Origin of the sequence: Mesorhizobium sp. M0040 (assembly GCF_040323505.1) — a bacterium.
Taxonomy (GTDB): Bacteria; Pseudomonadota; Alphaproteobacteria; order Rhizobiales; family Rhizobiaceae; genus Mesorhizobium.
Map to the genome: position 1 here is coordinate 1 of NZ_JAMYVA010000046.1, position 45,897 is coordinate 45,897.

52 protein-coding genes, 1 tRNA gene and 1 pseudogene are annotated in these 45,897 nt (G+C 62.1%); 31 read left to right on the forward strand and 23 right to left on the reverse strand.

From position 1 onward, the window contains the following. Nucleotides 1–169: 169 nt before the first annotated feature. Both NKJ91_RS26905 and NKJ91_RS26910 read right to left on the reverse strand, forming a co-directional pair. Complete coding sequence (locus tag NKJ91_RS26905; protein ID WP_352457946.1) at nucleotides 170–826, reverse strand: glutathione S-transferase family protein; 657 nt, start codon at nucleotides 824–826, stop codon at nucleotides 170–172. A 61-nt stretch (nucleotides 827–887) separates the two neighbouring features. Then, a complete protein-coding gene (locus NKJ91_RS26910; protein WP_352457947.1) occupies nucleotides 888–1,739 on the reverse strand; it encodes an alpha/beta fold hydrolase in 852 nt (283 codons plus the stop codon). A 95-nt stretch (nucleotides 1,740–1,834) separates the two neighbouring features. Here NKJ91_RS26910 and NKJ91_RS26915 point away from each other — a divergent pair, with 95 nt between their 5' ends. From NKJ91_RS26915 to NKJ91_RS26925, 3 genes are all read left to right on the forward strand, one after another. Beyond that, on the forward strand, nucleotides 1,835–2,359 hold the full coding sequence (locus tag NKJ91_RS26915) for a winged helix-turn-helix transcriptional regulator (protein ID WP_352451127.1): 525 nt from the start codon (nucleotides 1,835–1,837) through the stop codon (nucleotides 2,357–2,359). A 75-nt stretch (nucleotides 2,360–2,434) separates the two neighbouring features. Then, nucleotides 2,435–2,665: a hypothetical protein gene (locus NKJ91_RS26920; protein ID WP_023678501.1), complete on the forward strand. Its 231-nt coding sequence runs from the start codon at nucleotides 2,435–2,437 to the stop codon at nucleotides 2,663–2,665. 97 nt (nucleotides 2,666–2,762) lie between these two features. After that, nucleotides 2,763–3,194, forward strand: coding sequence for a GlcG/HbpS family heme-binding protein (locus NKJ91_RS26925; protein WP_023678502.1), 432 nt, complete (start codon nucleotides 2,763–2,765; stop codon nucleotides 3,192–3,194). 10 nt (nucleotides 3,195–3,204) lie between these two features. Here the strand turns inward: NKJ91_RS26925 and NKJ91_RS26930 are convergent, their stop codons facing one another. The 3 genes from NKJ91_RS26930 to NKJ91_RS26940 form a co-directional block, all read right to left on the reverse strand. After that, the gene (locus tag NKJ91_RS26930; protein ID WP_023678503.1) at nucleotides 3,205–3,606 is read right to left on the reverse strand and encodes a hypothetical protein; all 402 of its coding nucleotides are present in this window, start codon (nucleotides 3,604–3,606) and stop codon (nucleotides 3,205–3,207) included. Nucleotides 3,607–3,805: 199 nt separating this feature from the next. Continuing rightward, complete coding sequence (gene rpmF / locus NKJ91_RS26935) at nucleotides 3,806–3,988, reverse strand: 50S ribosomal protein L32 (RefSeq protein ID WP_006203806.1); 183 nt, start codon at nucleotides 3,986–3,988, stop codon at nucleotides 3,806–3,808. A 139-nt stretch (nucleotides 3,989–4,127) separates the two neighbouring features. After that, entirely contained in the window at nucleotides 4,128–4,886 is a 759-nt protein-coding gene (locus tag NKJ91_RS26940; RefSeq protein ID WP_031212144.1) for a biosynthetic peptidoglycan transglycosylase, read from the reverse strand. Between the two features lie 79 nt (nucleotides 4,887–4,965). On the opposite strand from NKJ91_RS26940, the gene NKJ91_RS26945 reads away from it, so the two are divergent. Further along, a complete protein-coding gene (locus NKJ91_RS26945; RefSeq protein WP_352457948.1) occupies nucleotides 4,966–5,883 on the forward strand; it encodes a polyprenyl synthetase family protein in 918 nt (305 codons plus the stop codon). A 169-nt stretch (nucleotides 5,884–6,052) separates the two neighbouring features. Here the strand turns inward: NKJ91_RS26945 and NKJ91_RS26950 are convergent, their stop codons facing one another. The 3 genes from NKJ91_RS26950 to tkt form a co-directional block, all read right to left on the reverse strand. Continuing rightward, nucleotides 6,053–7,942: a potassium/proton antiporter gene (locus NKJ91_RS26950; RefSeq protein ID WP_352457949.1), complete on the reverse strand. Its 1,890-nt coding sequence runs from the start codon at nucleotides 7,940–7,942 to the stop codon at nucleotides 6,053–6,055. 217 nt (nucleotides 7,943–8,159) lie between these two features. Beyond that, nucleotides 8,160–9,170, reverse strand: coding sequence for a type I glyceraldehyde-3-phosphate dehydrogenase (gap, locus tag NKJ91_RS26955; RefSeq protein WP_023678507.1), 1,011 nt, complete (start codon nucleotides 9,168–9,170; stop codon nucleotides 8,160–8,162). A 158-nt stretch (nucleotides 9,171–9,328) separates the two neighbouring features. Then, the gene (gene tkt / locus NKJ91_RS26960; RefSeq protein WP_352457950.1) at nucleotides 9,329–11,320 is read right to left on the reverse strand and encodes a transketolase; all 1,992 of its coding nucleotides are present in this window, start codon (nucleotides 11,318–11,320) and stop codon (nucleotides 9,329–9,331) included. Between the two features lie 260 nt (nucleotides 11,321–11,580). Between tkt and NKJ91_RS26965 the strand changes: the two genes are divergently transcribed. From NKJ91_RS26965 to NKJ91_RS26980, 4 genes are all read left to right on the forward strand, one after another. Next, a complete protein-coding gene (locus NKJ91_RS26965) occupies nucleotides 11,581–11,853 on the forward strand; it encodes a DUF4164 domain-containing protein (RefSeq protein WP_006200774.1) in 273 nt (90 codons plus the stop codon). 4 nt (nucleotides 11,854–11,857) lie between these two features. Then, the gene (locus NKJ91_RS26970) at nucleotides 11,858–12,223 is read left to right on the forward strand and encodes a cell division protein ZapA (protein ID WP_254816554.1); all 366 of its coding nucleotides are present in this window, start codon (nucleotides 11,858–11,860) and stop codon (nucleotides 12,221–12,223) included. Between the two features lie 175 nt (nucleotides 12,224–12,398). Next, nucleotides 12,399–13,058: a peroxiredoxin gene (locus NKJ91_RS26975; RefSeq protein WP_023678511.1), complete on the forward strand. Its 660-nt coding sequence runs from the start codon at nucleotides 12,399–12,401 to the stop codon at nucleotides 13,056–13,058. A gap of 150 nt (nucleotides 13,059–13,208) precedes the next feature. After that, complete coding sequence (locus NKJ91_RS26980; RefSeq protein ID WP_352457951.1) at nucleotides 13,209–14,081, forward strand: MBL fold metallo-hydrolase; 873 nt, start codon at nucleotides 13,209–13,211, stop codon at nucleotides 14,079–14,081. A 182-nt stretch (nucleotides 14,082–14,263) separates the two neighbouring features. Here NKJ91_RS26980 and NKJ91_RS26985 read toward each other — a convergent pair whose 3' ends face one another. From NKJ91_RS26985 to NKJ91_RS26995, 3 genes are all read right to left on the reverse strand, one after another. Then, nucleotides 14,264–14,773 (reverse strand): hypothetical protein, encoded by a 510-nt coding sequence (locus NKJ91_RS26985; RefSeq protein WP_352457971.1) that lies wholly within the window; start codon nucleotides 14,771–14,773, stop codon nucleotides 14,264–14,266. A gap of 445 nt (nucleotides 14,774–15,218) precedes the next feature. Beyond that, complete coding sequence (rpoH, locus tag NKJ91_RS26990; protein ID WP_023678514.1) at nucleotides 15,219–16,130, reverse strand: RNA polymerase sigma factor RpoH; 912 nt, start codon at nucleotides 16,128–16,130, stop codon at nucleotides 15,219–15,221. Nucleotides 16,131–16,317: 187 nt separating this feature from the next. Beyond that, nucleotides 16,318–17,358, reverse strand: a complete 1,041-nt coding sequence (locus NKJ91_RS26995; protein WP_352457952.1) for an RluA family pseudouridine synthase — start codon at nucleotides 17,356–17,358, stop codon at nucleotides 16,318–16,320. A 26-nt stretch (nucleotides 17,359–17,384) separates the two neighbouring features. On the opposite strand from NKJ91_RS26995, the gene NKJ91_RS27000 reads away from it, so the two are divergent. From NKJ91_RS27000 to tolA, 6 genes are all read left to right on the forward strand, one after another. Then, entirely contained in the window at nucleotides 17,385–17,768 is a 384-nt protein-coding gene (locus NKJ91_RS27000) for a fimbrial protein (protein WP_352457953.1), read from the forward strand. Continuing rightward, nucleotides 17,765–18,172 (forward strand): VOC family protein, encoded by a 408-nt coding sequence (locus NKJ91_RS27005; protein WP_352457954.1) that lies wholly within the window; start codon nucleotides 17,765–17,767, stop codon nucleotides 18,170–18,172. The genes NKJ91_RS27000 and NKJ91_RS27005 overlap by 4 nt, the downstream gene beginning before the upstream one ends. 90 nt (nucleotides 18,173–18,262) lie before the next feature. Continuing rightward, nucleotides 18,263–18,337 (forward strand) — tRNA-Glu (locus tag NKJ91_RS27010). Between the two features lie 283 nt (nucleotides 18,338–18,620). Continuing rightward, nucleotides 18,621–19,202, forward strand: coding sequence for a VOC family protein (locus NKJ91_RS27015; RefSeq protein ID WP_352457955.1), 582 nt, complete (start codon nucleotides 18,621–18,623; stop codon nucleotides 19,200–19,202). Between the two features lie 27 nt (nucleotides 19,203–19,229). After that, a complete protein-coding gene (locus NKJ91_RS27020; protein WP_352457956.1) occupies nucleotides 19,230–20,093 on the forward strand; it encodes a glutathione S-transferase family protein in 864 nt (287 codons plus the stop codon). A gap of 364 nt (nucleotides 20,094–20,457) precedes the next feature. Further along, nucleotides 20,458–20,859 carry a cell envelope integrity protein TolA gene (tolA, locus tag NKJ91_RS27025; RefSeq protein WP_352457957.1) on the forward strand — a complete coding sequence of 134 codons (402 nt, stop codon included), beginning with the start codon at nucleotides 20,458–20,460 and terminating at the stop codon, nucleotides 20,857–20,859. 34 nt (nucleotides 20,860–20,893) lie between these two features. On the opposite strand, the gene NKJ91_RS27030 is transcribed toward tolA, so the two are convergent. Next, nucleotides 20,894–21,109: a hypothetical protein gene (locus NKJ91_RS27030; RefSeq protein ID WP_352457958.1), complete on the reverse strand. Its 216-nt coding sequence runs from the start codon at nucleotides 21,107–21,109 to the stop codon at nucleotides 20,894–20,896. A gap of 334 nt (nucleotides 21,110–21,443) precedes the next feature. On the opposite strand from NKJ91_RS27030, the gene NKJ91_RS27035 reads away from it, so the two are divergent. Then, nucleotides 21,444–22,415: a DUF2865 domain-containing protein gene (locus tag NKJ91_RS27035; protein WP_352457959.1), complete on the forward strand. Its 972-nt coding sequence runs from the start codon at nucleotides 21,444–21,446 to the stop codon at nucleotides 22,413–22,415. 83 nt (nucleotides 22,416–22,498) lie between these two features. Here the strand turns inward: NKJ91_RS27035 and NKJ91_RS27040 are convergent, their stop codons facing one another. Continuing rightward, nucleotides 22,499–22,852 carry a hypothetical protein gene (locus tag NKJ91_RS27040; RefSeq protein ID WP_352457960.1) on the reverse strand — a complete coding sequence of 118 codons (354 nt, stop codon included), beginning with the start codon at nucleotides 22,850–22,852 and terminating at the stop codon, nucleotides 22,499–22,501. 651 nt (nucleotides 22,853–23,503) lie between these two features. Between NKJ91_RS27040 and pstS the strand changes: the two genes are divergently transcribed. The 6 genes from pstS to phoB are packed head-to-tail and all read left to right on the forward strand — an operon-like array spanning nucleotide 23,504 to nucleotide 28,715. Continuing rightward, complete coding sequence (pstS, locus tag NKJ91_RS27045; RefSeq protein WP_352457961.1) at nucleotides 23,504–24,565, forward strand: phosphate ABC transporter substrate-binding protein PstS; 1,062 nt, start codon at nucleotides 23,504–23,506, stop codon at nucleotides 24,563–24,565. 59 nt (nucleotides 24,566–24,624) lie between these two features. After that, nucleotides 24,625–25,614 (forward strand): phosphate ABC transporter permease subunit PstC, encoded by a 990-nt coding sequence (pstC, locus tag NKJ91_RS27050; RefSeq protein WP_352451142.1) that lies wholly within the window; start codon nucleotides 24,625–24,627, stop codon nucleotides 25,612–25,614. A 3-nt stretch (nucleotides 25,615–25,617) separates the two neighbouring features. Beyond that, nucleotides 25,618–26,469: a phosphate ABC transporter permease PstA gene (gene pstA, locus NKJ91_RS27055; protein ID WP_023720929.1), complete on the forward strand. Its 852-nt coding sequence runs from the start codon at nucleotides 25,618–25,620 to the stop codon at nucleotides 26,467–26,469. After that, nucleotides 26,466–27,269, forward strand: coding sequence for a phosphate ABC transporter ATP-binding protein PstB (gene pstB, locus NKJ91_RS27060; RefSeq protein ID WP_352451144.1), 804 nt, complete (start codon nucleotides 26,466–26,468; stop codon nucleotides 27,267–27,269). The genes pstA and pstB overlap by 4 nt, the downstream gene beginning before the upstream one ends. A 32-nt stretch (nucleotides 27,270–27,301) precedes the next feature. Beyond that, a complete protein-coding gene (phoU, locus tag NKJ91_RS27065) occupies nucleotides 27,302–28,009 on the forward strand; it encodes a phosphate signaling complex protein PhoU (protein WP_023678534.1) in 708 nt (235 codons plus the stop codon). A gap of 16 nt (nucleotides 28,010–28,025) precedes the next feature. After that, nucleotides 28,026–28,715 carry a phosphate regulon transcriptional regulator PhoB gene (gene phoB / locus NKJ91_RS27070; RefSeq protein ID WP_031212149.1) on the forward strand — a complete coding sequence of 230 codons (690 nt, stop codon included), beginning with the start codon at nucleotides 28,026–28,028 and terminating at the stop codon, nucleotides 28,713–28,715. A gap of 9 nt (nucleotides 28,716–28,724) precedes the next feature. Here the strand turns inward: phoB and NKJ91_RS27075 are convergent, their stop codons facing one another. Further along, nucleotides 28,725–29,969, reverse strand: a complete 1,245-nt coding sequence (locus NKJ91_RS27075) for an ROK family protein (RefSeq protein ID WP_352457962.1) — start codon at nucleotides 29,967–29,969, stop codon at nucleotides 28,725–28,727. Nucleotides 29,970–30,255: 286 nt separating this feature from the next. Here NKJ91_RS27075 and xylF point away from each other — a divergent pair, with 286 nt between their 5' ends. From xylF to NKJ91_RS27095, 4 genes are all read left to right on the forward strand, one after another. Continuing rightward, complete coding sequence (gene xylF, locus NKJ91_RS27080; protein ID WP_352457963.1) at nucleotides 30,256–31,296, forward strand: D-xylose ABC transporter substrate-binding protein; 1,041 nt, start codon at nucleotides 30,256–30,258, stop codon at nucleotides 31,294–31,296. A 142-nt stretch (nucleotides 31,297–31,438) separates the two neighbouring features. Next, nucleotides 31,439–32,803 carry a sugar ABC transporter permease gene (locus tag NKJ91_RS27085; protein ID WP_352457964.1) on the forward strand — a complete coding sequence of 455 codons (1,365 nt, stop codon included), beginning with the start codon at nucleotides 31,439–31,441 and terminating at the stop codon, nucleotides 32,801–32,803. 77 nt (nucleotides 32,804–32,880) lie between these two features. Next, nucleotides 32,881–33,675: an ATP-binding cassette domain-containing protein gene (locus NKJ91_RS27090; protein WP_292655543.1), complete on the forward strand. Its 795-nt coding sequence runs from the start codon at nucleotides 32,881–32,883 to the stop codon at nucleotides 33,673–33,675. Between the two features lie 129 nt (nucleotides 33,676–33,804). Further along, entirely contained in the window at nucleotides 33,805–35,427 is a 1,623-nt protein-coding gene (locus NKJ91_RS27095; protein WP_352457965.1) for a CHASE domain-containing protein, read from the forward strand. A 98-nt stretch (nucleotides 35,428–35,525) separates the two neighbouring features. Here the strand turns inward: NKJ91_RS27095 and NKJ91_RS27100 are convergent, their stop codons facing one another. The 6 genes and pseudogenes from NKJ91_RS27100 to NKJ91_RS27125 all read right to left on the reverse strand — a co-directional run bounded on the left by NKJ91_RS27100 (nucleotide 35,526) and on the right by NKJ91_RS27125 (nucleotide 38,833). Beyond that, nucleotides 35,526–35,771: a YMGG-like glycine zipper-containing protein gene (locus NKJ91_RS27100; protein ID WP_006328050.1), complete on the reverse strand. Its 246-nt coding sequence runs from the start codon at nucleotides 35,769–35,771 to the stop codon at nucleotides 35,526–35,528. An 82-nt stretch (nucleotides 35,772–35,853) separates the two neighbouring features. Continuing rightward, nucleotides 35,854–36,060, reverse strand: a pseudogene (locus tag NKJ91_RS27105) (hypothetical protein); the annotation flags it as partial. Nucleotides 36,061–36,117: 57 nt separating this feature from the next. Then, nucleotides 36,118–36,288: a hypothetical protein gene (locus NKJ91_RS27110; RefSeq protein ID WP_023678539.1), complete on the reverse strand. Its 171-nt coding sequence runs from the start codon at nucleotides 36,286–36,288 to the stop codon at nucleotides 36,118–36,120. Nucleotides 36,289–36,420: 132 nt separating this feature from the next. After that, nucleotides 36,421–37,455, reverse strand: a complete 1,035-nt coding sequence (locus NKJ91_RS27115; protein WP_352451150.1) for a sensor histidine kinase — start codon at nucleotides 37,453–37,455, stop codon at nucleotides 36,421–36,423. Nucleotides 37,456–37,646: 191 nt separating this feature from the next. After that, nucleotides 37,647–37,811 carry a DUF1328 domain-containing protein gene (locus NKJ91_RS27120; protein WP_023678541.1) on the reverse strand — a complete coding sequence of 55 codons (165 nt, stop codon included), beginning with the start codon at nucleotides 37,809–37,811 and terminating at the stop codon, nucleotides 37,647–37,649. Nucleotides 37,812–38,038: 227 nt separating this feature from the next. Then, nucleotides 38,039–38,833, reverse strand: coding sequence for a response regulator (locus NKJ91_RS27125; RefSeq protein WP_023678542.1), 795 nt, complete (start codon nucleotides 38,831–38,833; stop codon nucleotides 38,039–38,041). A 217-nt stretch (nucleotides 38,834–39,050) separates the two neighbouring features. Here NKJ91_RS27125 and NKJ91_RS27130 point away from each other — a divergent pair, with 217 nt between their 5' ends. Both NKJ91_RS27130 and NKJ91_RS27135 read left to right on the forward strand, forming a co-directional pair. After that, complete coding sequence (locus NKJ91_RS27130; RefSeq protein WP_023678543.1) at nucleotides 39,051–39,254, forward strand: NepR family anti-sigma factor; 204 nt, start codon at nucleotides 39,051–39,053, stop codon at nucleotides 39,252–39,254. A 3-nt stretch (nucleotides 39,255–39,257) separates the two neighbouring features. Then, nucleotides 39,258–39,809 (forward strand): sigma-70 family RNA polymerase sigma factor, encoded by a 552-nt coding sequence (locus NKJ91_RS27135; RefSeq protein WP_023678544.1) that lies wholly within the window; start codon nucleotides 39,258–39,260, stop codon nucleotides 39,807–39,809. Nucleotides 39,810–39,839: 30 nt separating this feature from the next. Here NKJ91_RS27135 and NKJ91_RS27140 read toward each other — a convergent pair whose 3' ends face one another. After that, entirely contained in the window at nucleotides 39,840–40,220 is a 381-nt protein-coding gene (locus NKJ91_RS27140) for a response regulator (protein ID WP_352457966.1), read from the reverse strand. 227 nt (nucleotides 40,221–40,447) lie between these two features. On the opposite strand from NKJ91_RS27140, the gene NKJ91_RS27145 reads away from it, so the two are divergent. After that, nucleotides 40,448–40,774, forward strand: coding sequence for an ElaB/YgaM/YqjD family protein (locus NKJ91_RS27145; protein ID WP_023678546.1), 327 nt, complete (start codon nucleotides 40,448–40,450; stop codon nucleotides 40,772–40,774). Nucleotides 40,775–40,784: 10 nt separating this feature from the next. After that, nucleotides 40,785–41,264 carry a hypothetical protein gene (locus NKJ91_RS27150; protein WP_352457967.1) on the forward strand — a complete coding sequence of 160 codons (480 nt, stop codon included), beginning with the start codon at nucleotides 40,785–40,787 and terminating at the stop codon, nucleotides 41,262–41,264. Between the two features lie 55 nt (nucleotides 41,265–41,319). On the opposite strand, the gene NKJ91_RS27155 is transcribed toward NKJ91_RS27150, so the two are convergent. After that, nucleotides 41,320–42,846, reverse strand: coding sequence for a sensor histidine kinase (locus NKJ91_RS27155; protein ID WP_352457968.1), 1,527 nt, complete (start codon nucleotides 42,844–42,846; stop codon nucleotides 41,320–41,322). 146 nt (nucleotides 42,847–42,992) lie between these two features. Here NKJ91_RS27155 and NKJ91_RS27160 point away from each other — a divergent pair, with 146 nt between their 5' ends. Further along, complete coding sequence (locus NKJ91_RS27160; RefSeq protein WP_292659198.1) at nucleotides 42,993–43,166, forward strand: hypothetical protein; 174 nt, start codon at nucleotides 42,993–42,995, stop codon at nucleotides 43,164–43,166. A 58-nt stretch (nucleotides 43,167–43,224) separates the two neighbouring features. On the opposite strand, the gene NKJ91_RS27165 is transcribed toward NKJ91_RS27160, so the two are convergent. Beyond that, complete coding sequence (locus NKJ91_RS27165) at nucleotides 43,225–44,145, reverse strand: diacylglycerol/lipid kinase family protein (RefSeq protein ID WP_352457969.1); 921 nt, start codon at nucleotides 44,143–44,145, stop codon at nucleotides 43,225–43,227. A 253-nt stretch (nucleotides 44,146–44,398) separates the two neighbouring features. On the opposite strand from NKJ91_RS27165, the gene NKJ91_RS27170 reads away from it, so the two are divergent. Next, the gene (locus NKJ91_RS27170; protein ID WP_352457970.1) at nucleotides 44,399–45,787 is read left to right on the forward strand and encodes a PRC-barrel domain-containing protein; all 1,389 of its coding nucleotides are present in this window, start codon (nucleotides 44,399–44,401) and stop codon (nucleotides 45,785–45,787) included. The last annotated feature ends 110 nt before the right edge of the window (nucleotides 45,788–45,897 follow it).

The window sequence follows — 45,897 nt, forward strand, 5'->3', positions numbered from 1 at the left end:
CGATCCGACCCTCGCCGCTGAGGGGGGGCGGCTACCCTCTCTCAGCGTTCCTTTCTGACCCATTCGGCAGCGAAAGTCATAAGACAAGCAATTCCAGGAAAAATGTGAAGCGGTTTTCCGTCCGGAAGAGATAGAGCGGTTCGGCGTTTCCGTGAAACGATGAACCACTCTAGCCATTGTTGTAGGGGAAGAGCTTGAAATACGGCTGCGCTTCCTCGATCACACGGGCAACCGAGGGGCGTTGCAGCAACCGGTCGTGATAGCGCCTGACCGCAGGATATTCGTCTCCGAACGGCTCGACCTTGTTGGCGTAGAACAGCGCGGGGGCGGCAGCGCAGTCGGCCATGGTGAAGCTCGCACCCACCGCCCATGTCCTCGACTGCATGTCCTGTTCAATGATGGCGTAGGAGCTGCGCAGCTGGGCGCGGGCCTGCTCGACGCCGAACGGATCGGTCTTGCCCTCCGGCCGCAGCCGGTCGCCAACGATCTTCTGCATCGGTTCCTGGACGTAGAAGTCATAGAAGCGGTCGGCAAGCCGGGTCTGACGGGCGAGATCGAGATCGCCGGGGATCAGCTCGACCGGTCCGGGATAATACGCGTTGAGATATTCGATGACGATCGTCGATTCCGGCACGGTCCGGTCCAGCGCCTCATCGCGCAGCACCGGCATCTTGCCGGCCGGCCACAATTTCAGGAACGCCGCGCGCGACTGTTCATTGCCGAGATCGACGACGACCGATGTGAATGGCGTGCCGTTCTCATAGAGCGCGATCAGCGGTTTCCAGCAGAAGGAGGCCAGCGGATGAAGATGCATCGTCAGGGACATTTTTGCTCCTATCTTTGGTGCTTCGTCTCGCGGGCATCCGGTGTCAAGGTTCGGCCCGCTGCTACGTGGCCCGGCTGTGGGCGACGATCGCATCGATGATCGCGGCCCAATCGTCGGGATGCAGCTCGTGGCCGCCGCCCTTGATCCGGACCAGTCTTGCACCGGCGACCGCGTCGGCAAGAGCGGCGCCATGCTCGGCTGGAAAGATCGGATCGTCGGTGCCGTGGACAACGAGGAGCGGAATCTTCATCTCGTGCAGCCGCCCCGTCCAGTCCTCGCCGCTCCGATCTTCGCCGCCCTTGAGCATGAAGTGATTGGTCGCGCTGAGAAAGCCGCCGGACCGGTCGTAGTCCTGTTCCACGAACGCTCTCGTCCGCGCCTCATCGAACGGATGCGCGGTGCCGGCGAGCGCACGCGCGTTTTTGACCATGAAATCGACCGCTTGGCCACGGTCAGACCAGTCGACCTTCGCGCCTTCGGCCGAATGTTTCCTATAGGCCTCGGTGGTTCCGGGCAAATGCGACGTATCGATGCCCAAGGGCGAACTGCTGATCACCGTCAGCGAAGTGACACGCGACGGGTATTTCAACGCAACGAGCTGCGCGATCATGCCGCCCATCGACATGCCGACCACATGCGCCTTTCGGATTCCATGGTCGTCAAGGACGCGGATAGCATCGTCCGCCATGTCGTCGAATGTATAAGGCGGCTCGCCCGGCGCGTATTTGGTCGAACGGCCGGTATCGCGATTGTCATAGCGGATCACGAAGCGACCTTCGCCGGCCAGCTTCCGGCAAAACGCTTCGGGCCACCAAAGCATGGAAGCCATCGCGCCCATGATCAACAACACCGCCGGATGGGCCGGATCGCCGAAGGTTTGGGATACGATTTCGGGGTGTTCGGCGTTTCTCATGACTTTCCTCCTTGGGCCGCAAATCCGATTGCAAGTTGCAATCAGTTGCACGATATTAAAACGATACGACAATGCAACCGGTTTTGGAGATTCGCATGAACATCGATCGTCGGTCCGGATGCCCCATCAACCTGTCGCTCGAAGTGTTCGGTGACCGGTGGAGCCTGATCATCCTTCGCGACATCATCTTCGGCGGCAGACGCCACTTTCGCGAACTGCTCAACGGCTCGATGGAGGGCATCGCCTCCAACATCCTCGCCGACCGGCTGAAGCGGCTGATGGAGCTCGGCATGCTGACCAAGGCGGACGATCCCTCCCACAAGCAAAAGGCGATCTACAGCCTGACCGAAATGGCGATTACGCTGGTGCCGATCCTGGCGCATCTCGGCGCCTGGGGCCGCGTCTGGCTGCCGGTCAGCGAAGAGCTCTCTATCCGTGCCGAGCTTCTGGAAAAAGGCGGCCCGCCGATGTGGGATAAGTTCATGAACGAGTTGCGCCACGAGCATCTGGGTGCGTCTCCCGCCCCATCTGGACCCACCGTCCGCGCGACTTTGCAGGCCGGATACGATGCGGTAGTCGCCCGCAAGGCGGAGCGAGTCGGCTGCGATCCGGCGCCATGACCAACTTATTTTCCCAATTGCGGGCTGGCTCTGCTATCAAGGGACTGAAGATAATTTACGGATTGGATAACGCTCTTGGTCGAGAACTCTAAGGACACTGCCCGTGCGCGGGCCGATTTGCGTTTCAAGAAACAGGAAGAGGCAGCCACGGTTCGCCAGAAGGCGATGGCGGAATATGTCGCCGAGAGCGACGCTCGCCAAGCCAAGACCAACAAGCTGCGGGCGCTGCGCCTCGCCAAGGAAGCGGAAGACCTGGCCAATGCGCCTCCGGCCCCGGTGAAGAAGCCTCGCGCCAAGAAGAAATAGGCCGGCGCTCCCAGAATGCATGCTTCCTTTCGCACGCGAAACAGTTCACTCGGAGTCTGTTCTGCCGGTTGATAACTGGCGCGTTTAGGAGACGGCCATGACCGCACTGACGCTCGACAAAGCCCTTGAAATCATCGCCGCCGCCTTTGCCAAGGGTGCCGAGCTCAAGCTCAGGCCGCTTGGCGTCTCGGTGCTCGACGCCGGCGCCCATCTGGTCGCGTTCCAGCGTCAGGACGGCGCCTCTTTCCTGCGTCCGCAAATGTCGGCCGGCAAGGCCTATGGCGCGCTCGCTATCGGCATGGGCTCGCGCCGGGTGGAAGCTTTCGCCAAGGAGCGCCCGCATCTGATCGCCGGCGTCTCCGACGTGTCGGGCGGGCGCGTCCTGCCGGTCGTCGGCGGCGTGCTGATCCGCGACAACGCCGGCACGATCATCGGCGCCATCGGTATTTCCGGCGACACGTCCGACAATGATGAAACGGCAGCCATCGCCGGCGTCGAGGCGGCTGGCTTCACCGCTGACCCGGGCTGAGTCGGGATCCTTAACTCATATTGATGTCGCGGGTGGCCGACCGCATCGACACCGAAAAGCCGGCCAGCACGTCGATCAGCGCTATGACCATCAGTGTGAAGAAAACGGAATGGGCGGCGCCCTTCACCAGCAGGAACTCGACCAGATAGGCCACAAAGACGAAGGTCGACAAAAGATGGTCCATGATCGAGGCATTTGTCGTGCGCGTCGACTTCACCACTTCGACGAACAAGAAGATCAGTGCGATCAGCACGATGAGGTCGCCGAGGGTCATCGAGAACACGCCACCCGACATCATCCGGACCGAAAACATTTCGGTGGCCCACGGATCGTCGCCGCTGCCGAATATTCCCAGAAGCCCGAGATTGTAGAGGATGAAAGGCACGATCAGCAGCGGGATGGCACCGAACATGTGGCGGCTCCGGTTGGACTGATCTTTGTAGAGTGCGCCCGGCGTTCGCCGTCAAGAATTTTCGTGCGGCCGATAAACACGGACAAAGACGGCGTGAAACAACAATGTCAGGCCCGGCTGATACGATCAGTTGTCGCAAACGCAAAAAGACCGGCCAATGGCCGGTCGTTTCGCAACCCATAAACCGTCGAAAGCTCTCTCAGCTTTCCTTCGGCTCCAGAACCTGGCGACCGCGATACATGCCGGTCTTCAGGTCGATATGGTGCGGACGGCGCATCTCGCCGGAGTTCTTGTCCTCGACATAGGTCGGGGCCTTCAGTGCGTCGGCAGAACGGCGCATGCCGCGCTTCGACGGAGAGGTTTTTCGTTTCGGAACGGCCATGGATATGCTCCACTACATGGTCAAAACGCCCCGGCGGCCCTCGTGAAAGGGCCACATCAGGGGCCGGAATCTGAGAAAGTCGGGTGCCTATACACGCCCGACGGCGTTTTGGCCAGCGTCGCCGTGTTTTTTTTTGACACTATCGCAGGCAACCGACATAGGCGCCGGCGCGGCCGGCGCGCCGTTCGATCAACGCGGCAAGCCGCCTCAGTCCCGGCCCGGGCTTCGCCGGATTGCGCACGATCGGATTCGGCAAGGTGACGGCAAGCAGCGCTGCCTGCCGGCGCGACAGCTGTTTTGCCGAGACGCCGAAATGATGCTGGGCGGCGGCCTCGATGCCGTAGATGCCCGGTCCCCATTCGGCGATGTTGAGGTAGATCTCCATGATCCGCCGTTTCGACAGCACCGCATCGAAATAGACGGCCAGCGGCAGTTCCACGACCTTACGGACCGAGCCCAACGGCCGCGACCATAGATAAAGATTCTTTACCGTCTGCATGGTGATGGTCGAGGCGCCACGTGTCATCTCGCCGGCGAGCGCATCGTCGACGACGCCGCGCAACTCGCCCAGATCGACCCCGCGATGGAAACAGAACTGCCCGTCCTCCGACATGATGACCGAATATGCCAGCACCGGCGCGACATCGTCGATGGAAACCCAGCGCCGATCGTAGCCAGAAAACGTCGCCAGGTCCTTCAGCATCAATGTCGACACCGGATGCACGAATGTCGGCAGGTACAGGAAGGTCAGCACCACCGGCACCAGCGCCAGCACGACCGCGACGGCGATGCCGCGCCGGACCCAGCGTTGAAGACCGATGCGGCTGCCGCGTCTCGGTCTCGCCATGTCCAACCCTTCGGTTTCGTGATCGACGATCGGTTCCGCCAAGCCACCCAGTCCGCGCTACTCCCTGCCCCCGGCATAATGGCGCTTGGCTTCTTGCGCAACGTCTGAGTGTCGGCTACCGCTCCCGACCATGACGAAAGACGACCAAATGGCGTTCGAAGCTGCACTTATTGCCCGGGCAGTTCCGCTCGAGGCGCTGCTTAGGCGGTTGCTCGACGGACGGACGCTTTCGGGCGAGGTCGCGCGGCCCGAACGCCTGATGGCGGCAATGCGACATGGCGTGCTGAACGGCGGCAAACGACTGCGTCCCTTCCTGGTCATGGAAAGTGCTGCACTGTTTTCAGCCGACGGCGAGGCGGCGCTGCGCGTCGCGGCGGCGCTCGAATGCGTGCACTGCTATTCGCTCATCCATGACGATCTGCCGGCCATGGACGACGACGATTTGCGCCGCGGCCAGCCGACCGTGCACAGGGCTTTCGATGAGGCGACCGCCATTCTTGCGGGCGACGCCTTGCTGACACTTGCCTTCGACATCCTTGCCGACGAGGCGACAATGCTGCCGGCCGAGCGCAGGGCAACGCTGGTGCTGGCACTGGCCCGCGCCGCCGGGGCGGGAAGCATGGTCGGCGGCCAGATGCTCGATCTCGAAGCCGAACAAAGCCGGCCGGACGAGGCCGGCATCATCCGGCTTCAGGCGATGAAAACCGGTGCGCTGATCCGCTTTGCCTGCGAAGCGGGCGCTATCCTTGCCGGCGCGCCGTCGGGCGACCGCGAAAGGCTGGCCGAGTTCGGCTCGGCGATCGGCCTTGCCTTTCAGCTTGCCGACGATCTGCTCGACCTGACCGCCGACGCGCATCAGATGGGCAAGGCGACCGGCAAGGATGCCGCGGCCGGCAAGGCGACGCTGGTCGCGCTGCACGGACCGGACTGGGCGCGGGGCCAGCTCCATGGCCTCGTTGACCAGGCTCATGCGTTGCTCGAACCTTTTGGCGAGCAAGCTGCGCTTCTGAAACAAGCGGCGCAGTTCGTAGCGGCCCGCAACAATTAAGCGCGCCCCTATGGCGCGCCGGAGAATTGGCGACTGATCGGCCGGACGCCCTCGCAACCGGCCGATCGGGATCATTTCCGGCGATGTCGGACCACATGGACCCGCCACACCAGTTGCCGAGCCATTCTTCAGCCTCGCGGCAGGGTTCCGCGGCTCGGGTGGACAGCGGTCAGCCGTCGCCAGTTGTCTTTTCCACCACGGGCTGCGGAACCGGTTCCATCTCGGCCGCCGCCTCGACCGCCTGCGCCTCGGCCGGCTTGCGCCGGTTGCGGATGAAGGCGGCGATGCGGTCGCGGATTTCGCCGGCGCTGAGGAACACCGGAACGCGCGCCACCGGCGCGGTCGGCTCAAAGGACAGGCCAAGGCCGGTGATCCTGCCCTTGTCGTCGACGTCGCGGACGATCAGCTCGATCGGACCGAGCAGCACGCGGTCGGCGTATTCGGCGTGGCCGCCGAGCCGCGTAGTGACCAGGTCGCCAATGCTGAGCTTGCGTTCCGCTTCGGTCAGGCCCGGCGCGTAGGCGGTCTCCAGTTCCTCGGCGGGGCGTGACGGATCGACGGCGAAGGCCCCGAAGAAATCCGCGTCCTCGGGATCGACCACGGCACGGCTGGCGAACAGCTTGTCGAGCAGGCGCGGATAGCGGTCCGGCACGAAGATGTAGACATGGTCGCCGGCCGCCAGCCGGCCCATATCCTGGAAGCGCATCGAGCGTCCGTCGCGCAGCACCAGCGACGGCCGCGCCCAGCGCGGAATGCGTTCGCCGCGCGCCACCGGGCTGCCAGGTGCCACGCGGTAGGCGAGAAGCTCATGATGGGCGGAGCCCGGCAGTTCCAATTCGACCTTGTCGAGCGGTCCCAGGCGGGCCGGCACGATAAGGCCGAGACGGCGCGCCAGCGGCCCGACGGTCCATCCCTGGATGATCAGCGAGACCAGCACGATGATGAAGGCAGTGTTGAAGATGAGGCGGCCGTTCTCAAGACCGCCGAGCAGCGGCGTGATGGCAAGCAGGATCGACACGGCACCGCGCAGGCCAACCCACGAGACGAAGGCGACTTCCGGGCGTGGCAGACGGAACGGCACCAGGCAGAGCCAGACGGCGATTGGCCGTGCCACAAATACCAGGAACAGGCCGAGCAGCACTGCCGGCACCAGGATCGCCGGAAATTGCGAAGGCGTCGCGAACAGGCCGAGGATCAGGAACATGATGATCTGCGCCAGCCACGACATGCCGTCCTGGAAGCGCTTGAGGATGGTGACGGCCCGGATATCGGAATTGCCGGCAATCAGGCCTGCGAGATAGACCGCCAGGAAGCCGGAGCCGCCGACGGCACCGGCGGCAGCGAACACCATAAGCGACAGCGTCAGCACGAAGATCGGCAGCAGGCCGTGATCGAGATTGAGGCGATCGACAAGGCGCACGATGGCCATGCCGCCGAGAATGCCGATGACCGCGCCGAGCCCCATGTTGACAAGGAAGCCGACGGCAAGATCGGTGACCAGCACCTTGGCCTCGGGGTGGGTATTGGCGGCGATGACCTCGACCAGCGTGATGGTCAGGAAGATGGCGATCGGGTCATTTGTGCCGGATTCCACCTCGAGCGTGGACCGCACGCGCTCGCGCAAATTGATCTCCCCGGCGCGCAGCAGGAAGAACACCGCCGCGGCGTCGGTCGAGGCGACGGCGGCACCGAGCAGGAAGGATTCCAGCCAGGTCAGGTCGAGCAGATAATAGGCGGCGGCGCCGAAGAGCCCGGTGGTCAAAAGGACGCCGAATGTGGCCAGCGACAGCGCCGGCCCGGCCGCCTGCCGCAAGGCGTTGAGCGGCGTGCCGAAGCCGGAATCGAAAAGGATGACCGCCAGCGCCAACGAGCCGGCAAAATAAGCAACTCGGGCATTGTCGAAATGGATGCCGAGACCGTCGGTTCCGGTGGCGAGGCCGATGCAGAGAAACAGCAGCAGGAGAGGGGCGCCGAAACGGAAGGCGATCAGGCTTGAAAACGCGGCGGCAACGACAAGTGCTGCGCCAACGAGCGTCACAAGATAGATACCATGCTCCATTCGTTGGTCGCCCCTAGTCGATATGCTCCGGCATCACGGGAGAGTGGGGCGAAGACATGGCCGCTGCAAGGCAGCAGCGTGGCTTTTTGCCCCACGCTGCCGATCGTCGAAAGTTTTGGCACCCCCGAGCAGCGGAGCGTGCCTCGGCGGTTCGTGCTGCAATGAAAAACGCCCGGACTGAGCCGGGCGTCTCCAGGTCGAGAAGCTGGCTCTGCGATCAGGCGATGGTCTTGCCGAAGGCGACGGCGGTATCGCCCATGCGGTTGGAAAAGCCCCACTCATTGTCGTACCACGACAGCACCGAAACGAAGTTGCCGTCCATGACCTTGGTCTGGTCGAGCGCCACGATCGAGGAATGCGGATCATGGTTGAAGTCGATCGAAACATTGGGGTGACGGGTAACGGCGAGGATGCCCTTCAGCTTGCCGTTCGAGGCGGCGATCACCGCGTCATTGATCTCCTGGACGGTGGTCGGCCGCTTGGCGATGAACTTGAAATCGACGAGCGAGACGTTCGGGGTCGGCACGCGGATGGATATGCCGTCGAGCTTGCCCTTGAGCTCGGGCAGTACCAGGCCGATGGCCTTGGCAGCACCGGTCGAGGTCGGAATCTGCGACAGCGCGGCGGCGCGGGCGCGGTAGAGGTCCTTGTGCATGGTGTCCAGCGTCGGCTGGTCGCCGGTGTAGGAATGGATCGTCGTCATCATGCCCTTTTCGATGCCGACCGCCTCATTCAGCACGGCCGCCAGCGGCGCCAGGCAGTTGGTGGTGCAGGAGGCGTTCGAGATGACGATGTGGTCCTTGGTCAGCTTGTCGTGATTGATGCCATAGACGACGGTGAGATCGGCGCCCTCTGCCGGAGCGGAGACGAGAACGCGCTTGGCACCGGCGGTCAGATGGGCGACGGCCTTGTCGCGGGCGGTGAAGATGCCGGTGCATTCGAGCGCGATGTCGATGCCAAGCTCCTTCCAGGGCAGTTGCGTCGGATCCTTGATCGCGGTGACCTTGAATTTTTCCTTGCCGACGATGATCTGGTCACCGTCAACCGTCACCTCGTGCGGAAAGCGGCCATGGACGCTGTCGAAGCGCAGCAGATGCGCGTTGGTCTCGACCGGGCCGAGATCGTTGACCGCGACGACGTCGATATCCTTGCGGCCGGATTCATGGATGGCGCGCAGGATGTTGCGGCCGATGCGGCCGAATCCGTTGATGGCAACTCTGACGGTCATTGTTCTCTCCCTGGGAGTTGGAGGCCGAAGATCAAGTCCGCAGCTTCATAACGGCGGACGGGCAAAGAATCCAGCCGCCGAGGCGTGGATTTAAATCGATTAGTGCTCCACCGCCCGGCAAAACCGCTATGCCAGCCTTTGCCGGGCGGGGCTCACTTTCATTTGCCATGCAGACGGGCTTCCGCCGCCTTCACCGTTGCCTCGGCTGTGATGCCGAAATGCGGGTAGAGCTGTTCGATGGTGCCGGAGGCGCCGAAGCCGGTCATGCCGACAAAGATGCCGTCGGTGCCGATGAAGTGATCCCAGCCCTGACGGATGCCGGCTTCGATGGCAATCTTGAGCGGCGCATTGCCGATCGTCCTGCTGCGATAGTCGGCGCTCTGCTTGTCGAACAATTCGAAGCACGGCACCGAGACGACGCGGGTCGCGTGGCCGTGCTTTTCCAAGGCCTCGCGGGCGGCCAGCGCGATCTCGACCTCGGAGCCCGAAGCGAAGATCGTCACCGCCGCCTCGCCACTGGCGGCGGCAAGTTCATAGGCGCCGCGGCTGGAGAGGTTTTCCGCAACGAAGTCGTTGCGTACCGTCGGCAGGTTCTGCCGGGTCAGCGCCAATGTCGAAGGCGTCTTTTCCGACTCAATGGCCAACTGCCAGCATTCCGCGGTTTCCACCGCGTCGGCCGGGCGGAAGACATTGTGGTTCGGAATGGCGCGAAGTGCTGCCAGATGCTCGACCGGCTGATGGGTCGGGCCGTCTTCGCCAAGGCCGATGGAATCATGGGTCATGACGAAGATCGAGCGGATGCCCATCAGCGAAGCAAGCCGCATCGCCGGACGGGCATAATCGGAAAAGCACATGAAAGTGCCGCCATAGGCGATAATGCCGCCATGCAATGTCAGCCCGTTGAGCGCGGCCGCCATGCCGTGCTCGCGAACGCCGTAATGAACGTAGCGCTGGCCGTAATCGTCGGCGGTGATGTTCTTGGTCTGGCTGGTCTTGGTGTTGTTGGAGCCGGTCAAATCGGCCGAGCCGCCGATGGTTTCGGGCACGGCGCCGTTGATGACCTCCAGCGCCATTTCCGATGACTTACGGGTGGCGACCTTCGGCTTGTCGGCGGCGAGCTTCTTCTTGTAATCGCCAATGACGGCGTCGAAGCTGGCCGGCAGCGTGCCACTGATGCGGCGTTCGAACTCTGCGCGCAATTTGGCATCAGCCTTGGCAAGGCGGCTTTCCCAGTCGGTGCACGCCTTGACGCCGCTCCGCCCGGCGGTACGCCATGCGTCGAGAATATCGGCCGGAACCTCGAAGGGCGGCGAATCCCAGCCGAAGAATTTTCTGGCACCGGCGATTTCCTCGGCACCGAGCGGCGAGCCATGCGCCTTGTTGGTGCCGGCCTTGGTCGGCGCGCCGAAACCGATCGTCGTCTTGCAGGCAATCATCGTCGGCTTGTCGGAGTGGCGGGCCGCTTCGATGGCATAGGCGATCGCTTCCGGGTCCTGGCCGTCGATATGGCTAGCATTCCAGCCGGACGCCTGGAAGCGGGCGACCTGGTCGGTGTTGTCGGCCAGCGACACCGGGCCATCGATCGAGATGTTGTTGTTGTCCCAGAAGACGATCAGCTTGTTCAGCTTCAGATGTCCGGCAAGCGCGATGGCTTCCTGGGATACGCCTTCCATCAGGCAGCCGTCGCCGGCCAGCACATAGGTGTAGTGGTCGACGAGATCGTTGCCGAAAGCGGCATTCATGATGCGCTCGCCGAGTGCGAAGCCGACCGAATTGGCAAGGCCCTGGCCGAGTGGGCCTGTCGTCGTCTCGATGCCGGCGGCATGGCCGTATTCCGGGTGGCCCGCGGTCCTCGACCCCAATTGGCGGAACTGCTTGATCTGGTCGATGGTGATGTCTTCGTAGCCGGTCAGATAGAGCAGCGAGTAAAGCAGCATCGAGCCGTGGCCGGCCGACAGGATAAAGCGATCGCGGTCCGGCCAATGCGGGTTCTTCGGATCGTATTTGAGAAAGCGGGTGAACAGCACCGTGGCGATGTCGGCGCAGCCCATGGGCAATCCGGGATGGCCGGAGTTTGCCTTCTCCACAGCGTCCATGGCGAGAAAACGGATCGCATTGGCCATCCGGTCATGTTGTTCGCGCGAAGTCATGCTTCCTCCAAAATGGGGGTTTGGGCCTTGGGAAAGCCCTTGAAAAGGGTGCGCGACACATAGCAGGCGCGGCCTTTTAGTCAACAAATCGGTGTGCTTTTGCCGGTCTTGTGATGGCCATGCGCGACTTACATTAGCGTTAGCAGGGGACAGTCGCGACAGCTTTATTGACGTGCGGTTCACACGACGCGTAATGTTTCAGGGATAACGCGTTCTGAACGTGGATGATTCGGTGATGGGCAGGGCGCAGGACGAAAGCCATGACCGGGGAAACGACCCTCAAGGAAGTCATTGCCAGGCTGGGTAAGGCCATCGAAGGGCTGGAAAACGCCGTCGCGGCCAAGCTCGAGCACGAGCGGGACTATTCGGAAGCCGAGGCCGAAGTGCAGCGGATGAACGCCGACCGCTCGCGGCTGGCGCAGGAGCTCGACAATTCCGAGGCCCGCGCCGAACGGCTGGAAGATGCCAACAAGGAAGTGTCGCGAAGGCTGGTGACAGCCATGGAAACCATCCGCGCGGTACTGGACAGGTAGGCCAATGGCACAAGTCACGGTTTCCATCGACGGCAAGCAGTATCGGATGGCCTGCGACGAGGGCCAGGAAGAGCATCTGATCGATCTTGCCGAGCGCTTCGACCGCTATGTCTCGCATCTGAAGGATTCTTTTGGCGAGATCGGCGACCAGCGGCTGACCGTGATGGCCGGCATCATGGTCATGGACGAGCTTTCGGAACTGCAGAAGCGGGTCAAGGGCATGGAAAGCGAAGTGCTGACGCTGCGCAAGACGCGCGACGACGCACTGACCAAGGCCGACAAGAACGATTCCGTGCTGACCGGGGCGCTCGGCGCACTGGCCCAGCGCATGGAAGACCTGGCGACGACGCTGGCAGTGAACAAGGCCTGAACCAGCGCAGCGAAAATTCCTGCTGCATTTGCCGAGAAGCAATGAAAATATTTCGCCGCCGGCCTTGATGCCGGCGCAACAGGCGTTTGAAGGATGACGCCGGAGTGATAGAAAGGCAAAAGCAGCGCCGGGCAACGCCGGCTGCGATCTGCACGCACAGGGTAAGGGACACGTCATGAGCCTTCGCATCAACGATATCGCACCGGACTTCACCGCTGAGACCACGCAAGGACCGATCAGCTTCCATGAATGGATCGGCGACGGCTGGGCGGTATTGTTCAGCCATCCCAAGAACTTTACGCCGGTTTGCACGACCGAACTCGGCACGATGGCCGGGCTCGAAGGCGAGTTCAGGAAGCGCAACGTCAAGATCATCGGCATCTCGGTCGATCCCGTCCAAAGCCATGAAAAGTGGCAGAACGACATCAAGACCGCGACCGGTCATTCGGTGAACTACCCGCTGATCGGCGACAAGGATCTCAAGGTCGCCAAGCTTTACGAGATGCTGCCGGCGGGTGCCGGCGAGAGCTCGGAAGGCCGCACGCCCGCCGACAATGCCACGGTGCGTTCGGTTTACGTCATCGGGCCCGACAAGAAGATCAAGCTGGTTCTCACCTATCCGATGACGACCGGCCGCAACTTCGACGAAATCCTGCGCGCCATCGATTCCATGCAGCTGACCGCCAAGCACCAGGTGGCGACGCCGGCGAACTGGAAGCAGGGCGAGGACGTCATCATCACCGCTGCCGTCTCCAATGAGGATGCCATCAAGCGCTTCGGCGCCTACGAGACGATCCTGCCATATCTCAGGAAAACCAAGCAGCCTTCCGCCTGAGCAGGCAGAGGCGGCACGGAGAATTTTCGGTTTTCCTGGTCGTGTGAGTATGGGGTGCTTGACGGCGCCTGGTTGACGGACAACCATGCCTTTCATTTGCCGTGGCAGAGAAAGTCATTCCTGCCACGGTGAGGATCAAGGGGGCTGGGATTGGACGCATTATCGGCCAGGTCGCAGGTCACCGGCTTCTATGACAAGCCGAGCGGGTCCGTCCAGTATGTGGTCGCCGACATGGCGACCCGCAAATGCGCCATCATCGATCCGGTGCTCGACTTCGACGAAAGGTCCGGTGCAACGGCAACGAAAAACGCCGACGCCCTGCTCGACTTCGTCAGGGAAAGCGGGCTGGAGGTCGAGTGGATCCTCGACACGCATCCGCATGCCGATCATTTCTCCGCCGCCCATTATCTGAGGGGGAGAACCGGAGCGCCGACGGCAATCGGCGAAAAGGTCATCGACGTCCAGAAATTGTGGAAGGTGATCTACAACTGGCCGGAATTCCCCGCCGACGGTTCGCAATGGGACAGGCTGTTCGCCGACGGCGCAACTTTTTCGGTCGGCGGCCTTCCGGCAAGAGTGCTGTTCTCGCCGGGCCATACGCTGGCCTCGATCACTTACGTCGTCGGCGACGCCGCCTTCATCCACGACACGCTGTTCATGCCGGACAGCGGCACCGCCAGGACGGACTTTCCCGGCGGCAGTGCCGAGCGGCTCTGGCACTCGATCGAGGACATCCTGGCGCTGCCGGACGAGACACGTCTGTTCGTCGGTCACGACTACCAGCCGGGCGATCGCGAAGCGCGCTGGGAAAGCACGGTCGCGGAGCAGAAAGCCGGCAACATCCATGTTGCCGGCTGCAAGACGGAAGCCGACTTCGTCGCGCTCCGCCAAGCCCGCGACAGGACGTTGCCGATGCCGCGGCTGATCCTGCACGCGCTGCAGGTCAATATGAATGGCGGACGCCTGCCGGAACCGGAATCCAACGGGCGGCGCTATCTGAAATTTCCGCTCGATTGCCTGTGAGGAGATGGGTCGCTGGCATTACAGTGCCATTCAAACTCGGCGCCGCCCTCATCGTTCTGCGATGGTCATCCAAGTTATTGATCCTGATTCGATTTTTGCGATGTTTGAATCCGAGAGGTCCATGCGGGAAGACGGTGGTGGCAGCCGGATGAGGAGCAGCGCAGACGCCAGCCAGTCCAGCGTCAGGGTTTTGTTCGGCGGGCTAAATGTTCATACGTGATTTGCCAAGGATCGCTCTCGGAAGATCTTTCCTCGCCGATCCAATGGAAGCTGGTGGCAGTGATCTCAGTGAAACGCCATCGAGTTTGCAGACCGCGCGAGTCATTGCCGAGCTGGACAATGTCCTTACCCTCGGCCCGGCCGATCTGGCGCGAGCGATCCTGGTTGAGCGGGTCGTTCCATATGATATGCCAGCCATCGATCCCAGGGTCGAAGATGCGCAAGGTCGTACCATACATCGTCGACGGCGCAGGGCGCTTGGGCCTGATCCAAACGTCCTGAATCGCGCGGCCTTCGAGCACCCAGCCAAAATGGCATTCGCCATCCCATTTCTGGATTGTGCCGTCGTCGAGGTAGTGGACCGAGTCCATTTCCCAGCTTCCAATTAGCCATCCATAGAGGGCCATGTCTTTCGCTCGGTCGGCTGGCGGACCTTCGGATACGAGAGCGGCCAGAAACGGAGAAATGGTCATCGTCACACAGCCTTTCGTTTTCAATAGACGAGCTCAACTGCCCGGCGCAGCCCCGGCGGCTTGTTGTCGCGCCGCCTGCCGCGAGCGCCGGGTTGTGGAATGCTGCGGTCGGCCCCGGAACATTGCCGCCACAGCTTGCAGCGTTACGGTTTTCAGGGCTTGGGGAAAATTGCGGTAATGCCGCTATCGATGCGATCGTCTGGGGACGCCATGGCAAGGCTACTGAGCAGTTATGGCGGCGGATCGGACATCCGCGAAGGCGCCGCGGAACCGGCAACCCGCTAATACATGTCGCGCAAAAGTGTGCAGCGGTTTTGCGATAACGACATGCATAAAAACAAGAATCTAAAGCGCGTCGCACAAGGCCGGCCGAACGCGACGCGCTTTAGAAAAAACGGCGGCGCCAGTTACCTGACGCCGCCGTTATTTGTTCCCTTGGAAGGCCTTACGCCGCCGGCTGCGCCTCGATGGTGCGCAGCGCCTGCGTCTGGCGCTTGGCTGCGGCCTTGACCGCGTCCTGCACCTTCTCGAAGGCGCGCACCTCGATCTGGCGCACGCGCTCGCGGCTGATATCGAACTCGGCCGACAGCTCTTCAAGCGTCAACGGCTCATCGGCGAGGCGGCGCGCCTCGAAGATGCGGCGTTCGCGGTCGTTGAGCACGGCAAGAGCGCCCGACAGCATGCCGCGCCGGTTTTCCAGCTCGTCCTGCTCGATCAGCATCTCTTCCTGGCTTTCGTGGTCGTCGACCAGCCAGTCCTGCCATTCGCCGGACTCGCCTTCACTGGCCCGGATGGGCGCATTGAGCGAGGCGTCGCCCGACAGACGGCGGTTCATTGACACGACTTCCGCTTCCGAGACGTTCAGCCGGGTGGCAATCTCGGTGATCTGATCGGGCTTCAAATCGCCTTCGTCGAGCGCCTGGATCTTGCCCTTCACCTTGCGCAGGTTGAAGAACAGGCGCTTCTGGTTGGCGGTGGTGCCCATCTTGACCAGGCTCCACGAGCGCAGGATGTATTCCTGGATCGAGGCCTTGATCCACCACATCGCATAGGTGGCGAGACGGAAACCGCGCTCCGGTTCGAATTTCTTGACGGCCTGCATCAGGCCGACATTGCCTTCCGAGATCACCTCACCGATCGGCAGGCCATAGCCGCGATAGCCCATGGCGATCTTGGCGACGAGCCGAAGGTGGCTGGTGACGAGCTTGTGCGCAGCCGTGGTGTCCTCATGCTCGGCATAGCGCTTGGCGAGCATGTACTCTTCCTGCGGCTGAAGCATCGGAAAGCGGCGGATTTCTTCCAGGTAGCGGCTGAGACCGCCTTCGCCGGAAACGATACTGGGTAATGACTGGGCCATGATAGCGCCCCCTCTCTATTGGAGTGATGCCCCCGAAACGCGGCGGGCATGTGGCGCGAATGCCAAAGGCACATTCGCGCCAACCGACATATATAGGAACAAAACCAGAAAGACAGGCATTTGTTCAACACGAAACAGTGTGTCACGCTGAAGTGAACAACGCCGGTCAGGTTTTAGGGTGATTGGTTCAGAGCTTGCGGAAGCCGTCGACGAGTTCCTCCATGTCCCACGGTATCGGTGCTTCGAACCTCATCGTTAAATGGGTATCGGGATGCCGAAATGCAAGGAGGCGGGCGTGCAAAGCTTGTCGCGGAAACGCCTTTACCTTGCTCCTTAGCGGCTCGGGCAACCGGTTGGCCTTGGTGCGGAAAGCCTGGCCGTATTCGGGATCGCCGATCACTGGATGGCCGATATGAGCCAGGTGGACGCGTATCTGGTGAGTGCGACCGGTTTCTAGCCGGCATTCGACCAGGCTCGCCGTGGCGAATTCCTGCTGCTGCTCGCCAAAGCGCTCAACGACGGTGAAATGCGTGACGGCGTGGCGGGCATCGTCGCGGCCTTGCGGCACCACGGCGCGGCGTACCCGGTCGGCGGCGCGGCCGAGCGGCGCGTCGACCGTCCCGGTCGGCCTTGCCGGTATGCCCCAGACCAACGCCAGATACGCCCGCTCGAGATCGCCGGTCAGGCCGTGGTCGGCAAAGGCCTCCGACAACGCCTTGTGGGCGCGATCGGTCTTGGCGACGACCATGACGCCGCTGGTCTCCTTGTCGAGGCGGTGGACGATGCCCGGCCGTCTCACGCCGCCGATGCCGGACAGGCTGTCGCCGCAATGATGGATCAGCGCGTTGACCAGCGTGCCGGTCCAGTTGCCGGCGCCGGGATGTACGACCAGCCCGGCCGGCTTGTTGATGACGATCAGCTCGCTGTCCTCGTAGAGGACGTCCAGCGCAATATCTTCGCCTTGCGGCTCCGCCGGTTCCGGCTCCGGCATGTCGACCGACACGCTGTCACCTTGTGCCATCTTGCGCTTCGCTTCGCTGGCTGGCCTGCCGCCGATCCTGACGGCGCCCTGCTTTATCAGCATCTGTACCCGGCTGCGCGACATGTCGGGGCCGAGCCTGGCCGCCAGCCATTGGTCGAGCCGCTGGCCGGCCGCATCGGCGCCCGCCTCCAGCACGATTGGTCCGGCCCCTATTAATTGTCTGACCTCTTCGTTATGAGCGCTCATCGAAAACAGTTCCGGAATCTGCTGCCATGGCCCGGCCGCTTGCCGACGAAGACGAGGAAAAGCCGCTCGACCCCGAGGTCGAAAAGGTGCGGAGGAAGCTCGTCCGCTTCGTCGCCATCAATCTCGGCCTGCTGTTCCTCGCCCTTATGGTGGTGATCGCGGCGCTTGTCTACAAAGCGCGCAACGCGCCGCCTGCCGCCCCTCCGCTGAGCAGCGACATCCAGGTGCCGATCGGCGAAACGGTCAACGGCGACATCGTGCTGCCGGTCGGCGCCAGGGTGATCAGCCAATCGCTGTCCGGCAATCACCTGTCGATCGACACCGAGCTGCCCGACGGCAGCCGCGCCATCTTCGTCTATGACATTACCGAGCGCCGCATCGTCGGCCGTTTTTCGATCAGGAACAAATGACCGGTTTTGCCGAACACCGCAGCATTGCCACGGTCGCGCTTGTCGTCGCAAATTATGACGAGGCGATCTCGTGGTATGTCGACCGGCTGGGTTTTGTGGTCGCCGAAGATGTCGACCTCGGCGGCGGCAAACGCTGGGTCACGATCACGCCGGGCAACGGGCAGGGCGCGCGGCTGCTTCTCGCCGAGGCATCCGGTGATGCGCAAAGGCACGCCGTCGGCAACCAGACCGGCGGGCGGGTCTTTTTGTTCCTCGAAACCGACGATTTTGCCCGTGACCATGCGCTGATGCTCGAAAAGGGCATCGAATTCCGTGAGGCGCCCCGGCACGAGACCTATGGCACTGTGGCGGTTTTCGCCGATCTCTATGGAAATCTCTGGGACCTGATCGAGCCAAAACGCTAGGCTTGCAGCGGATATTTCACCGGCGCGATCGGCAGCCTTAACCCTAGTTGCTTTTTGCCAGCCGTCAGCCTATATCGCCGGTTCTTGAACGCGCCCATCGTCTAGCGGTCAGGACACCGCCCTCTCACGGCGGGAACAGGGGTTCGATTCCCCTTGGGCGTACCAAGTAATCTCACAATGGTTGTAATACACCGGCATCGGTCAGGGTCAGGCCGGGTTCTCTGCTTCTGGCGCAGCGCCGGCAATTGAATTAGCATCACGTCACAAACCATGAGCCGGGAGGCTCAAACCGGCGCACAGAACGCCGGGCAGGGAACGCTCGGCAGGCCGGATAGGCGATCAGCCGTATCCGTAATGCGGATGCCGACCATGTGGAGCGCTGCCGCAAATTGATCGGCGCGGACCGATACGGTTCGTGCCGATGAGGAGATGCCACGGGAGGAAGGCAATGCAAAAACTGCAATCGCAGGGCGTTCATCACATCACGCTGGTCGGCGCCGGGCGTCAGACCTCGATCGATTTCTGGGAGGGCGTGCTCGGCATGCCTTTCATCTTCGAGCAGCCCAATCTCGACAAGGCAAGCGAAAGCCATCTCTATTTCGATCCGGGCGACGGCCGGCTGATCACCGTCTTCACCGACGAAAGCCGCACGCCGGTCAAGCGGCGCACGCCAACCGATACTGGCTGCGTCCATCACATCGCTTTCGCGGTGTCGCGCGTCACCTTCTTGCAGGCGGTCGCCCGGCTCAACGAGCGTGAAATCAAGCACAGCGGCGTCAAGGATCGCGGCTTCATGGACTCGATCTATTTCGAGGATCCGCTCGGCCTTCTGATCGAGCTCGCCTCCTACCGTTTCGAGCCGCCGGCGGGCTTCACCCATGCCGACGTGCTGATGCAGGCGCACAAGATCCGCGTCGCGCGCGGCGATTACAACATCGCCGAAGTGCACCTTGCCGATGCGATCCAGGTGCTTGTCGAGCGCTTGCGCGCAACCTTGTCGGAGGATCGCGCACCGAAAAATCCATACTGACGACACGCCAAACAAAGGGAGGACATAATGGCAAAGACAGCGACGAAGAGTGCGAAAAAGCCTGCCGCCAAGGCAGCCAGGCCAGGAGCGAAGCCGGCGGCCAAAGCTGCCGTCAAGTCAGCGGCGAAAGTGGCAAAGCCGGCGGCGAAGGTCTCCGGCAAAAAGCCCGCGAAGGCCAAGGCGAAGCCTGCGAAAAAGCCGGCGCTCACGCTCAGCATGCTGAAGCCGAGCGTCAACAATATGAGCGTTCGGGTGTTTGCACGCGCCGCCGGGCTCGACCATTCCGAGACCGACGTATGGGGTCTCACGCGCTCGCCCGAATACATGGCGCGAAACCCGGCCCATCTTACGCCGATGATCGAGGACAAGGGCCTGCCGAGAGGTGTCTTGTGGGAAAGCTGCGCCATTATGCAGTACCTCGCCAACAAGCACGGGCTGGAGAAACTATATCCCAAGGCGCCGGCCAAGCGGGCAATGATCGACAGTGCCATGTTCTACCTGATCGGGACGCTCTACCCCTATGTGGCGCGCGCCACATATCCTGTGCTGAATTTCCCGCAATATGCCGGCGAGGTCGGCCACAGCGACGCTCATCCCGACAAGAAGTCGGAAGCCCAGAAGGCCGCTATAGAAGCGATAGCCGAGCCGCTGGAGGTGTTTCACAGCTTCTTCAGGAACGGCAGGCCGTTCATCGGCGGCAAGAACCCGTCGATCGCCGACATCCGCCTGGCGGCGACGCTCGAATTCCTCGCCGTCATCGACTATGCGCTGCCCCAATGGGCAAAAGACTATATGGCGGCGATCGAGAAGAAACTCGGCAAGGCCTATGCCGAGCCGGCCGGCGACGTGCGCGGCTATATCGCCTATGTGCGGTCGCAGGCCAACGCCTGAGGCACGTGCAGGCCGGCGATCGTCCGCACGTTCTGCGGGAGCCGGTAATGATCTGGGGTAATTCTTTCTTACTCTCCCCTGTTTGCACGATGTGGGGAGCTTAAGGTTTCGTTAACCGAAACCCTTTCTACTGGTATTCACCTCCAGCTTGCGACCACGGATGTACTGGCGCGGATGGAAAGCAAAGGTCGGCTGCTCGCCGGCCTTTGCTTATTGCAGCCCTGCCGAAGTTTGCGGCTGACGGCGCTTCACGACGCCTGAATGGCTGATGAAGCGCGTTGCCGGCATCTTGCCATCGCCGATGTCGGCCCTACCATCGAAGTAGTCCCGTCCTCGATGGCGGTTCAAGGACAGAGGCCCTGTCATGAAAAGCATTGCTGGAATGATGGTGATTGCAGGCGCCATGCTGGGTGCAGCCGGTCAATCGAATGCAGCGACGCTCAACACCATGCCCGAGGTCGGGGCTGCCATCCAGGCGTGCTGGACCCCTCCGGCGAATGCCGGGAATTCCACCGTCACCCTGAGCTTCAGCTTCAGGCGCGATGGCACGCTGATCGGCCGGCCCAAGCCGACCGCCATCCGCGTCGCCGGCGAGGAGAAGACGCGCCAAGCTTTTGTCGACGCGGCGGTCGCGGCCGTGGACCATTGCCTGCCGTTGAGCTTTTCACCGGCGCTGGCTCAAGGCATCCCGGGCAAGGTGTTCACTCTGCAATTCAACTCGCCCAAACAAGAACAGGCTGCACCGCGAGTGAAGGCTTCGCCTTGATCTTTTCCAAAAACCGGATTCCACTTTTCGGGATCTAGTGGCGCCTTCGTCTCGCCTCGACATGTCGCGCCAGTTCCGGCACCTCGACGACATAGTCGCTCCAGGCCGATTCCGGTATCCGGCCGGCGAGATAGCACTCCAGCAAAAGCCTCTGCTCGTGGTCGAGTGGCCTCGGTGCGCGTTCATGGTCCAACCCAAGTGAATGGAACAGATTCCTGGTCAGGTCCGCGACAGTGAAGTGGATCGACATTTGCGGTCTCCTCCTTTGGCCGCTCAACGCCGATCCCAGGGCTAAGGTTTCAGCAACGGCCGGCCGGTAACGCCGGATTGATCGCGATGCCGAACCCGCCGCGCGCATCAAAGCTTCGCCGTGGCGGGCGTCCGCCGGCGTTGCTGCCGGTTCGTCTCAATCTTGAAATAAAAATGTAATATTGAATTTACACGAGTGGATCTAATACACTAGAGCTAAAGTCTCTGGTGGCGGTTTGATCTACTTCAATTAGGAAAAACTGATTTAGCCAGTACTTATCCATAGTCGACAAAGAAATCCTGTTCTCGGTGCAACAAGGATAATGGTCGTTCCAATGACACGCTTCTGGCCCCTCACGATTCTGATGCTGGTGTCGGCAATAGCCGTTGCGCTCGGCACATCCTTCTCCTACGCGGATAGCTGCGGTGCCATCAGGAGCCAATTGCTTTCGGCGGGGCGCAGCGGCGGGACCAGCCCCGAGCTTGCCCAACTGCGCCGGCAACTCGCCGCGATTCAAAAGCTTGAGAGACAACGCAGATGCACGGCGAAAACCGCCGGCTTCCTCTTCAATCCCTGCGCCGACCTGGTCAGCAGCAAGGCGGAGGTGCAACGGCAGATCGCCAGACTGTCGAATTCGAGCAGGGACACGTCCGGATTGAAGGCCAGGTTTGTCGCGCTGGGCTGCGCCGCCCCCGCTGCCAAGAAACAGCCGGCGCAGCAACGCACGGCACCCAAGGCTCAGTCCGCAGGCACAACAATTGGCGGCAATCGGATGCTGTTTTGTGTTCGCTTGTCGGACGGATATTTCTTCCCCGCGCCAAAATCGCAGTTCGCCAAGAGCGACGATCAGAAGGAAACGGTCGATCAGTGTCGCTACATCTGCGACGATGCCGGCGTCGACCTCTATACGCTGAGCGACGCCACTCGCGAGACCGAGGAGATGGTCGCGCTCGAGTCGGGAAAACCCTATGTGGAGCTACCTGCCGCGTTCCGGTACCGCGACGACGCGAACTTCAAGGCCTGCGACGTCAAGCGCTATTACCGGCGCGTCGCCGAGCTCAGGGCACGAACCGTGACACCGGCCAACATGACCAACGCCATCATACCGTTACCGACGGCAAAGCCGGATTTTGGCATCGTCGCGGAAATTCCTCAATCCGGGATCGAAACCGCCGGTGCCGCTCCGGCAGAGGCAAAAACGCAGGCTGCCGAAGTGCAGGGGGCTGCCCAGCATCAGTCGATCGAAAGAGCGATCGGCGCGCGGCCGGTGAGAGTGGTCGGGCCGGCCTTCTTCCCGGCGGACTGACCAAGGCGGGCGATGTTCCGAGACGGCTGGCCGGATAGCCGCTTCAAGGCCTGGAGCCGTGCGCATCGACCGACGTCGGCTGGTTATTCGCAGACCATGCGGGCCCGTTTGCCGGGCTCGCTGACATTCTTGCAAGTTAGCGGCTTCGTCGGCTCCGGCGACAGCATGGGCGGGTTGTTGGTGACCCTCCTCCGAGGCGCTGCAACGGAAGCCGCGCTCCTGCGCACCGCCGGCCTTTTCGGCGTTTGCGGCGCCACTGGAAAGACGTCGGTCTCCAGTTGCGACTGTTCGGCTTGCGCCTGCGGCGAAGGCCTGTCCCAGAAACGGCGAACATCGAGCGGCTTGGGAATGATGACGGTGCCGTCATAGCTGCGCGCGCAGCCGCTTCCCAGAGGCAGCGCCAGGCACAGGAAGACAGGCAGAATCCGTCGAGACATCAGCAATACCCCTGCAAGCTTATAACGCTGCTTCGGCCTAACCGACAACCGGCGGAATAGGGCGAAGGGAGTAGATACCGTGAAGTAGAGTCGTCGCACTTCCAGTCGAAGGCGTTGCTCGAAGATCGAGCGCCGGGTCGGGCGCGGATGGAGGTCCAGCGCGAGTTAGAACCTTGCGATTCGTCAACGCTTCCAGCGTAAGGCCATGGTGCGATCGCACCATACCAAAGTCGCGCTCAGTGGCGACAATGGGATATTCGAAGTTCCGCTCCTCCAGTTACGGGCGGGAGCAGCGACCGCCGGCAAGAAACAGGGTCAGATTTACCCCAACGGACCTGTTTCGGCGATGGCGCGGCCATGACACGTTCTGGCTGCATGCAACGCGCTCCCGTCCGGCTTTTTTCTTTTAAAGCCGGTGGCTACGATCGCCGAGCAGACGATGCCGGCCGGAATTCACGCAAGCTGCTGATTCCAGCGGCAAACCGCGGCCCATGCCGACAAAGCCCGCGGCCGCTCCTTCTTACCTGGCTGGACGACGTTACCGGAGCGACATGAAACTGTCATGCGACTGTAATAATCGGGGGCTATTGGCCTCAGCGGGCGCCGGAGGAATGGCGCCGAGAGACCATATTCCGAACAGGAGCAGGCCACATGAGACATTTCATCCGCTCGGCGGCCGTTGCGATTGCAATGGCTGCGGCGACGACCACCCTCACCCTGTCCGCCGCGCTCGCCGCGGACATCTCCGGCGCCGGCGCCACCTTCCCCTACCCGATCTATGCGAAGTGGGCCGACACCTACAAGAAAGACACCGGCGTTGGCCTTAACTACCAGTCGATCGGTTCCGGCGGCGGCATCAAGCAGATCAAAGCCAAGACCGTTACCTTCGGCGCTTCGGATGCGCCGCTCAAGGGCGACGAGCTTGAAGCGTCCGGACTGGCTCAGTTCCCGATGGTGATGGGCGGCATCGTTCCCGTCGTCAATCTCGAAGGCATCAAGCCGGGCGAGTTGGTTCTCGACGGCCCGACGCTGGCCGACATCTTCCTCGGCAAGATCACGAGCTGGGATGACGAGGCGATCAAGAAGCTCAATCCCGACGTCAAGCTGCCTTCGCAGGCGATCGCGGTCGTTCACCGTTCCGATGGTTCGGGCACGACGTTCAACTTCACCTATTACCTCGGCGACGTCAGCGCGGACTGGAAAGAAAAGGTCGGCGTCGACAAGGCCGTGGAATGGCCGGTCGGCATCGGCGCCAAGGGCAACGAGGGCGTTGCCAACAACGTCTCCCAGACCGGCGGCGCGATCGGTTATGTCGAATATGCCTACGCCAAGCAGAACAAGCTCACCCACACCGATATGATCAACAAGGACGGCAAGAAGGTCGAGCCCGCCGCGGCGGCGTTCTCGGCGGCAGCGGCCAATGCCGACTGGAGCTCGCAGCCGGGCTATGGCGTCATCCTCGCCAACGAGCCGGGCGCCGAGTCCTGGCCGATGACGGCGGCAACGTGGATCCTGCTCTACAAGAAGCCGGATGATGCCGCGACCACCGGCGAAGCGCTCAAATTCTTCGCCTGGGCGTACGACAAGGGCGACGAGATGGCCGGCGAGCTGGACTACGTTCCGATGCCCGACAAGGTGGTTGAGAGCGTCAAGGCCATGTGGGCCAAGGAAGTCGTCGGCGACGACGGCAAGCCGCTCTACTCGGCTATGTAATCTCCTCCAGGGAGGGCGTCGATGGCGCCCTCCCTGTTGCCTTCAATCGCGAGGACCCAATGACCATCGCTTCCGATGCCATGCCATCATCCGCAGCAGCCCGGGCCAGGGAAGCTACGGTGCGGCGCTTCGCGCTCACCGATGCCATATTCCGCGGACTCACCCGCGCTTCCGCAATTCTTGTGCTGGTCATCCTCGGCGGTGTCGCGATCTCGCTGTTTGCCGGCTCGTGGCAGGCGCTGTCGTCCTTCGGTTTCTCCTTCCTGACGACTGAAAGCTGGAATCCGGTCACGGAAAAATTTGGCGCACTGGCGCCGATCTACGGCACCCTGGTCACGGCGGCCATCGCCATCCTGATCGCGGTTCCGATCGGCATCGGCATTGCAGTTTTTCTCACCGAGCTCTGCCCGCGCCCGCTCAGGCGCCCGATCGGCATCGCGGTCGAGCTATTGGCCGGCATTCCCTCGATCATCTATGGTATCTGGGGCCTGTTCGTGTTCGCGCCGTTCCTGCAGACGACGATACAGCCCTTCATCATCAACATCTTCCACGGCGTACCGGGACTATCCAGCCTTTTCGCCGGCCCTCCTTACGGCATCGGCCTTCTGACCTCGGCGCTGATCCTTGCCATCATGGTGCTGCCCTTCATCACCTCGATCACCAAAGACGTCTTCGATACGGTGCCGGCGGTGCTGAAGGAATCGGCCTATGGCATCGGTTGCACGACCTGGGAAGTGACCCGGCGCGTGGTCATTCCCTATACCCGCATCGGCATCATGGGCGGCGTCATGCTTGGCCTCGGCCGGGCGCTCGGCGAGACCATGGCGGTGACCTTCGTCATCGGCAACGCCCACCGCATCAGTGCCTCCCTGTTCGCGCCGGGCACGACGATCTCGGCGACCATCGCCAATGAATTCACCGAGGCCGACGGCGACCTCTACACCTCCTCGCTGGTTTCGCTCGGCCTGATCCTCTTCGTCATCACCTTCCTGATCCTTGCCGCCGCCCGCTACATGCTGATGCGGATCGACGCCCGTACGGGAGCCTGACCGATGTCGACATCCTCATCGCTCCACAGCCGCCGCAAAGCCAGGAATTCGGTGATGATGGCGCTTTGCGTCGTCGCCGCCGGCATCGGGCTTGCCTGGCTGGCGCTCATCCTCGGCGCACTGGTCTATAAGGGCACAGCCGGGCTTTCGTTCGCGGTCTTCACCGAGATGACGCCACCACCGGGCGAGGCCGGCGGCCTGCTCAATGCCATCGCGGGCAGCCTGCTGATGACGATCATCGCCGTTGTCGTCGGCACGCCGATCGGCGTGCTGGCGGGAACCTACATGGCCGAGTATGGACGCTTTTCGCGCATCACCACCGTCGTCCGCTTCATCAACGACATCCTGTTGTCGGCGCCGTCGATCATCATCGGCTTGTTTGTCTACGAGCTGATGGTGCGGCCAATGGGACATTTCTCGGCCATTGCCGGCGCCGTTGCGCTTGCCATCCTGGTCATTCCGGTGGTCGTGCGCACCACTGAAGACATGCTCAACCTGGTGCCGAACGCGTTGCGTGAAGCCGGTGCCGCGATCGGCGCGCCACGCTGGGTGGTGATCCGTTCGGTCGCCTACCGCGCCGCATTGTCCGGCATCGTCACCGGCATATTGCTGGCGATAGCACGCATTTCCGGCGAGACGGCGCCGCTGCTCTTCACCGCGCTCAACAACCAGTTCTGGAGCAGCAATATCAACGCGCCGATGGCCAGCCTGCCGGTGACCATCTTCCAGTTCGCTCTCAGCCCTTACGAGGAATGGCAGCAACTGGCGTGGACCGGCGCACTCATAATCACCCTGACGGTTCTGGGCTTGAGCATCCTCGCCCGCAGCCTTACCGGACGCAGAGAGGACAGATGACACAGATGTTGTCCCCAGACATGACGATGGCCGAAACGGTCGCCGAGAAGACGAAGATCGAGGTCAAGAATCTCAACTTCTACTACGGCCAGAGCAAGGCGCTGAAGGACATCAGCCTGTCTCTGCCTGAGCGCAGTGTCACGGCCTTCATCGGCCCTTCGGGCTGCGGGAAATCGACGCTGCTGCGTGTGTTCAACCGCATCTATGAGCTCTACCCAAAACAGACGGCCGAGGGCCAGGTGCTGCTCGACGGCAAGAACATTCTCGACCGGTCGCAGGATCTCAACCTCCTCAGGACCAAGATCGGCATGGTGTTCCAGAAGCCGACGCCGTTCCCGATGTCGATCTACGAGAACATCGCCTTCGGCGTCAGGCTCTACGAGAACCTCGGCAAGTCCGAGATGGACGGCCGCGTCGAACAGGCGTTGAAGCGCGCCGCGCTGTGGAGCGAGGTCAAGGACAAGCTCAACGCCAGCGGCTTGAGCCTGTCCGGCGGCCAGCAGCAGCGGCTCTGTATCGCCCGCACCGTGGCCGTGAAGCCGGAAGTCATTCTGCTCGACGAACCGGCTTCGGCCCTCGACCCGCTGTCGACTGCCAAGATCGAGGAACTGATCGACGAATTGCAAGCCGACTACACGATCGTCATCGTCACCCACAACATGCAGCAGGCGGCGCGCGTGTCGCGCCAGACCGCCTTCATGTATCTGGGTGAACTGGTCGAGTTCGACCGGACCGAGAAGATCTTCACGTCGCCCCGCGAGAAGCGCACGCAGGACTACATCACCGGCCGCTTCGGCTGAGCCGTTCCGATCATGCATATGAGGACAGGACCATGGGCGAACACACAGTCGCTTCTTTCGACGAGGATCTCGAGCAGATCAGCAAGCTGATCCGCGACATGGCCGACCTCGCCGGTTCGATGGTCGGCGGGGCGACCAAGGCCCTGTTGAATTCCGACAACGTGCTGGCGCAACGCGTCGTTTCCGACGACGCCATCATGGATGCGCGTCAACGCGAACTGGACGACCGCGCCATCACCCTGATCGCCAAACGCCAGCCGATGGCCCACGATCTTCGCCATGTGGTCGGAGCGATCCGCATGGCGGGCGACCTCGAACGCATCGGCGACCTTGCCAAGAATATCGCCAAGCGCGTGAGTGCGGTCGGCCTCAGCGCCACGCCGCGGGACCTGTCGCATTCCATCGACGCGATGGCGCAGCTGGTTCTCATCCAGGTGCAGGGTGTCATCGAGGAATATGCTGCAGGCGATGCGGCCGCGTTGGCCAAGCTGCGTGCCGCCGACGAGCGCATCGACGTCAAATACACGTCCGTGTTCCGCGAGCTCTTGACCTACATGATGGAAGATCCGCGCAACATCACCGCTTGCACGCACCTGCTGTTCTGCGCCAAGAATCTGGAGCGGATCGGCGACCATGTCACCAACATCGCCGAAAATGCGTATTATGTGCTGACCGGCGAGCAATTGCCGGTCAATCGTCCGAAGCAGGACGAAACGACAATGTCCGCACCGGTGACATGATGGGGGTGCCCAGCCGATGATCGCACCACGCATAATGGTGGTGGAGGACGAGGAGCCGTTGGGTGTGCTGCTCCGCTACAATCTCGAATCCGAAGGCTACCAGGTCGAGGTGGTGACACGCGGCGACGAAGCCGAGATCCGTTTGCAGGAGAATGTGCCCGACCTTTTGGTGCTCGACTGGATGATACCAGCGGTTTCCGGCATCGAGCTCTGTCGTCGGTTGCGGGTGCGCCCCGAAACCGAGCGGCTGCCGATCATCATGCTGACCGCGCGCGGCGAGGAGAGCGACCGGGTGCGCGGTCTTTCGACCGGCGCCGACGACTATCTGGTCAAACCGTTTTCGACACCGGAATTCATGGCCAGGGTCAAGGCGCTGCTGCGGCGCGCCAAGCCGGAAGTGCTGTCCAGCGTGCTGAAGGTCGGCGACATCGTGCTCGATCGCGAATCGCACAGGGTCTATCGCAAGAAGAGCGAAATCAGGCTCGGGCCGACCGAATTCCGGCTGCTCGAGTTCATGATGCGGCATCCGGGCCGTGTCTTCTCGCGCAGCCAGTTACTCGATAATGTCTGGGGCGAGACAATCTACATCGACGAACGCACCGTCGACGTGCATGTCGGGCGGCTGCGCAAAGCCGTCAACAACGGCCGGATGCCGGATGTCATCCGCACCATCCGCGGTGCCGGCTATGCGATCAGGGAAGATTGACCCGCCTGGTCAGGCTACGTTCTTTCTGACGCTGGGCCTCATTTGCGCGCCCGGCGCGAAAATCTCCTGGTCGACGAAGCTTAACGCCCGCATCGCGCAGCCTTCGCGGATCAGCGGCAATTCGTTCGGCTCTGTATCGAAGGAGATCGAGCCTGAATGCTGGCCGCCGGCGGTCTGGGCGATTGCCTTCCGCAAGGCCGGCTCGATCAGATCGAAGGCGGCGGCACTGGCGCCGACCATCGCGACCGGTGCCGGATCGATCAGCGCGAACAGCGAGCCGAGACCGAAACCCAGCGCCTCGCCGGCCTTGCGGTAGGCCTCGCGTTCCGGCCCATCTTTCTCGCGCGCCCGGGCCGCCAGTGCTCGCATGTCGGCGTCGCTGACGTCGGCGACCGGTTCGCTGTCGTCGCTCATCTGCCTGGCGTTGCGCCAGATGGCGTAGTTGCCGGCATAGGCCTCGATGCAGCCGCGCCGCCCGCAACGGCAGAGCGCGCCGCCCGGACGATGGATCATGTGGCCAAATTCGCCGCCCGAGGAATGCGTCCCGGTGAACAGTTCGCCCTTCAGCACCAGCCCCATGCCGATGCCATGCGAAAGCAGGATGGCGATGAAATCGTCGCGATACCGATCCGGATTGCGCCAGCGCAAAGCCACCGCCATCATGTTGCAGTCGTTCTCCACCGTTGCCGGGATGCCGAATTCGTCCTCCAGCATGTCGGCAAAGGCGATGTCGGTCTGCGGCGTGATCGGCGACCACAGCATGGCGCGTGCAGGGGAGTCGGTAATGCCCTGAATCGCCAGGGCGATGCGGGCGACACAGCGGACGTCAAGGTCTGGATCCTGTAGCCGGCGCCGGACGATGGCCATGCATTCACGGATCAGCTCGTCGCGCGGCATGGTCAGCGTGTCCAGCCGGCGCTGTTCCTCGGCGACCACCTGTCCCGTATAGTCGATAATGGCGGCCGACAGGAAATTCAGCGACAACACCACGGTCAACACCGCCGCCGCTTCCGGGTTGAGGGCGAGGCCGACCTGCGGACGACCGCGTTTCAACGAAACGGGCTCACTTGCCTTGCTCTCGGCGAGGATGCCTTCCCGTATCAGGTCGGAAGAGATCGCCGATATGGTCGAATGACTGAGGCCGGTGGTAGCTGCGATCTCAGTACGCGATGGCTGGCCGGCCCGGCGCACCGCCGAGATCACCATCGCCCGGTTGCGCCGGCGCAAATCGTCATGGCGGATTCCGACCGACATTGTTTTGCTTTCCTCCCGGTTGCCGCGGCCGCTCATGAACCGGAAGCCGTCGGTAATGTCCGACAAATAGTGTCGGATGCAGGCAAATAGTGTCAGATGCAGGTGGCGCTGTCATCGTTTATTCCGACGCTCGAAAAAACTCGCAGAGTCATCAAAATCCATCAGAATCGATGTTGACAGCAGCCGGAGATCGGGCCAGTATTTTTTCGAGGCTCGAAAAAATTAGAGCTTCTAAGCTGGTCTTTGAGCCAATTGGTCACGCCGTACGCGGCGCAGGGAGGATATGATGAAGAAATTCACGACCGCCATTCTGGCGGGTGTCGCCATGACGCTGGCGCTGGCGTCGGTGGCGCAGGCTAAAGACAAGGTCATCGGCGTTTCCTGGTCGAACTTCCAGGAAGAGCGCTGGAAGACCGACGAGGCCGCAATGAAGGCGGCCATCGAGGCCGCAGGCGACAAGTATATTTCCGCCGACGCACAGTCCAACCCCGGCAAGCAGCTCACCGACGTCGAGAGCCTGATCTCGCAGGGCGCCAGCGCACTGATCATCCTGGCGCAGGACGCCTCGGCCATCGGGCCGGCCGTGCAGAAGGCACTGGACGAAGGCATCCCGGTCGTCGGCTATGACCGGCTGATCGAGAACAAGGACGTGTTCTATCTGACCTTCGACAACAAGGAAGTCGGCCGCATGCAGGCCCGCGAAGTCTTCAAGGTGAAGCCGGAAGGCAACTACGTCTTCATCAAGGGTTCGGGTTCCGATCCGAATGCCGATTTCCTGTTTGCCGGTTCGATGGAGGTGCTGAAGGAGGCCATCGACGGCAGCAAGATCAAGAATGTCGGCGAGGCCTATACGGACGGCTGGCTGCCGGCCAACGCTCAGAAGAACATGGAACAGTTCCTGACCGCCAACGACAACAAGGTCGATGCCGTGGTCGCCGCTAATGACGGCACTGCCGGCGGCGTCGTCGCCGCGCTGACAGCGCAAGGGCTGGCCGGATCGGTTCCGGTTTCGGGCCAGGACGGCGACCACGCCGCGCTGAACCGCATCGCGCTCGGCACACAGACCGTGTCGGTGTGGAAGGATGCGCGCGAGCTCGGCAAGAATGCCGCCGAGATCGCCTCGCAACTGGCCGACGGCAAGCAGATGACCGACATTGCCCGCGTGAAGGATTTCACCACGCCCGGCGGCAATACCGTCAAGTCGCTGTTCCTGACCCCGGTCGCCATCACCAAGGACAACCTCAACGTCGTCATCGACGCCGGCTGGATCAAGAAAGAAGAGGTCTGCGCCGGCGTGACGGCTGGCACTGTTGCAGTCTGCAACTGAGCCGACGTTTCCGAGAAGTCCGAACGCCGCGGCCGCTCGCCGCGGCGTTTTTTCAACAAGAGTTGTTTTTCCGCTTCCGGCGGATAACTTCTAGGCTGCTTCCGGCATCCGCGGCAGACGGCAACCCGGCGGGAGAAACATCATGACCGACACGACGTCCAACACGCCGGTCGACAGCACGGCAGACCGGGCACGGGAATCCGAGCTCGGCATCGTTGCCCGATTTCTCAAGGCAACCGAACTCGACACGCGCATGCTCGGCATGGTCGGCGCGCTGCTGGTCATCTGGGTCGGCCTGCATGTCATTTCTAGCGTACGGCTCGGCGTCAATCCGTTCGACTTCGACAGCCGGACCTTCCTGACGCCACGCAATCTCTGGAACCTGTCGGTACAGACTTCGGCCGTGGCCATAATGGCCGCCGGAATGGTGCTGGTTATCGTCATGCGCAATATCGACCTGTCGGTCGGCTCCGCCGAAGGCCTGATCGGCGTGGTCATGGGTTTTGCGCAGGTGCATTTCCTGGTGCGAATGGTCGGTCTGCAATTAGGCAACCCCTGGATCTGGATCCTGGCGCTGGCCATCGGCCTGGCGCTTGGCCTTCTGATCGGAGCGTTCCAGGGATACATCATCGCTTATCTCGAGGTGCCGGCCTTCATCGTGACGCTGGGCGGCCTTCTGGTCTGGCGGGGTGCCGCATGGTGGGTCGCCAGTGGGCAGACGATTGCGCCGCTTGATGCCACTTTCCAGCTGATGGGCGGCGGACCGACGGGTTCGATCGGTGCGCGATGGAGCTGGATCGTCGGAATTGTCGCGTGCCTGGCGGTTGTGTTCATGCTGCTCAACGGGCGGGTGCAGCGCAAGCGGTTCCGCTTCCCGTTACGCCCGATCTGGGCCGAGACGTTCCTCGGGGCCGTCACTTGCCTTGTCATCACGGGCGCCATATGGCTTGCCAATTCCTATCCTTGGCCGGTCGGCATCGTGAACAGATATGCGGCGGCCAACAATATAACCGTTCCCGAAGGCGGGCTGTTCATCGCCCATGGCATCGCCATACCCGTGCTGATGGCTGTAGCCGTAGGGCTGATCATGACCTTCATCGCCAAGCGTACCCGTTTCGGCCGCTATGTCTTCGCCATCGGCGGCAATCCGGAAGCAGCCAACCTTGCCGGTATCAACACGCGCTGGGTGACCATGAAGGTGTTCATGATCATGGGCGTGCTGGCGACGATCGCCGCAGCGATCTCGTCAGCCAGGCAGAACTCGTCGACCAATGCGCTGGGCACGCTGGACGAGCTCCTGGTCATCGCGGCGGCGGTGATCGGCGGCACGTCGCTCGCTGGCGGCTCCGGCACAGTGCTCGGCGCCATGCTCGGCGCGCTTTTGATGCAGTCGCTGCAGTCCGGCATGGTGCTGCTCGGCATCGATTCGCCGCTGCAGAGCATCGTTGTCGGAGCCGTGCTGGTGGTCGCGGTGTGGCTCGATACCGTCTATCGCAAACGGGTCTGAGCATGATCCCGCAAGGTGGAAACCGGTTTTCGTACAACTTGATGCTCAAGCAGGATCTATAGGGAGGAAGGACGAGCATGGCAGACAAAACCGCTCCCACGCCGCTGATCGACATGCGCAACATCTCCATCGCTTTCGGCGGCATTCGCGCCGTCGACGATGCCTCTGTCGACCTTTTCCCGGGCGAGGTGATGGCTTTGCTCGGTCACAACGGTGCCGGCAAATCGACGTTGATAAAAATCCTGTCCGGCGCCTACAAGCGCGATGCGGGCCAGATTTTCGTCAACGGCGAGGAGGCTTCGATCTCCAATCCCCGCGACGCCAAGAAGTACGGCATCGAGACGATCTACCAGACGCTGGCGCTGGCCGACAATGTCGATGCGGCCGCCAACCTGTTTCTCGGCCGCGAGCTGATGACCGGCTGGGGTACGCTCGACGACGTCGCCATGGAGGCCGAGGCGCGCAAGGTGATGGGCAGGCTCAATCCGCGTTTCCAACGCTTCAAGGAGCCGGTGGTAAAGCTTTCGGGCGGCCAGCGGCAGTCGGTGGCGATCGCCCGCGCCATCCTGTTCAATGCTCGCATCCTGATCATGGACGAGCCGACGGCGGCACTCGGGCCGCAAGAGACGGCGCAGGTCGGCGAACTGGTCAGGCAGCTCAAGGCCGACGGCATCGGCATCTTCCTGATCAGCCATGATATTCACGACGTGTTCGAGCTTGCCGACCGTGTCTGCGTCATGAAGAACGGTCGGGTTGTCGGAACGGCGCGCACAACCGACGTCACCCAGGACGAGGTGCTCGGCATGATCATCCTCGGCAAGTGCCCACCCGGCGCCATTCCGGGGCCGGGCGCGCTGAAGATCGCCGCATGAACGAGAATTAGCCGGCTAATCACAAGCCGCCAAAATGTGCCAGCCGTCACCATGCTTTGGCCTCGCCATTGTGTTGGCGTCGGGACTTGCCCATAAAGATGCCGAACCGTCCACGGGACGTATCAGCAATTGAAGAAGCTTTTTCCGACCGTCGCTTTTATCGCCGTCGCGCTGATCAGCCTGACGATGGCGGGTTTTGCCTATTTTGCCACCCAGGAGGCGGCCCGCATTAAATTCGAGGCGACGGCAGACGACGCGCTTAACCGGATCGAAAGCCGCATCGACCTGGACCTGTCGCTGCTGCGTTCGACCCGGGCGCTGTTCGACGCACGCAATGGCGGTATCTCGCAGGGCGAGTTCAAGGCTTTCTTCAACGCGCTCGACATCGACAATAATTTCGCCGGCCTGCGCGGTATCGGTTTCCTCCGCCTGGCGAGAACTGGCAACGAGGCGGCGGTCGAGCGCGACATCCTGCACGATCACGGCGCAAGCCATCCGATCTATCCCGACACGAACTTACCGTGGCGTACGCCCATCGTGCTGTTCGAACCGCTGGATCCGTCCAACAAATCCAGCATCGGCTACGACATGTTCACCGGGCCGGCGCGGCGCGAGGCGATCGAAAAGGCGATGGCCGACGACCAGCAGCACGCCAGCGGGCTCGTGCAGTTCGGCAAGGATACGGGTGCCGCGCAGACCTTTACCGGGTTCCTCGTCTTCGTCCGGCTCAATGTCGAAACCGCGCCGGACGCCGTGAACGCGACGAGATCCTCGACTGCCGGCTTTCTTTATGCGGCCTTCCGCGCCCGTGATCTGTTCCAGGCTGCGCTCAGCCGGGCACCATTGCTGCCGGTCAACACCGAGATCTATGACGGCACGGTGGACAGCGACAACCTGCTGTTCCAATCGGAAACGCCGCCTGTTTCGAGCCTCGGCGACAGGCTGCTGGTCACCCGCAAGATCACCGTCGCCGGCCGGCCGTGGGTCGTCCTGTTCAGGCCGACAAGTGCTTTCTCGCAACCTTCCTCGCGCGCCATCCCGGTGATGCTCGGATTGTTCGGACTGCTGCTTGCGGGCGCCATCGCGCTGGTGGCCCGCTATCAGGAGCGGGCCTATGAGGCGGTCTCGCTGCTTCACGAAACGACCGAAAAGAGCCTGCTGGAAAAAGACCTGATGCTGCAGGAGATGAAGCATCGCATCAAGAACTCGATCACGCGGGTGCTGGCAATCGCGCGCCAGACAGCATCGCACACCACCGACGTCCAGGAATTCTCGGCTTCTTTCTCGGCCCGGCTGCAGGCGATGGCGGCTTCCCAGGACATGCTGACGCGCTCACGCTGGCAGAAAGCCGATCTCGGCGACCTGCTGCGCATCGAACTAGGCCAGGTGTTCGGCAGTGAGCTTCCTGAAGGGCTGCTGTCGGGACCGCAGGTTCTTCTCGATGAAAAGACGACGCAGGCACTCGGCCTCGTCTTTCACGAACTGGCGACGAATGCGCTGAAGCATGGCGAAGCCGGCAATTCAGTCGGTGCGCTGAAGGTCGACTGGTCGCTCGAAGCCCGTAGCGGCACCCGGACATTGGCTCTCAACTGGCGCGAGGCCGGTCAGAAGAAGCTCGAGAGACCGGCAAAGAGCGGTTTTGGCACCCGACTGATCGATCTCAATGTCACGCGCGAATTGCGTGGCACAATCAGGCGCGATTTTCGCGAAGATGGCTTGAACGTGGAAATCAAGGTTCCGCTGCCGGGCTGAAACCCCGTCTCGTGGGCCGCGTCGCAACAGCGCTTTAAAGGGCAAACGCGGAGACAGGTGGCCTGCCTCCGCGTTTGCTGTTCGCCTGGAGCTCGAAACTAGTTGCAGCGAGCTGTGTAAATCCGGCCGTGACGATCTCTGTATTGGCAGTAGCCATTTTGCAGACGGCGAACGAGCAGACCGCCAATCGCACCAGCGCCGGCGCCGATCAAAGCGCCCTTGCCGCCGCCGACAGCGCCACCAATGAGCGCGCCGCCCACAGTGCCGATACCCACGTTCTCTTCCGTGGTGGTGCAGCCGCTGACCGCAACCACGGCAACCATGGCAATAATCATCTTCCGCATGGAGTCATCCTCACTTTTGTCCTCACTTTAATAAGCTCCAGCCGCCATTTAGCATGAAAGTACGGCCTTTGCCCGCACGATTTCATTGTTGATTAAGATAGTCTTTTTCGGGACGTGCGCCGTTCGATGCTACCACGAACCCGGAAATCTCCAAGGACGCATCGAGCGTGCCGCTGGGACGCACGTTCCAGACGATCCTGTCATGGTCGTCCTCGAGCGCCGGATCGACGGCAAGGCATCTGGCGACGACATGTTGGGCCTGGCCCTGCAGGTCGGTGACCGCGAACGGGCACGGCCGAGCACTCGGGCAGTGGTTTCAAAGCGATCAAGCAGAGGCGAGTTCGATTCAGATCAGTTGGGACGCGGCGGTCAGGACGATCGCGGCCATAAGCGCGACGGCGGCGAAGCGGAGGGGCGAAGCACGAGGCGCGGGCGCTGCGGACGCGTCGGGATCCTGAAAACCGCCCATCGAGACGCGAGCGGCCTGTTCCAGTCTGTTCAAGTCGGCAGCCGTCAAGGCCCATTCCCTTCATTTTGTGCCAAACTCAATCCGGTGGATCGGCACGTTCGGACAGGATCGGACTTTATGGTGAACAGTCGGTTAAAGATGGCGATGCGCAGCAAGCCTTCGCGCGGCGACCGCCGCTCGTTAATCCGTCTCGAAATTGCCGTGAGGAACGACAAGGCGGTATTCGAGGCGGTTCCCGGTGATCTCAAGTGTCGCCGTTCCATTCAATGAAGTGGGCACGACGCGTTCGAGCGCGACGCTGCCAAAACGCTTCTCACTGCGCTGATTGTCGTTGGCTCCGATCACTTCGGCCCATGTCAGCGACAGCGCAGGCTCGCCAGCGGAAGCTGCCGTCAGATCGGCCGTCACCTCGACGAAACCGTCGCTGCGCGACAGCGCGCCATAGCTGACCGAATTGACGGCGAGCTCATGCATGGCCAAGCCGATGTGCAAGGCGGCATTGGGGTTGAGATATGGATTTGCGCCGCGGAAGCGTAGGCTGTGCAAGGGATCCGCGCCGTACCTGCCGACCTGACCGGAAACCAGCTCGCGCAGCGCCGCTCCCCGCCAGTTGGATGACGTAACCAAATCCTGCGAGGAGGCCAGCGACTGCAATCGGCCCCGGAAGCGCGTCAGGAAATCGTCAATGCTGCCGGAATAACGGCCCGTCTGGGTGGCGATGCTCTGGATGATGGCCAAAAGGTTCTTGGAGCGATGACTGACTTCGCGCAGCAGCGCCTTCAACGTCTGCTCCCGGCGTTTCTGCTCGGTTGTTTCGACCATGGTGGTCACGACGCCCTGCACCGCGCCGGTCTCGCTGCGGTCGGCGTCTATCCACACCTGAAACCAGCGGGCGCCGTCATCGGCCGGCACGCTGAGTTCAAGATGTTGAGGATTGCCGGATACGATGACGTCGTGCTTGGCGGCGCCGATACGCTCCGCCTGCGCCGGCGGCAAGATGCCGTTGTTGTCGGAGGCATCGGAAGTCCAGGGCGCGCGCATGTTGCGCGCCCACACCGTCTTCATCTCGCGATCCTGGTACAGGACGGAAATCCCGGCATTGTGCAGTGCATGGAGAAGGGCCCGGCCAAGCTGCATCCCGCTTTCGGCAGGATGCAAAGCGATGATCTCATCACTCTGGCCGCGGTCTTTCATTTTTCCGACTCTGGAACGCATCGGTCAATTTGCTCAACCCATGTCGGGCTGAACGGTTCGCGGAAAAATGGGTTCCAAAAGGAGGAGCTTCGTATCAAGCCTTAAAAAGCGGTCCGCCGAGCGGCATCCCGTTGGAGGACACTGCCCGGCGGTGGCTGGAAACCGTTTGAGGGGTGCGGCTTCCAGTGTTCGCTTGAATGGCCGCTTGGCATTCACGCTCGTCTGATCAGGCCGGCAATAAGCGATATGATCAGGAAGGCGAGAAAGATGAAGAACAATATCTGCGCTATGCCGGCCGAGGTGCCAGCGATGCCGCCGAAACCAAGCGCACCGGCGATGATCGCCACGACGAGAAATACGAGCGCCCAGTAAAGCATGATCGATCTCCTTCCAATGCTGCGGTGAAAACGTGATTCGCCTCCGTTTGTTCCACCATTTTCCGAAAAAGACGATGCTGAAAATCTTCAGGGCCCGAATTGCCGCGGTGTGTGGAAAGGTCCAGTTGGTTGCCCCAGTTGGTTGCCAGTGAGTTGAGCCGGCGTCACGCCCCATCTGATCCAAGGGAGTGGCTATCCCGGCGGCCGCAGTTCGGCCGCCGGCTGTTTCATGCCGCGGCTTTCGCGTGCCGGTCAAAGAACAGGGCCTGGCTGATAAGAGCCTTGACCATGTCCGGATTGAACGGCTTGGTAACCAGGAAAGCCGGTTCCGGCCGCTCGCCGGTGAGCAGGCGCTCGGGAAAGGCGGTGATGAAGATCACCGGTACCGAGGTCGACGACAGGATCTCATTCACGGCCGCTATGCCCGAACTTCCGTCGGCAAGCTGGATATCGGCAAGCACCATCTTTGGCCGCGCCTTGCCGAACATCGCCACCGCCTCGGCGTGGGTGCGCGCCGTTCCGACGACGCGGTGGCCGAGGCTTTCGACCATTTCCTCGATATCCATGGCGATCAGCGGCTCATCCTCGATGATCAGCACGTCGGTTGCCACCTGACGGGAGATCTCGTTGCTCGCCTGCGCGAGGAGTTCGGAGAATTCCTGTTCGTCGACGTCGAGAATCTCCGCCGCCTCGTCTTCGCTGAAGCCTTCGACCGCCACCAGCAGAAAGGCTTGGCGGGGACGAGGCGCAATTGCATTCAGATTGGCCGCGGCGCGCTGTTCCCATGCCGACTGGGCATGCTCCTGCGGAACGCGAATGGCCACCGAGGTGAAGAGCTTGGCAAAGACCTTGTAGAGCGCGATGCGGTCGTTCGATGCGTCCGGAAAGATGTCGACATCGGCAATGATGGCCTCGAGCATTGCGGCGACCAGCGCGTCGCCGCTCTCTTGCGATCCGGATACGGCGCGCGAGAAGCGGCGCAGGAACGGCAGGTGCGGAGCGATGGTTGCTGATAGGCTCATAGTGGACGTCTCCCTCATATGACGTGATTGCATGTTACAGCTAAAAACGGTTTGCAAGCCCAGCAATTGAAACGCTGGCTCCTTGAAAAAGGTTCCAATCGTGCGGAACTAATATGTGAGGCTGGCGTTTAAGGGCGGGTTGGGCAACCAGACGAGGCTGCCGCTTGCATTGCGTTATGTGTTGAAGGGCGGCTTAAGGCTGGGACAAAAGGGCGAAATGAAGAACATGACGAAAGCTACCATGGGTGGCGTTGGCAACGGGCGCCGGGCTGCTTCCCGCGACCCGCTTGGGCCGAACTCGGAAATCGGCCGCAAACTCAAACAATACTATGACGAGCTGGTCTCCGACAATGTGCCGGATCGCTTCGCCCAACTGCTCAGCCAGTTGGAAAAGGCCGAACCTGTACAAAAGAAGGACTGAGGCATGGCGGCCGTCTCCCAGGGCTTTAAGACCGACTTGCTCGGCTCGATCCCGAGCCTGCGGGCTTTTGCCGTGTCGCTGACGCAAAACGCCGACAAGGCCGACGACCTGGTGCAGGAAACATTGGTCAAGGCCTGGGACAAGCATGAAAGCTTCCAGCCCGGCACCAACCTGAAGGCATGGCTGTTCACGATCTTGCGCAACGAATTCTATTCGCAGATGCGCAAGCGCGGCCGCGAGGTGCAGGACAGCGATGGCGTCATGACGGCTAGGCTTGCCGTTCACCCGGCCCAGCACGGCCAGCTTGACCTCGAAGACTTTCGCGGCGCGCTCGAATTGCTGCCAGAAGACCAGCGCGAAGCCATTATCCTCATCGGCGCGTCGGGCTTCTCCTACGAGGAAGCGGCCGAGATCTGCGGCTGCGCCGTCGGAACGATCAAGAGCCGCGTCAGCCGCGCCCGCACACGGCTGCAGGAAATCCTGAAGATCTCCGGTGAAGACGAGTATGGCCCGGACGCAATTTCGGCTCAGGTAACCGGGTCGACGGCTGCGTGAAGCGCCGGCGTGTTCGAACCGCTCCGCGCCTCAGCGAAGAGGCGTGCGCCTGCAGGCCGTTACCACTGCCTCGACGAGATCGTCTCCCGAATAGGGCTTGGTGACCAGCCTGACGCCGGGAAAGGATTTCTTGATCTCGTCGGTATCTGAATAGCCCGAGGCGAAGACGAACGGGATGCCCGCTTCACGCAGCCGCGAAGCAAATTGGAGCGTCGAAACGCCGCTCAGCATGAGGTCGACGATGGCCACATCGAACTGCGCGGCAACGTCTTGCTGTTCGATCTCAGTCAGCTCACGGGCGATGACCACATTGAGCGCGCCGTAGTCGCGGCAAAGCTGCTCGATATCCATGGCAATCAGGAACTCATCTTCCAGGATAAGAATCCGCAAACCGTCAAGTGATGCGCGCACGCAGCAATATCTCCTTAAATGCGTCTCTAACGTGAAACGGGGGAAGTCATGATCGGTATTTGGCATGCTGTCATTTAAAAAAGACGTGCCGGCGCGGATGCGTCGGCCTCGGCCCGTGCAAGGCATTTGCAACGCGCGCTGCCGGAGATAGGGTTAGAAGAGGTTCGTGCCGGAACCTTGGGGTCTGTCGGGCGTTTCGACCGAGCAAAAGCATGGAGAGTGAAGCAATGGCAACTGCCGCAGGAAAGGCCGCGAACGAAGCCCGCACGAATTCCGATATTGAGGCCGACATCGCACAATTGAAGGCCGACATCGACCAACTTACCAAGCTGTTGGCCAAAACTGGCGAACATGGCTACGGGGCAGCACGGCGAGCCGCCGCCGAAAGCGTCGAGCAGTTGCGAACCCAGGGCGAGGCAGCCTTCGACAGCCTGCGCAGCAACGCCAGGGACATCGAGGCGCAGATGATAGCGCATATGCGCGAAAAACCGGTGACTTCGCTGGCGATCGCCGCAGGCGTCGGATTCCTCTTCGCTCTTCTCGCGCGCCGTTAGTTCTGCACGCATGGGAATGCTTGCATCGCTGATCTCGGGCCTCGCCTCGGGCGAAACCATTGCGGCGGTGCAACGCGCACGCGTCGCTGCGATTGTCTATTCGATCGCAGCGCTCGCGGCGCTGTGCGGCCTCGGCTTCCTCGTCGGGGCGGCCTATATCTGGACGGCGGCCCGCTATGGGCCGATGGCAGCTTCCCTGAGCTTCGGGATCGGCTTTCTGGCAATCGCCGGTCTCATCCTGCTCGTCTACCGGATGTCGGCCGGCTCGCGCGCCAGGCGCCGGGCGAAGCGACGCAACGCCGACATGAAGGCTATCGGCATCACTGCGGTACTCGCCGTGCTGCCGGCGCTGCTCAAGGGCAAAGGTGGCCCGGGGAAGGCCGGACTGGGCGCGATTCTCGGCCCGGCGATAGCACTCGCCGCCTACGCTATCTACCGCGAGAACGTGAAGCGCGGCTCCGATGATCCGGATATCGGCAAACGGGAATAGTTCGGAGGGATAGTTCGGGGCAAACGATTCTGGCGCCGGTCGCAAAATGCTGGCGTCACAAATCTTCGAGCGGAATCGATATTTCGGCGACCACGCCTTCCGGCCGGAATTCATGGGTCACCTCGCTGGAAATGACCTTGGCCAGGCTGCGGCGGATCAGGATCGAGCCGAAGCCATGGCGTTTGGGCGGCGCAACCCGCGGGCCGCCGCTTTCACGCCAGGCCAGCAACAGACGCCGTGCGCCCTTCCTGCCTTGTACCCTCCAATCGAGATCGACCTTTCCGGAGGAAACCGAGAGCGACCCGTATTGCAGTGCGTTGCTTGCCAGTTCATGCAGGATCAGCCCGAGCCCGACTGCCTGGTCGGGTGACAGCAGGACATCGGCGCCGGAGATCGCCATGCGCGATTGTCCGGCGGCCTGGAACGGCTTTAGCTCGATCTCCACCAGCTCGCGGATGCCGATACCGCGCCACTCGCGGTCCGACAGCAGGCTGTGCGCAACGCCCAGTGCCTGCAGCCTGGCGCTGAAGGCTTGGAGGAATTCGCTTGGCTGGCGGGCATGGCGAACGGTCTGCGTCGCCAGCGCCTGTACGGTTGCCAAAGTGTTCTTGACGCGGTGATTGAGCTCGCGCAGCAACAGCCGTTGACGTTCGTCGCCAAGTTTGCGTTCGGTAATGTCGTAGTTGACGCCGAAGATCAGCGTTGGCTTGCCCTCGCCGTCGCGCTCTATGACGCGGCCGCGCGTTGCGATCCATCGCGGCGGATCGAGGCCTTTGACACGGTATTCGCCAAAATAATCGTCGCTGCCGGTCAGCGCGTCGCGAAAGCGTGTTTCGGTCTGGTGAACGTCGCGCGGGTCGATGGCGATCAGGATGTCGCGCGCCCTCAGCCTGTTCGACTTCGGCAGGTTGAACAATTCGGACAGCAGGACGTCGCAGTCGATCATATCGCTGCGGATATCCCATGCCCAGCTGGCAAGCGAAGCCGCGTCGAGCGCGATGGCGCGCCGCTTTTCCTCTCGAACCAGTGCTGCCTTGGCAATCGCCGCACTGCGGGTTGCATCCTTCAGCGTGAACAGGCTGGCGGCAAGGCCGGCCAGCGCCGACAGCTGGTCGAGCTGGACAGAGGAGGGACGTGCGTGCGGCTTCCGGTCGAGCACGCACAGCGTGCCGATCAGCGCGCCGTCGATTACGATGGGCACGCCTGCGTAAAAGCGGATATGATGCTCGCCGGTGACCAGCGGATTGGCTTTGAACCGCGGATCCGCCGCCGTGTCGGCCACCACCATCGGCACGTTGCCGGCTGCGATGGTATAGGCGCAGAACGATGTCTCGGTTGCGGTTTCGGTCTCGTCGAGGCCGATACAGGACTTGAACCACTGCCGCTCGGCATCGACCAGCGTGATCAGTGCGACAGGCGTTTGCATCGCCGAAGCGGCAAGACCGCCGATACGATCGAAATCAGGGTCGGCAGCCCCGTCCAGCGTGTCGAGGCCGTGCAGCACGGCAAGACGGTCCGCGGCGCCCACCACACGGCGAATATCGGCCGGCAGGCCCGGCGTGTTCTGGCTATTGTCGTCCACTATGCCCCCGGTGGCCGGCTCCGCTGATTGGTCAGGCCAACCGGCCCGTCTGCCGCCTTGCAGAGCCGGAACTTTCGCGGCGGGGGACCGTTACCAGCCAACGCCCCGCCAGTTACGCCTGCCGGCGCCAAATATGGAGCCAGACAATGCCAAAAACCATTCCTGAAAACAAAGCCCGTCAAGGGCGGCGGGGTCGGCATGTCCTTCGTATCCTGATCGCCGCGCTGTTGCTGGCTTTTATCGCCTGGGGCGTCGCCGAAATCTACGGCTGGATGATCGAGACGCCGAAGACCGAACAGGGCAACACGCCCAGCGGCTAGGTTCTCTCCATCGCTCGCCCCAGTTTGCATCACACCACCCCACATCACGCATCCCACGTCAGGCAACCTTTGCCTCGGCGGCGCGCGCAGGGACGAGAACATTCAACGCGCGCGGATGGATTTCGACGGTCGTCTCGCGATCGAGCTTTACCAGTTCGCCGTCCATGACTGCCTGAACTTTCCTGTTCCTCGAATGGATTGTCAAAACGGCGCGGTTTGCCTGATGAATTTCGACATGCTCGTTGCCGCGCCATTTCCCACGGGCGACGTCAAAGAGGAACCTGATCAATTCGCCGCGCCGCCGCGCCACGGTGACATAGATGCCCAGCACGCCGCCTGCCGGATTATCGGCATAGGGCAGGTGGCCCTCGCCAAACAGATTGTTGGTGATGCCGATACCGGTGATCCGGGTTCTGATCTCGGCCTCGCCGATCGTCAGCGTTACGTTCATCGCCGGTGGATTGTTGATCGTCGCCCAAGCGGCTCGCACCGAGGCGCGCATCTTCCCCAACCGCGAGCCGAATTCCATCTTCTGGCGCAGTTGCACCATCCTGGCGTGCATGCCGATCGAGAATTGATGCACGAAAGGCCGGCCGTTGGCTGTTGCAATGTCAATTGCCATCACCTCGCCGTCGGCAAACGATTTCAGTGCCGCATCAAGGGTCTGCGGAATGCCGAGGCCGCGCGCAAAAAGGTTCATTGTGCCAGCCGGCAGAATTGCCAGCGCCTTCTCCCCATTCATCAAACGGGCTGCCGCGGCTGAGATGGTGCCGTCGCCGCCGCCCGCCAGCACGACGTCGATGCCGCGCCTGGAAGCTATGTCGTCCAGCGTGGCGACGATATCCTTGCCGGCGGCGATGTCGATATCGATCGAGTGACCAGCAGCCTCAAGCGTACCGCGGATCCGGCCGGCGAAGGCCTCAAGATCGATGGTGCGCAGGGTGCCGCCGTCCTTGTTCAGCACCGCTGCAAACCGCATGGCCGCTCCATTTTTCCAGCACCTATCCGGCCGGGACGGGGTCCCAGCCGGGAGTGGAACGGGGCGGCCGAGAAAATGTTCCTTTCGACCAGCGTGGCGAATCCGAGAACCTTCGACATGGCACCGGGTGCGCCACGGCTTTTTTCGGAACAACAGTGTGGTCACAACGTTGTGAACATGCAGAAGACGCTGCGCCCGCAGCGACGCTATGCGGGCACGGCGTGCACGAAATCACCGACGAGGAGACACTAAGATGATCCGCACCCTTTTAACCACGACAGCAGTCGCAACATTGATTGCGACGGGTGCATTTGCGCAATCGGCGACGACCCCGGCGCCGGCGCAAGCACCCGCCGTAGAGAATTCCGCTCCAGCCGCTCCGGTGCAACGCGCCGAGGGCAGCCTTGTCACCAATATCATCGGCGAGTCGGTTTATAACGGCACCGGCGACAATGCAGAGAATATCGGCAAGGTCACCGATGTCGTCTTCGACGAACGCGGCCAGGTAAAATCCATCGTCATCGGCGTCGGCGGGTTCCTCGGCATTGGGACCAAGAACGTCGCCTTCGACTACAGCAAGATGCAATGGGCCGAAAGAAATGGCGATCGCTGGCTGATAGCGCAAACGACGAAGGATGAGCTGACGGGTCATCCGGATTTCGACCGCAAGCCCTATGATCCGGCGCCTGCGGCGACAGACACCACGGCTACGGCTCCTGCCGCTCCGTCGACCTCCACCGATACGGCGCAGAACGCCCCGGCGGCGCCGGCCGGTAACAACCCCGCTCCGGTCGTGAAGCGCGCGGAAGGCAATCTTGCCACCAATATCATCGGCGAGACCGTCTACAACGGTACCGGCGACGACGCCCAGAACATCGGCGACGTAAACGACATCGTCATCAACAAGGAAGCCAAGGCGCAATCGCTGGTCATCGGTGTCGGCGGCTTCCTCGGCATAGGTGAAAAGAACGTCGCCTATGACTTCGACAAGGCGCAGTGGGCCGAGAGGAACGGCGATCGCTGGCTGGTTGCCCAAACCACCAGGGAAGAGCTGACGGCGCAGCCGGATTTCGACCGCAAGCCCTATGATCCGGCCCCGGCGACCACAGCGTCGAACGATGCCGCGGCTTATGCGCCAGCCGTCGTCACGCCTACTGTGACGGCCAGCAACACTGCCACGACCGATAACACTGCGACGACCAACAACACTGACCAGGCCAGTAAGACGGCTCAAAATGCTCCGGCAGCGGCGCCTCCGGCTAATTCCACGGCCGACCAGACCAAGACCGGGTCGATCGACAAGTCGATGCTAACCGAAATGCCGATGGGCGAAATCCGGGCCGAGGATCTGGTTGGAACAACCGTTTACGGCGCCAACGATGTCAACGTCGGCGAGATCGGCGATATCGTGCTGGGCGGCGACAAGAAGGTCGACGCAGTCATCATCGACGTCGGCGGCTTCCTTGGCATCGGCGAGAAGGAGGTGGCGGTCGGCATGGACAACCTGAAATTCATGACCGACAAGAACGGCAAGCGCTATCTCTACACGAACTTCACCAAGGAGCAGCTTGAGGCGCAGGCCCCCTATGACAAGGCCAGCTATGCGCAAAATCGCGAGAAACAGCGCATGATCATGCGCTAAGCTGCGCACAGGTCGACAGAGAAGCCCCCGCCCGCACCGAGCCCCGCAGGTGGTGTTTCGAGGGGGAGCACCAGGCCATGGCGCCAACCCCCCACACAAGGAAAAATGCC

Bases quoted from the DNA above. Each gene is read 5' to 3' on its own strand.
- NKJ91_RS26905 (WP_352457946.1), bottom strand. From the start codon at position 826: ATGTCCCTGACGATGCATCTTCATCCGCTGGCCTCCTTCTGCTGGAAA.
- NKJ91_RS26910 (WP_352457947.1), bottom strand. From the start codon at position 1,739: ATGAGAAACGCCGAACACCCCGAAATCGTATCCCAAACCTTCGGCGAT.
- NKJ91_RS26915 (WP_352451127.1), top strand. From the start codon at position 1,835: ATGAACATCGATCGTCGGTCCGGATGCCCCATCAACCTGTCGCTCGAA.
- NKJ91_RS26925 (WP_023678502.1), top strand. From the start codon at position 2,763: ATGACCGCACTGACGCTCGACAAAGCCCTTGAAATCATCGCCGCCGCC.
- NKJ91_RS26930 (WP_023678503.1), bottom strand. From the start codon at position 3,606: ATGTTCGGTGCCATCCCGCTGCTGATCGTGCCTTTCATCCTCTACAAT.
- rpmF (WP_006203806.1), bottom strand. From the start codon at position 3,988: ATGGCCGTTCCGAAACGAAAAACCTCTCCGTCGAAGCGCGGCATGCGC.
- NKJ91_RS26945 (WP_352457948.1), top strand. From the start codon at position 4,966: ATGACGAAAGACGACCAAATGGCGTTCGAAGCTGCACTTATTGCCCGG.
- NKJ91_RS26950 (WP_352457949.1), bottom strand. From the start codon at position 7,942: ATGGAGCATGGTATCTATCTTGTGACGCTCGTTGGCGCAGCACTTGTC.
- gap (WP_023678507.1), bottom strand. From the start codon at position 9,170: ATGACCGTCAGAGTTGCCATCAACGGATTCGGCCGCATCGGCCGCAAC.
- tkt (WP_352457950.1), bottom strand. From the start codon at position 11,320: ATGACTTCGCGCGAACAACATGACCGGATGGCCAATGCGATCCGTTTT.
- NKJ91_RS26965 (WP_006200774.1), top strand. From the start codon at position 11,581: ATGACCGGGGAAACGACCCTCAAGGAAGTCATTGCCAGGCTGGGTAAG.
- NKJ91_RS26970 (WP_254816554.1), top strand. From the start codon at position 11,858: ATGGCACAAGTCACGGTTTCCATCGACGGCAAGCAGTATCGGATGGCC.
- NKJ91_RS26975 (WP_023678511.1), top strand. From the start codon at position 12,399: ATGAGCCTTCGCATCAACGATATCGCACCGGACTTCACCGCTGAGACC.
- NKJ91_RS26985 (WP_352457971.1), bottom strand. From the start codon at position 14,773: ATGACCATTTCTCCGTTTCTGGCCGCTCTCGTATCCGAAGGTCCGCCA.
- rpoH (WP_023678514.1), bottom strand. From the start codon at position 16,130: ATGGCCCAGTCATTACCCAGTATCGTTTCCGGCGAAGGCGGTCTCAGC.
- NKJ91_RS26995 (WP_352457952.1), bottom strand. From the start codon at position 17,358: ATGAGCGCTCATAACGAAGAGGTCAGACAATTAATAGGGGCCGGACCA.
- NKJ91_RS27000 (WP_352457953.1), top strand. From the start codon at position 17,385: ATGGCCCGGCCGCTTGCCGACGAAGACGAGGAAAAGCCGCTCGACCCC.
- NKJ91_RS27005 (WP_352457954.1), top strand. From the start codon at position 17,765: ATGACCGGTTTTGCCGAACACCGCAGCATTGCCACGGTCGCGCTTGTC.
- NKJ91_RS27015 (WP_352457955.1), top strand. From the start codon at position 18,621: ATGCAAAAACTGCAATCGCAGGGCGTTCATCACATCACGCTGGTCGGC.
- NKJ91_RS27020 (WP_352457956.1), top strand. From the start codon at position 19,230: ATGGCAAAGACAGCGACGAAGAGTGCGAAAAAGCCTGCCGCCAAGGCA.
- tolA (WP_352457957.1), top strand. From the start codon at position 20,458: ATGAAAAGCATTGCTGGAATGATGGTGATTGCAGGCGCCATGCTGGGT.
- NKJ91_RS27030 (WP_352457958.1), bottom strand. From the start codon at position 21,109: ATGTCGATCCACTTCACTGTCGCGGACCTGACCAGGAATCTGTTCCAT.
- NKJ91_RS27035 (WP_352457959.1), top strand. From the start codon at position 21,444: ATGACACGCTTCTGGCCCCTCACGATTCTGATGCTGGTGTCGGCAATA.
- NKJ91_RS27040 (WP_352457960.1), bottom strand. From the start codon at position 22,852: ATGTCTCGACGGATTCTGCCTGTCTTCCTGTGCCTGGCGCTGCCTCTG.
- pstS (WP_352457961.1), top strand. From the start codon at position 23,504: ATGAGACATTTCATCCGCTCGGCGGCCGTTGCGATTGCAATGGCTGCG.
- pstC (WP_352451142.1), top strand. From the start codon at position 24,625: ATGACCATCGCTTCCGATGCCATGCCATCATCCGCAGCAGCCCGGGCC.
- pstA (WP_023720929.1), top strand. From the start codon at position 25,618: ATGTCGACATCCTCATCGCTCCACAGCCGCCGCAAAGCCAGGAATTCG.
- pstB (WP_352451144.1), top strand. From the start codon at position 26,466: ATGACACAGATGTTGTCCCCAGACATGACGATGGCCGAAACGGTCGCC.
- phoU (WP_023678534.1), top strand. From the start codon at position 27,302: ATGGGCGAACACACAGTCGCTTCTTTCGACGAGGATCTCGAGCAGATC.
- phoB (WP_031212149.1), top strand. From the start codon at position 28,026: ATGATCGCACCACGCATAATGGTGGTGGAGGACGAGGAGCCGTTGGGT.
- NKJ91_RS27075 (WP_352457962.1), bottom strand. From the start codon at position 29,969: ATGTCGGTCGGAATCCGCCATGACGATTTGCGCCGGCGCAACCGGGCG.
- xylF (WP_352457963.1), top strand. From the start codon at position 30,256: ATGAAGAAATTCACGACCGCCATTCTGGCGGGTGTCGCCATGACGCTG.
- NKJ91_RS27085 (WP_352457964.1), top strand. From the start codon at position 31,439: ATGACCGACACGACGTCCAACACGCCGGTCGACAGCACGGCAGACCGG.
- NKJ91_RS27090 (WP_292655543.1), top strand. From the start codon at position 32,881: ATGGCAGACAAAACCGCTCCCACGCCGCTGATCGACATGCGCAACATC.
- NKJ91_RS27100 (WP_006328050.1), bottom strand. From the start codon at position 35,771: ATGCGGAAGATGATTATTGCCATGGTTGCCGTGGTTGCGGTCAGCGGC.
- NKJ91_RS27115 (WP_352451150.1), bottom strand. From the start codon at position 37,455: ATGCGTTCCAGAGTCGGAAAAATGAAAGACCGCGGCCAGAGTGATGAG.
- NKJ91_RS27120 (WP_023678541.1), bottom strand. From the start codon at position 37,811: ATGCTTTACTGGGCGCTCGTATTTCTCGTCGTGGCGATCATCGCCGGT.
- NKJ91_RS27125 (WP_023678542.1), bottom strand. From the start codon at position 38,833: ATGAGCCTATCAGCAACCATCGCTCCGCACCTGCCGTTCCTGCGCCGC.
- NKJ91_RS27130 (WP_023678543.1), top strand. From the start codon at position 39,051: ATGAAGAACATGACGAAAGCTACCATGGGTGGCGTTGGCAACGGGCGC.
- NKJ91_RS27135 (WP_023678544.1), top strand. From the start codon at position 39,258: ATGGCGGCCGTCTCCCAGGGCTTTAAGACCGACTTGCTCGGCTCGATC.
- NKJ91_RS27145 (WP_023678546.1), top strand. From the start codon at position 40,448: ATGGCAACTGCCGCAGGAAAGGCCGCGAACGAAGCCCGCACGAATTCC.
- NKJ91_RS27150 (WP_352457967.1), top strand. From the start codon at position 40,785: ATGGGAATGCTTGCATCGCTGATCTCGGGCCTCGCCTCGGGCGAAACC.
- NKJ91_RS27160 (WP_292659198.1), top strand. From the start codon at position 42,993: ATGCCAAAAACCATTCCTGAAAACAAAGCCCGTCAAGGGCGGCGGGGT.
- NKJ91_RS27165 (WP_352457969.1), bottom strand. From the start codon at position 44,145: ATGCGGTTTGCAGCGGTGCTGAACAAGGACGGCGGCACCCTGCGCACC.
- NKJ91_RS27170 (WP_352457970.1), top strand. From the start codon at position 44,399: ATGATCCGCACCCTTTTAACCACGACAGCAGTCGCAACATTGATTGCG.